Origin of the sequence: Shewanella aestuarii (assembly GCF_011765625.1) — a bacterium.
GTDB lineage: Bacteria > Pseudomonadota > Gammaproteobacteria > Enterobacterales > Shewanellaceae > Shewanella > Shewanella aestuarii_A.
Map to the genome: position 1 here is coordinate 57,672 of NZ_CP050315.1, position 57,671 is coordinate 115,342.

General features: G+C 40.3%; 57 protein-coding genes (2 of these 57 cut by a window edge). 34 read left to right on the forward strand and 23 right to left on the reverse strand.

What is annotated here, in order from left to right:
• From HBH39_RS18885 to HBH39_RS18900, 4 genes are all read left to right on the forward strand, one after another.
• On the forward strand, window positions 1–3,440 hold the 3' portion of the coding sequence (locus HBH39_RS18885) for a hypothetical protein (RefSeq protein ID WP_167680370.1). 484 nt of this gene lie to the left of the window's left edge; the window shows 3,440 of its 3,924 coding nt (coding positions 485–3,924); its start codon lies off the left edge, out of view; the stop codon is at window positions 3,438–3,440.
• A gap of 56 nt (window positions 3,441–3,496) precedes the next feature.
• A complete protein-coding gene (locus HBH39_RS18890; protein ID WP_167680371.1) occupies window positions 3,497–5,794 on the forward strand; it encodes a beta strand repeat-containing protein in 2,298 nt (765 codons plus the stop codon).
• A gap of 125 nt (window positions 5,795–5,919) precedes the next feature.
• Window positions 5,920–6,948: a ParM/StbA family protein gene (parM, locus tag HBH39_RS18895; RefSeq protein ID WP_167680372.1), complete on the forward strand. Its 1,029-nt coding sequence runs from the start codon at window positions 5,920–5,922 to the stop codon at window positions 6,946–6,948.
• 10 nt (window positions 6,949–6,958) lie between these two features.
• Window positions 6,959–7,459 carry a hypothetical protein gene (locus HBH39_RS18900; protein ID WP_167680373.1) on the forward strand — a complete coding sequence of 167 codons (501 nt, stop codon included), beginning with the start codon at window positions 6,959–6,961 and terminating at the stop codon, window positions 7,457–7,459.
• 21 nt (window positions 7,460–7,480) lie between these two features.
• Here the strand turns inward: HBH39_RS18900 and HBH39_RS18905 are convergent, their stop codons facing one another.
• Window positions 7,481–8,380, reverse strand: a complete 900-nt coding sequence (locus HBH39_RS18905) for a hypothetical protein (protein ID WP_167680374.1) — start codon at window positions 8,378–8,380, stop codon at window positions 7,481–7,483.
• A gap of 199 nt (window positions 8,381–8,579) precedes the next feature.
• On the opposite strand from HBH39_RS18905, the gene HBH39_RS18910 reads away from it, so the two are divergent.
• Window positions 8,580–9,215 carry a hypothetical protein gene (locus HBH39_RS18910; RefSeq protein ID WP_167680375.1) on the forward strand — a complete coding sequence of 212 codons (636 nt, stop codon included), beginning with the start codon at window positions 8,580–8,582 and terminating at the stop codon, window positions 9,213–9,215.
• 55 nt (window positions 9,216–9,270) lie between these two features.
• Here HBH39_RS18910 and HBH39_RS18915 read toward each other — a convergent pair whose 3' ends face one another.
• Together HBH39_RS18915 and HBH39_RS18920 are read right to left on the reverse strand one after the other, a co-directional pair.
• On the reverse strand, window positions 9,271–10,419 hold the full coding sequence (locus HBH39_RS18915; RefSeq protein ID WP_167680376.1) for a hypothetical protein: 1,149 nt from the start codon (window positions 10,417–10,419) through the stop codon (window positions 9,271–9,273).
• A gap of 74 nt (window positions 10,420–10,493) precedes the next feature.
• A complete protein-coding gene (locus HBH39_RS18920) occupies window positions 10,494–11,207 on the reverse strand; it encodes a hypothetical protein (protein ID WP_167680377.1) in 714 nt (237 codons plus the stop codon).
• A 548-nt stretch (window positions 11,208–11,755) separates the two neighbouring features.
• Here HBH39_RS18920 and HBH39_RS18925 point away from each other — a divergent pair.
• Window positions 11,756–12,406 carry a hypothetical protein gene (locus tag HBH39_RS18925; RefSeq protein ID WP_167680378.1) on the forward strand — a complete coding sequence of 217 codons (651 nt, stop codon included), beginning with the start codon at window positions 11,756–11,758 and terminating at the stop codon, window positions 12,404–12,406.
• A gap of 89 nt (window positions 12,407–12,495) precedes the next feature.
• Window positions 12,496–14,709 carry a HipA domain-containing protein gene (locus tag HBH39_RS18930; RefSeq protein ID WP_167680379.1) on the forward strand — a complete coding sequence of 738 codons (2,214 nt, stop codon included), beginning with the start codon at window positions 12,496–12,498 and terminating at the stop codon, window positions 14,707–14,709.
• A 177-nt stretch (window positions 14,710–14,886) separates the two neighbouring features.
• Here HBH39_RS18930 and HBH39_RS18935 read toward each other — a convergent pair whose 3' ends face one another.
• Window positions 14,887–16,794 (reverse strand): HRDC domain-containing protein, encoded by a 1,908-nt coding sequence (locus tag HBH39_RS18935; protein ID WP_167680380.1) that lies wholly within the window; start codon window positions 16,792–16,794, stop codon window positions 14,887–14,889.
• 77 nt (window positions 16,795–16,871) lie between these two features.
• Between HBH39_RS18935 and HBH39_RS18940 the strand changes: the two genes are divergently transcribed.
• Together HBH39_RS18940 and HBH39_RS18945 are read left to right on the forward strand one after the other, a co-directional pair.
• Window positions 16,872–17,339 (forward strand): hypothetical protein, encoded by a 468-nt coding sequence (locus HBH39_RS18940; RefSeq protein WP_167680381.1) that lies wholly within the window; start codon window positions 16,872–16,874, stop codon window positions 17,337–17,339.
• A gap of 51 nt (window positions 17,340–17,390) precedes the next feature.
• On the forward strand, window positions 17,391–17,594 hold the full coding sequence (locus HBH39_RS18945; RefSeq protein ID WP_167680382.1) for a hypothetical protein: 204 nt from the start codon (window positions 17,391–17,393) through the stop codon (window positions 17,592–17,594).
• A 10-nt stretch (window positions 17,595–17,604) separates the two neighbouring features.
• Here HBH39_RS18945 and HBH39_RS18950 read toward each other — a convergent pair whose 3' ends face one another.
• Window positions 17,605–18,570, reverse strand: coding sequence for a DNA replication terminus site-binding protein (locus HBH39_RS18950; RefSeq protein ID WP_167680383.1), 966 nt, complete (start codon window positions 18,568–18,570; stop codon window positions 17,605–17,607).
• Between the two features lie 141 nt (window positions 18,571–18,711).
• Between HBH39_RS18950 and HBH39_RS18955 the strand changes: the two genes are divergently transcribed.
• The 5 genes from HBH39_RS18955 to HBH39_RS18975 all read left to right on the forward strand — a co-directional run bounded on the left by HBH39_RS18955 (window position 18,712) and on the right by HBH39_RS18975 (window position 20,720).
• Complete coding sequence (locus HBH39_RS18955) at window positions 18,712–19,287, forward strand: hypothetical protein (RefSeq protein WP_167680384.1); 576 nt, start codon at window positions 18,712–18,714, stop codon at window positions 19,285–19,287.
• Window positions 19,284–19,748 carry a hypothetical protein gene (locus HBH39_RS18960; protein ID WP_167680385.1) on the forward strand — a complete coding sequence of 155 codons (465 nt, stop codon included), beginning with the start codon at window positions 19,284–19,286 and terminating at the stop codon, window positions 19,746–19,748. The genes HBH39_RS18955 and HBH39_RS18960 overlap by 4 nt, the downstream gene beginning before the upstream one ends.
• Window positions 19,742–19,960 carry a DUF2375 family protein gene (locus HBH39_RS18965; protein ID WP_167680386.1) on the forward strand — a complete coding sequence of 73 codons (219 nt, stop codon included), beginning with the start codon at window positions 19,742–19,744 and terminating at the stop codon, window positions 19,958–19,960. The genes HBH39_RS18960 and HBH39_RS18965 overlap by 7 nt, the downstream gene beginning before the upstream one ends.
• Before the next feature lie 33 nt (window positions 19,961–19,993).
• The gene (locus tag HBH39_RS18970; RefSeq protein WP_167680387.1) at window positions 19,994–20,206 is read left to right on the forward strand and encodes a hypothetical protein; all 213 of its coding nucleotides are present in this window, start codon (window positions 19,994–19,996) and stop codon (window positions 20,204–20,206) included.
• A gap of 91 nt (window positions 20,207–20,297) precedes the next feature.
• A complete protein-coding gene (locus tag HBH39_RS18975; protein WP_167680388.1) occupies window positions 20,298–20,720 on the forward strand; it encodes an MbeB family mobilization protein in 423 nt (140 codons plus the stop codon).
• Between the two features lie 50 nt (window positions 20,721–20,770).
• Here the strand turns inward: HBH39_RS18975 and HBH39_RS18980 are convergent, their stop codons facing one another.
• Window positions 20,771–21,244 (reverse strand): putative quorum-sensing-regulated virulence factor, encoded by a 474-nt coding sequence (locus HBH39_RS18980; RefSeq protein ID WP_167680389.1) that lies wholly within the window; start codon window positions 21,242–21,244, stop codon window positions 20,771–20,773.
• A 99-nt stretch (window positions 21,245–21,343) separates the two neighbouring features.
• Between HBH39_RS18980 and HBH39_RS18985 the strand changes: the two genes are divergently transcribed.
• Window positions 21,344–22,222 carry an endonuclease gene (locus tag HBH39_RS18985; RefSeq protein ID WP_244325824.1) on the forward strand — a complete coding sequence of 293 codons (879 nt, stop codon included), beginning with the start codon at window positions 21,344–21,346 and terminating at the stop codon, window positions 22,220–22,222.
• Between the two features lie 105 nt (window positions 22,223–22,327).
• On the forward strand, window positions 22,328–23,056 hold the full coding sequence (locus HBH39_RS18990; protein WP_167680390.1) for a hypothetical protein: 729 nt from the start codon (window positions 22,328–22,330) through the stop codon (window positions 23,054–23,056).
• Window positions 23,057–23,067: 11 nt separating this feature from the next.
• On the opposite strand, the gene HBH39_RS18995 is transcribed toward HBH39_RS18990, so the two are convergent.
• From HBH39_RS18995 to HBH39_RS19005, 3 genes are all read right to left on the reverse strand, one after another.
• Window positions 23,068–23,496 carry a hypothetical protein gene (locus HBH39_RS18995; RefSeq protein WP_167680391.1) on the reverse strand — a complete coding sequence of 143 codons (429 nt, stop codon included), beginning with the start codon at window positions 23,494–23,496 and terminating at the stop codon, window positions 23,068–23,070.
• Between the two features lie 7 nt (window positions 23,497–23,503).
• A complete protein-coding gene (locus HBH39_RS19000) occupies window positions 23,504–23,899 on the reverse strand; it encodes a hypothetical protein (protein ID WP_167680392.1) in 396 nt (131 codons plus the stop codon).
• Window positions 23,900–24,824: 925 nt separating this feature from the next.
• Window positions 24,825–25,346, reverse strand: coding sequence for a hypothetical protein (locus tag HBH39_RS19005; protein ID WP_167680393.1), 522 nt, complete (start codon window positions 25,344–25,346; stop codon window positions 24,825–24,827).
• Between the two features lie 310 nt (window positions 25,347–25,656).
• Here HBH39_RS19005 and HBH39_RS19010 point away from each other — a divergent pair, with 310 nt between their 5' ends.
• The 10 genes from HBH39_RS19010 (at window position 25,657) to HBH39_RS19055 (ending at window position 37,100) form a co-directional block, all read left to right on the forward strand.
• Window positions 25,657–26,448, forward strand: a complete 792-nt coding sequence (locus tag HBH39_RS19010; protein WP_167680394.1) for a hypothetical protein — start codon at window positions 25,657–25,659, stop codon at window positions 26,446–26,448.
• A gap of 144 nt (window positions 26,449–26,592) precedes the next feature.
• The gene (locus tag HBH39_RS19015; protein WP_167680395.1) at window positions 26,593–27,783 is read left to right on the forward strand and encodes a hypothetical protein; all 1,191 of its coding nucleotides are present in this window, start codon (window positions 26,593–26,595) and stop codon (window positions 27,781–27,783) included.
• Between the two features lie 61 nt (window positions 27,784–27,844).
• On the forward strand, window positions 27,845–29,110 hold the full coding sequence (locus tag HBH39_RS19020) for a hypothetical protein (protein WP_167680396.1): 1,266 nt from the start codon (window positions 27,845–27,847) through the stop codon (window positions 29,108–29,110).
• Between the two features lie 37 nt (window positions 29,111–29,147).
• Complete coding sequence (locus HBH39_RS19025; protein ID WP_167680397.1) at window positions 29,148–29,657, forward strand: hypothetical protein; 510 nt, start codon at window positions 29,148–29,150, stop codon at window positions 29,655–29,657.
• Between the two features lie 65 nt (window positions 29,658–29,722).
• Window positions 29,723–31,084 (forward strand): hypothetical protein, encoded by a 1,362-nt coding sequence (locus tag HBH39_RS19030; protein WP_167680398.1) that lies wholly within the window; start codon window positions 29,723–29,725, stop codon window positions 31,082–31,084.
• A 16-nt stretch (window positions 31,085–31,100) separates the two neighbouring features.
• Window positions 31,101–32,360 carry a hypothetical protein gene (locus HBH39_RS19035; protein ID WP_167680399.1) on the forward strand — a complete coding sequence of 420 codons (1,260 nt, stop codon included), beginning with the start codon at window positions 31,101–31,103 and terminating at the stop codon, window positions 32,358–32,360.
• A gap of 66 nt (window positions 32,361–32,426) precedes the next feature.
• Complete coding sequence (locus tag HBH39_RS19040; RefSeq protein ID WP_167680400.1) at window positions 32,427–33,527, forward strand: hypothetical protein; 1,101 nt, start codon at window positions 32,427–32,429, stop codon at window positions 33,525–33,527.
• A gap of 148 nt (window positions 33,528–33,675) precedes the next feature.
• Window positions 33,676–34,902: a hypothetical protein gene (locus HBH39_RS19045; protein ID WP_167680401.1), complete on the forward strand. Its 1,227-nt coding sequence runs from the start codon at window positions 33,676–33,678 to the stop codon at window positions 34,900–34,902.
• A gap of 163 nt (window positions 34,903–35,065) precedes the next feature.
• Window positions 35,066–36,283 carry a hypothetical protein gene (locus HBH39_RS19050; protein WP_167680402.1) on the forward strand — a complete coding sequence of 406 codons (1,218 nt, stop codon included), beginning with the start codon at window positions 35,066–35,068 and terminating at the stop codon, window positions 36,281–36,283.
• Window positions 36,284–36,302: 19 nt separating this feature from the next.
• Window positions 36,303–37,100, forward strand: coding sequence for a S24 family peptidase (locus HBH39_RS19055; RefSeq protein WP_167680403.1), 798 nt, complete (start codon window positions 36,303–36,305; stop codon window positions 37,098–37,100).
• A 1-nt stretch (window position 37,101) separates the two neighbouring features.
• On the opposite strand, the gene HBH39_RS19060 is transcribed toward HBH39_RS19055, so the two are convergent.
• Window positions 37,102–38,199, reverse strand: a complete 1,098-nt coding sequence (locus tag HBH39_RS19060) for a tyrosine-type recombinase/integrase (RefSeq protein ID WP_167680404.1) — start codon at window positions 38,197–38,199, stop codon at window positions 37,102–37,104.
• Between the two features lie 136 nt (window positions 38,200–38,335).
• Between HBH39_RS19060 and HBH39_RS19065 the strand changes: the two genes are divergently transcribed.
• From HBH39_RS19065 to HBH39_RS19100, 8 genes are all read left to right on the forward strand, one after another.
• Window positions 38,336–38,611, forward strand: a complete 276-nt coding sequence (locus tag HBH39_RS19065) for a hypothetical protein (RefSeq protein ID WP_167680405.1) — start codon at window positions 38,336–38,338, stop codon at window positions 38,609–38,611.
• Window positions 38,608–38,838 (forward strand): hypothetical protein, encoded by a 231-nt coding sequence (locus HBH39_RS19070; protein ID WP_167680406.1) that lies wholly within the window; start codon window positions 38,608–38,610, stop codon window positions 38,836–38,838. Before HBH39_RS19065 ends, HBH39_RS19070 begins: the two co-directional genes overlap by 4 nt.
• Entirely contained in the window at window positions 38,828–39,484 is a 657-nt protein-coding gene (locus HBH39_RS19075; RefSeq protein WP_167680407.1) for an ankyrin repeat domain-containing protein, read from the forward strand. Before HBH39_RS19070 ends, HBH39_RS19075 begins: the two co-directional genes overlap by 11 nt.
• 61 nt (window positions 39,485–39,545) lie before the next feature.
• The gene (locus HBH39_RS19080) at window positions 39,546–40,619 is read left to right on the forward strand and encodes a hypothetical protein (protein ID WP_167680408.1); all 1,074 of its coding nucleotides are present in this window, start codon (window positions 39,546–39,548) and stop codon (window positions 40,617–40,619) included.
• A 15-nt stretch (window positions 40,620–40,634) separates the two neighbouring features.
• A complete protein-coding gene (locus HBH39_RS19085; RefSeq protein ID WP_167680409.1) occupies window positions 40,635–41,906 on the forward strand; it encodes a hypothetical protein in 1,272 nt (423 codons plus the stop codon).
• 97 nt (window positions 41,907–42,003) lie between these two features.
• Window positions 42,004–42,711 carry a hypothetical protein gene (locus HBH39_RS19090; protein ID WP_167680410.1) on the forward strand — a complete coding sequence of 236 codons (708 nt, stop codon included), beginning with the start codon at window positions 42,004–42,006 and terminating at the stop codon, window positions 42,709–42,711.
• Window positions 42,712–42,730: 19 nt separating this feature from the next.
• Window positions 42,731–44,932 carry a hypothetical protein gene (locus tag HBH39_RS19095; RefSeq protein ID WP_167680411.1) on the forward strand — a complete coding sequence of 734 codons (2,202 nt, stop codon included), beginning with the start codon at window positions 42,731–42,733 and terminating at the stop codon, window positions 44,930–44,932.
• A gap of 183 nt (window positions 44,933–45,115) precedes the next feature.
• A complete protein-coding gene (locus tag HBH39_RS19100) occupies window positions 45,116–45,610 on the forward strand; it encodes a hypothetical protein (protein ID WP_167680412.1) in 495 nt (164 codons plus the stop codon).
• Window positions 45,611–45,652: 42 nt separating this feature from the next.
• Here the strand turns inward: HBH39_RS19100 and HBH39_RS19105 are convergent, their stop codons facing one another.
• From HBH39_RS19105 to HBH39_RS19165, 13 genes are all read right to left on the reverse strand, one after another.
• Window positions 45,653–46,516, reverse strand: coding sequence for a hypothetical protein (locus HBH39_RS19105; protein ID WP_167680413.1), 864 nt, complete (start codon window positions 46,514–46,516; stop codon window positions 45,653–45,655).
• A 71-nt stretch (window positions 46,517–46,587) separates the two neighbouring features.
• Complete coding sequence (locus tag HBH39_RS19110; protein ID WP_167680414.1) at window positions 46,588–46,818, reverse strand: hypothetical protein; 231 nt, start codon at window positions 46,816–46,818, stop codon at window positions 46,588–46,590.
• Window positions 46,819–46,951: 133 nt separating this feature from the next.
• A complete protein-coding gene (locus HBH39_RS19115) occupies window positions 46,952–48,259 on the reverse strand; it encodes a hypothetical protein (protein WP_167680415.1) in 1,308 nt (435 codons plus the stop codon).
• 24 nt (window positions 48,260–48,283) lie between these two features.
• Complete coding sequence (locus tag HBH39_RS19120; RefSeq protein ID WP_167680416.1) at window positions 48,284–49,279, reverse strand: hypothetical protein; 996 nt, start codon at window positions 49,277–49,279, stop codon at window positions 48,284–48,286.
• A gap of 131 nt (window positions 49,280–49,410) precedes the next feature.
• Window positions 49,411–49,593, reverse strand: coding sequence for a hypothetical protein (locus tag HBH39_RS19125; RefSeq protein WP_167680417.1), 183 nt, complete (start codon window positions 49,591–49,593; stop codon window positions 49,411–49,413).
• 10 nt (window positions 49,594–49,603) lie between these two features.
• Complete coding sequence (locus tag HBH39_RS19130; protein ID WP_167680418.1) at window positions 49,604–50,824, reverse strand: hypothetical protein; 1,221 nt, start codon at window positions 50,822–50,824, stop codon at window positions 49,604–49,606.
• Between the two features lie 14 nt (window positions 50,825–50,838).
• Window positions 50,839–52,146 carry a hypothetical protein gene (locus HBH39_RS19135; protein ID WP_167680419.1) on the reverse strand — a complete coding sequence of 436 codons (1,308 nt, stop codon included), beginning with the start codon at window positions 52,144–52,146 and terminating at the stop codon, window positions 50,839–50,841.
• Window positions 52,147–52,158: 12 nt separating this feature from the next.
• Window positions 52,159–53,469, reverse strand: coding sequence for a hypothetical protein (locus HBH39_RS19140; RefSeq protein WP_167680420.1), 1,311 nt, complete (start codon window positions 53,467–53,469; stop codon window positions 52,159–52,161).
• A gap of 42 nt (window positions 53,470–53,511) precedes the next feature.
• Window positions 53,512–54,114, reverse strand: coding sequence for a hypothetical protein (locus HBH39_RS19145; RefSeq protein ID WP_167680421.1), 603 nt, complete (start codon window positions 54,112–54,114; stop codon window positions 53,512–53,514).
• Window positions 54,111–55,388: a hypothetical protein gene (locus HBH39_RS19150; RefSeq protein WP_167680422.1), complete on the reverse strand. Its 1,278-nt coding sequence runs from the start codon at window positions 55,386–55,388 to the stop codon at window positions 54,111–54,113. Before HBH39_RS19150 ends, HBH39_RS19145 begins: the two co-directional genes overlap by 4 nt.
• Complete coding sequence (locus HBH39_RS19155) at window positions 55,363–55,749, reverse strand: hypothetical protein (RefSeq protein ID WP_167680423.1); 387 nt, start codon at window positions 55,747–55,749, stop codon at window positions 55,363–55,365. The genes HBH39_RS19150 and HBH39_RS19155 overlap by 26 nt, the downstream gene beginning before the upstream one ends.
• A gap of 226 nt (window positions 55,750–55,975) precedes the next feature.
• Entirely contained in the window at window positions 55,976–56,575 is a 600-nt protein-coding gene (locus tag HBH39_RS19160) for a hypothetical protein (protein ID WP_167680424.1), read from the reverse strand.
• A gap of 117 nt (window positions 56,576–56,692) precedes the next feature.
• Window positions 56,693–57,671 carry the 3' portion of a hypothetical protein gene (locus HBH39_RS19165; RefSeq protein WP_167680425.1) on the reverse strand. It continues 107 nt past the right edge of the window, so only the last 979 of its 1,086 coding nucleotides appear in the window; the start codon falls outside the window, past its right edge — the gene reads right to left on this strand; its stop codon occupies window positions 56,693–56,695.

Consider the following 57,671-nt stretch of genomic DNA (forward strand, 5'->3'; position numbering starts at 1 on the left):
TGAATGCGCAATCGATAGATGTGAATACAGCAAATCTAAAGTGCCTCACGTTAGGTTCAAGCAAGATTTGTGAAAATACGTCTGGAATATTGGATGTGACAACCGATCTTGCAAGCATTGCAGGAACGGGGCAGGTAGATGAGACAATAACGGCGGGAGTAGTTGAGGTATTAAACAAGTTAAAAACAAATGAGATGTCACTGAGCGAATTAGCCGCCACAAATACGGTAGTGACAGATCTGATTGTCACAGCTGCCAATCTAGATCAAGCGCAAATCAATTTAATGGACGCCATTACTGCCACAATGAAGGATGTATTAGTTGGCGAGTTAACGGTAACAGGCTCAAGTAAGCTGGCAGATCTTCTCGCAACCGATGGGTCATTAGCAACCATCACGGGCAAAGATTTGAATGTCTCGGGCGTTGCGGTAATGAATACTTTGCAAGCCAATGGTCTTCTGGCTGGCAATGCGTTTGTAGATGCAGCAAATGTCCAAAACTTGATAACGAATGTAGGTTCAATCACGAATCTAAAAACTAATCTGATGGAAACCAACAGGATTTTAGCTGAGCAAGGCCTGTTAGCAGATATAAAAGCAATAACAGCGGATTTTAACTCAGCAACGATAGAGGACGGGGATGCTGTCACGCTAAACGCGCAATCGTTTAAAGGCAAAATTGTACAGTTAGGTGCTGCTGTCGTGAATGCGACACTCACCGTAAATCAACTTGATGTGAATCGGATCGAGTCAGACACGGCAAACATAAAGTCTCTACAAACGGAAACAGGCACAATCAAGACGCTAAATGCAAATACCACCACAGTCACCGGAGATACGAAAACAGCCAGCCTTGAAGTCGCAGGGGATGCAAGTTTTGGGGCGAATTTAACAGTTAACAACGCTGTCTCGACCAAAGATTTAGTTACGAACAATTTAAATGTGACTAATTTAATCGAAATGATGGATTTGGTTGTCGAAAATAGCATGCTAACTGCTTACCTTAATGGGCTAAATTCCACGATAACGGCAGACAAGATATCTTATTGGGCTGGTACGGGGCCAGCTCATCGTGTTACAAGTGACCGTTTCGTCAGCGATAGCATAAAGATTAATAATGGTACATTCTATGCCGATGATGCAAGCATAGAAACGGTGACGGCTGGGGATCTTCGGGTATCAAGTATGTCGGAATATGGCACATATGGAAGCCAAAAAGCATCTGGAACACTTACAGCTGCGAGCGTGAATGTCAGAGGTATTACAACAGCAAACGAAGTTGATGCGGATGTGATGACAGCAACCACCATGAACTCAACAGATTGGCAGTCCACAACGCTCAATGCAAAATCCCTAATCACACAATACAATGCAGCATTAGCAAAGGCCGTCATACAAAATATGACAGCGACCAATTCAGCAATCGGTACTGCAACCGGTGAAAGCTTAGCGCTAACAGGTGATCTCTCAGCCAATTCTGGTTCTTTGCAAACAGTCAGAGTGACAGCGCAAGCCTTACTAGGTTCATTAGAATCAGGGCCAGCTGAAATGCAAGGCAATCTCTCAGTGGCTAACAATGTCAAAACAGCAAATTTAACTGCTAATACGATCAATGCGACACAATCAAGCATAACAACACTGAAAGCCCAAGATATTACTGTTAATGGGCTGCTAAAGGGTGCAACCGTAAAAACGAATGCTGGTAATAGCTTGGCCAGTGTAAACAATCTCTATATAAATCATGAAGGCAGAATAATCAGTGTCGAGCAGTTCAGAACAGAATGTATCAATAATTGGGTTTATGCATGTGCTGGGACGCTACCGAGATTGAGCAATACAAACTGCGTAGGCTGTACGCAGAGCAGTTATAGCTCTGGCTCATTTAACGCTACAGCGTCAGCAACAATATTAGATTGTCCCGCCGGATGCGATTACACATGGACAACAGGAAGTGGGATAGCTAAAGCAACATGCAGCAACGGAAGTGTCGGTTCAGGCCAAACTAAGACCGTATCATGTAGCGTTAGCAGTTCACCCGCTGTAAGCATAAATAGCACGTTAAGCAGTGTAATCAATCTAGAAGTTAAGCACTCTGGCAGAGCATCAATTAACGCAGGCAATAGCTATCCAATCAGTTGGACGTTCACCGGTGAAACCCCAACGATATCATCTGCGTCATGCCCAGAATGTTCATTTACAAAAAATAACATTAGCACTTTTACCGCGTTGTACACAGCCAATATCGCCAATTGTTCGGCAGGCTGTAATTATCAATGGGTATTCGGAAGCGGGATCGCTGCTGATATCTGTACAAATGGTTCAGTTGCCGCAGGGCAAACGAAAGGTGTCAGCTGTAAAATCAAAGCTAGCCCTGGTGTTAATGCAGGTACGGTGCTAAATAGCACGTTAAAACTGGTTGTAATGAATGCGCAAAGTGCCAGCCAAACAGCGAGCAATACGCAGACGGTACGATGGGAAAACCAAAAAATAACCCCCGAACCGACAATCACATATACCTCTTGCAAATTCGTTAATAATGGCGGCGCATGCTCGTCACCAGGCGTGGGTTCAGGTGGGTACCTTGATGTGATGGTTACTTACACCATTTCAAACTGTGACCCTTCATGTACGTTAACAACGACACTCGGATCAGGTTTAACCCCTGTCACTTGTTCAACCCAAACTGTGACTGGCAATACAACCGCTACCTGTCGTTTTAGAAACACCAATCCACTGTCATTAGGGCAATCGCTAACGACCACAATTGCAAAAGCAAAAGTGGTAAATAATGATGATGCAACGAAGACATCCGAAGTTACGGCCATTCCGCTGCAATTGCAAAATGGAACTGCGCCCGTCGCTGCGCCATCTGTGACACTCGGCTGCACTGGCTGTAGCCAAAGTGTAGAGGCAAAATCCAGTTTTACAGCGACGGCAAATGGTTCGATCACGACATGCGATGGCGGCTGTACATACACATGGGCGCTCGGGGGTGGATTGACCAAAAACATTTGTAACAATGGCTCAGTCAATTCCGGTGGCTCGTCATCACCGTCATGCTCATTCAAAAACACCTCTGCTGTAGCAGAAGGCACTACCTTAGCAAGTACAGTCTCGCTAACCGCAACCAATATTGGTGACACAAGCAAGAAAACAACTAAATCATTTAGTGTGACTTGGGAAAATATTAAGCCCGCACCAGCTAAAGGGTTCTGGAGTGGCAATCCATTTACCACGATTTATTCAACTATATACTTCAGTTCTAATTGTCCTTCACCAGTATTCACAGATTTAGATGGTAAAGGCTATAAGACCGAACAACAGCAAGTACCTAAACAAACAACAGAAGAGTGCAATATTGGTGATACATGGCGTTCTTTCAGGCTTGAGTACGCAGGAAATGGATGTCGTGGACATATTCAGGAACAGGTCTGTAAGTAAAAATAGGCCAAAAACAATAGAAAAATACAGTTAATAGACAAATCAAGGACTTCATTATGAAACAATTCAAGAAATTATGTTTGTGTTCAGCGATGAGTTTATTAGCTGTGGCACCGCTATCAGCTAACCCACTCAACCCCGCAGCGACGCAAGTGAGTAAAGCGCCAACGACAGCTGATATTGCTAATGAGCGTATCGATAAGTCAAAAAAAATGTTTGAACAAATTGAGGCCGCAGCACTCAATGACTATGTAACTTCTGGTACATGGTCATCAAGCCTCAATGTGATGGCTACACAAGGTAAATATCTGGGGAAAATAGTTGGACCCTATGGCAAAAACTTTGAGTTAGTGCCGCAGTCAAATGGTACGACGCAAATTAAACTGCAAGTGGATACCGCCGCGCAAGCCAAGCAGATTGCCAATTTAGTGGGCAATGGTGTCGCGTCAGGAACAACGGTCATTAAAACAATCGGCACACCCGCAGAAGGTGCGTTAAGAAATAGTCTATTAGCGGATTATGTCGATATCGACACGATGGATAGATTAAAATATCAAGTTGATATCGATGCAAACGGGAATGATATTAAAGATGTAAATGCTGTATATACCAACTCGTTGACCATCGGTGCTGGCGGGGTGGATTTTGGTACAACATCAATAAAGGAAACCGCACCAGGGCAGCTAGCGTTTAACGCAAATAATACACGCTTGAGTAAAAATCTGGATGTGGCAGGCACGTTATCATCTAAAGAGTTAAACGTGACGAATAAAATCACCGCTGCAACGGGTGAGGTCACGACCTTAGATGCGATAACAGCGAACATCGGAACGCTAAATGGCACGAATGCGACAATCACCAATGCAGACATCGAGAATTTAGCTGCAAATACAGCCAAATTCCAATCAGCTGCAGCACAAACACTGAACGTGAGTGGCTTAACGAAATTAGCGGGATTGGTAGCAAATAATGCTACGTTTAGCGGTTTAGTCAAATCGGGAAGCCTTCAGTTATCAGGTGCTGCCGTGGTTGATACATTAGAGGCGCAGGGCATAACAGTATCAAATGCAACAATCACTCGGGCAGAGGTAACCGATCTAATATCCGCACTGGCCAACATTACCACGGTCTATTCAAATTTGGTCGATACAAAGAAAGTGATTTCTAATTACGGACAAATTAATGAATTGTACGGAACCACCGCAGATATCAATACGCTGGTGTCAAATATGGTAACAGCGCAAACATTTGATGTAACAACCCTCAATGCACTGAACTCAGAACTCGAAACCGCCACAGCCAATACGCTGTCGGTGTTGGGTACTGCGAATGTAAAAAATCTGACTGCAGAAACGGGTGTGATAAAAGTGCTGACATCAGATATTGCAAACATCAATAATCTACAAACTACAACGATTAACAATAGTGGAAAATTAACCACGGGTACATTACAAGTGAATGCAGATGCGACGGTCGGTGGCAATTTAAATGTCGCAAAAACGCTCACTGCAAATGACATCAATGTAGCCAACTCCGCTAAAATCAATGGCATGACGACGACAACAGCGCTAACAGTCAACGGAACAACGACGATAAACGGTAACTTACGCGCTGTTTTCATTAATGCATTGAGTGTAAAAGCGAAAGAAATTGAAACCTATCATGTCCTAGCGAATGCTATGGAAACTACGACGCTAGATTCAAATCATGGGGTTATTAGTGATACTTTAACTTCGACAACGGTTAATGCCAATTCAGTCGAAGCAGGTAATGCCATCATCAATGGAAAGTTGACTTCCCAGCAATTAGAAGCACAGGTCGGTCAAATAGGTGCATTGACAACGGTTGATGCTAACGTGAGTAACAAAATGACCACAAGAGATCTTGTTGTATCGTCACTAGCAACACTGAATGCAGCAAATATAAGTAATCTGGTTGCGACAATTTCAAACATTGGTACCGCAACAGGCTCAAGCCTTGCCTTAACGGGTAATCTTTCAGCCAAAGACGCGACGTTTCAATCATTAAATGTGGCAAATAAAGGCACATTTGGTTCTTTGAAAGTGCTTGGTGATAGCACGATTAATGGCAATCTAACAGTGGGCAACACGCTCACAACCGCAACCGCTAATGTCACTGGGACATTAACTGCATCAACCGCGAATCTTGGTGCAACCACAGCAAGCACTGTGACCGCAACGGGGGTAATTCAGGCGAGTGATGTGATGAATACCGCTGGGGTGTCATTAAATGCATTAAAATCAGGCTTTGATGCACATGGAACTCGTATCGGTACCATGGAAAAATGGATTGCAGATTGTAAAGCCAAAACAGTAGCGGAGTGCAACCGTTAAACTAAATCGTTTAAAGTAACTTTAAGTCCACATGAATGTGGACTTTTTTTTCGCCATAACATTATTGAAGGTTTTGAATTTTTACGTTAGAATGTACTAAACAGGTACTAAATAAGTGAGTTGACATGAACAATCCAAAAATTATTGGCTGTGATAACGGACATTTCGGTATCAAGATTTATGGTGGACTAGATAAGAAGCATTCTATTAGTTCACGTTGTCGCATTGGGGGCTCATCACAAACTGAATTTGGTTCGAGTGGACCAGATAGTGCAGAGTTGGTTTTTAGTACAGAAGGTGAGTTATATACCACAGGTTCATTGCAATCTGAGGTGACCACTTTCGCAGACTATCCATTAAGCCAAATTAATCGTGTATTAGTTCATTCTTGTCTCCATCAAGCGCCATTTGCAAACAGACCAGAATTCCAACGCTTAGATGTGGTGCTAGGCTTACCCTACGCTCAGTATTACAGCAAAAAACATGAGTCAGGACGCAATGAAGATTTGATCACCGGTATGGAAAAGAATCTGATGGTGCCTGTGAAAAACATGGCAACATACGATGAGCAATTTACGATTGAAAGTTGTATTACTGTACCTGAAGGGATGGCAGCATGGTTTTCTTACATTGTTAAAGAAGAGATATCCAATGGTCGGATAATTCCTGTATTCAATGAGCAAAGAGGTCAAGAAACGACTGTCTTTATTGATATTGGTGGCGGTACGACTGAAGTGGTTACTGTAGCTGATAAGAAGATCCAAAAAGATTATAGCGGCACAATCTCGCAAGGTAGCCATCGGATCACAGAAGATCTACGCCGACATATCTATGACTTAACAGATGTGTCGAGCATTTCAGAAAGAAAAATGCACCAGGCGTTAATTAGCAAACAAATTACCATTAATGGTGAGTCTATTGATTTAACGCAGGCGATTAAAAGCGCTCAAAGTAAGTTAATTCACAAAATAAATGGGTTCACAGACAGTTTGTTGCGTGACATTAAAGGTGACATTGACAACAAAGTGCTGGTGGGTGGTACATCACTTGATCTTAAAGATGAATTGATGAACTGGAAAGGCGTGACGTTGAGTGAAGACCCTTTATTTGAAAATGCCAAAGGCATGTATTTATACAAGAAATACTTAGCGTAGAGCGCAGCATATGGCGATTAAAGAAAAAACAACAATGCGACTTCAATTTGTCGGTTCGACAAGTGAAGAGGTTGCATTTATCAATTTCCTTCAGTCTTTGCGGGGTGCGAAATACCATGTCGTGCCAAGTTATGTTTTGCAACTCGCAATGATAGGTTTTCGAGCTAGCGACAGTAATTTGCTGGAAGTAGCAGGTATCGAAAAAGACAAGGTAGATCTTAACGGCCTAAATGGAATGAGCGATATTAGCAACAATCACAATAATAGCGGCATGGAAACCAGTCGTCAGAGTGCAAACCTTGAACTTACGGACAGTCAGATACAAGATTTAGCCAAAAACATCGCCATTGAAATGAAGCGACTAAATATTGCACAGGGCGTCAATTCGATACTCGCTGGCAATGATAGTCCAAATGAAGACGCTGAAAACCAAATTGAAGAAGAAATAGTAGAAATAGAAGAAATAGAGAGCGAACAATTAAAGAGTTTAAAAGGCACCTCATTTTTCTAAGAGCGTTGATTTGGCTTCAGCTTAATCTTCGACTTGCCCCAACTTGTGCTGCAACTCGTTAATTTTCAAGTTTAAGGCAGCGACCATCTCAGCAGATCTCGACTGTTGGACGAAAGCTGCATCACGTTCACTCTGCGCTTTTTCTGCTTGCGCTTCGGCTGCTGATAGCTTGCCTTCCAATGCTCCAATCGACTTAACCAAACTTTTTTGCTCAGACGTCAAGTTGCCAACATTGACACGCTCGGCTTTCAACTCAGCTAGAACGTTACCGAGCTGATCACGCACCTCTGCAAGTTTTCCCTCGGCTTCACTTGTGCGTTTCTCTGCACTCTCAAGATTAGCTTGGATGTCGTTCACCTGTTTTTTGATAAGCTTCTCTGTGTTCTGCAGTCCAGTGATAACATTTTCTGAGCCTTTAAGTTGTTGCTCCAATTCAATAATGCGTTTTGCTTGGGTATCGTTAAGCGCCTGAGCTTCAACTAACTGCTTCTGGATATCATCAACTGCGTCCCATGCCTTAGATTCGTTGTCGTTTGCTTCTGCCATTGCGTTTTCAGCAGTGACACGAGCCTTTCTAGCTTCATCTACGGCTTTGTTAAGTCGTTGCCCTACAACATGGTGTGCGAGATCGTTGCAACGTGAAATCATGCCTGAAATCGCCTGTAGGCCCAATTCTAACTCTTCTTTTATCTCCACTGGCAGATCATAGCTTTCGATTGCCTCAACTTCTTGCTGAGCTTTTTCGGGAAGCAGAACTTTACCCTTTTTTACTTCATCGTTGTAAGCATCCATTAGCGAACTAGGGCGACCGCTGCCGACAATGCGGCGCAATGCGTTGCCATTGATCGGTTTGCCCTGTTTCTCTAGTGTTGCTGCAGCATCAAGTAAGTCTTTAACAGTAAAAGTTCTATGGTTAGCCATTATTGTTCACCTTAAAGTTATTCTAACGTTCCTAACGTTCCTAACGTTCCTAACGTTCCTAACGTTCCTAACGTTTGTTGTAGGTTACTGATTAAGTCGTCGTGAATCAACTAAATTTCTTCACTATCACAGAAAGTAGAAGCGCAAAATTTAAAGATAAGGCAAAATTGCTAAGACTCGATATTTGGAGCGATACCTTGTGAAAAAATTAGTCACTAACCTTAGAAAGATTGAGGCAGAAATGGAGAGATTCGCATCGCCTGATAACAAGGATGGGTTTTATAGGCAATTCTGTTTTTGGGTATACAAAACATGGACTAAATGTGAATACATTGACACTGAAGTTGTTGATGTTGGTTATGACTGTTCGACTCACCCTGTAAGGACTGGACAGCTTGCATCGGAGATGTGCAGAACTTACAAAGAGTTTATTAATGCAAACACAGGTAACAGCGTTTGCACCTTTAACTCAGGTAGTGGAATGGCTTGTGAGTCATACTCCGAGAAGCTATACGAGTTGTTTGGAGAAGCTTGTTCAGAAAAGCTAAGTGAAATCATAGAGCTATGTGGTCTAACTGTCCCGGACAAGTACAAAGAGGACTGTGAGGATTTCAATGAATTAATCTTTGGTGGAGTTGTAGATCACCAAAAAGATTCAGAACTATATGAGGTGTGTGAGGAAATTGCCTGCCGATTCGGAAGTTATGGCAGCGACCTAAGTAGCTACATGTGTGAAATTCATGGTGTCACAGATGATGGCGAGTATATCTTTGACAATGATTCAATTTTTGCAGATATGACTCTTGATGACTTTAAGCGACTAATGGTTGTTTAAATGTACTCACCAGCACACTTCGGAAGGAAGGGGCTAGCCGCTCAGAAGAAAGAAACTACAGGCTTTTGTCTAATCCGAAGATATCCGCATCATCATTTGATGGGTCAACTTGAATGCTGATATTGCTTATCTCGTTATCAATCATTTCCGACATAGACAGTGCGTGAAGCCCCTCGGAAATCTTGGACAAATTAAAAAGTGGCGTATCAGCAATGAGGGTCATAAGTTCTTGGTTGTTAAATCGAGATAGCGCACATTGCGTGATAGTAGAGATATCATTGTAACTGGCGTGAGTAGCTAAAAAGTCAGTAATGAAATGCTTTTCGCCAGCTGAGGCTTTGTTAATTTCGCTGATGTCAAAACCATCCACCAATCCCTTAAAGCATGCCTCTAAAATTTGAGGTTTTAATTTCTGCAACTTTTTGAAATTCACTTTGTTCCATTGGCTGATTTCTGTGCATAACTGTTGTAGCAACGCTAAATCTGCTAGAGGAAGTTCATTGGGCAGTTTGCTCAATGAGCGCATAAATCTTTCGGATAAAGTAGAACTTCTAGGTATGGAGTTGATTAGCCCCTCAGATAAGTTATAAAAAAGGGGGCTCCGTGAATTTTGAGGTTCAAAACCAAGATCCATTTTGCAAGGTATATTGGCGTATGAATTATTGGGTAATGATAATCCCGACGGGTAACAGTTAATTTTTGTTTTATCGGGATAAATACTTATACTACCGATAGATAATGAATTTTCATTGAAGTAGCAACCCAATTGGCAGATCTGATTATTTAGTTTGGTTGCTACATAAAATATACAATCATTGGCATCATTCGGCTCATACATTTCGGCAAAAGCCTCGGGCGAGAGCAAGAGTGACAAGGCAGTTTGGCCAACGATAAATTTGTATGCTTGCGTGATGCGAACCCTATCCTCGCTATCCTGAGCATATTCGCCACAGTACAATTCTTGATAGCGTGATTTGGCAATTGATTGGAGTGGACTGTCAGCCAAAAACGCTTCCAGCTGATGTACCGTGTCCATGGAATAGCAGTCAGCATCAAACACATCGGCTACATCAAAATGGCGATAGTCCCAACATTTCAAAAACTCATCGGTTATATATTGACGAGCTTCCAAAATATCGAACTGCTTCGCGACTTTTTGATAATTAACGAGCAAATCGTGAAACTCATTTTCCAGATAATCCATAAGCATTTGGCATACCTCAACTAAAGAAAGTGAGGTATGCCCTCACAAGCATCCGAAAAAGGGAAAATAGAAGATTATTTTTTCTTTTTCGTTAATTCGTTCACGCGATATTCAATCCGAGCCATACGGCTATTCATATCGACTAGCTCTTTGTTATGACTATTGAGCTTTTCAATCACACCTTCATACACTTCGATGGGGCTATTGCGCTTTAACAGCAATTTACTTTGCGCCGTTAAGCGGTCAATCAACTTGTTGTGCGAAATCTTTTGGTCAGCAAGTTGTAACCACTCGTTAGAAATGTCATGAAGCTCTTGAGCAATAGTTCGCATGTTGTCAGGAAGATTGCCTGCGAGATCTTTAGCCGATTTATTAAATAGCCTTTTTATACGCAATTTAATTCTGTCGTCTTTGGTTTTCCAAGAACCAGATTCGAGAATGTTGCCAAGGCCACGCAATTGACTCACCTCATTAGTTAGGTTGAGGTATTTATTCGACAGATTGGCATGACACATTAAGTAAATGCAAAGAGACAAACGACGAGTTAAGGGTGTTTGATTTTGGCCGTTGCTTCGGTCACCCGACTCATATTTAATCCATCGATGACCAGAAATTTCTTCTTTACCCAACAACAAGCCGAGCTCACGCATCTGAACATCAAGCGATTCACGTAGCTCAGTGGCGGTCACAACAGGGGGCAAGGGCATCAAGCTTGGGTAGCGGTCCCATAAGCGAATGAGAATTTCAACATCAGGCGGCACGACAGACGTTTTATTCTTGTTAGTCATGTCACCCCACTTAGATGATGGCGTGATCAATAACCAACAAATATCTGCCGAACTAATCTTTTTAAAGTTGCGCCAATTCGCTAAATCCTCACCTGTCAGGGGCGGTCATTGGGCAAAACTGATTGTCGAGTCTCAGCAATTTCAGCATCGGCTGCAATCTGGCTAGTCAGTGCAGTAAGCAAATATTTTGGTATTTCTTCCATAGCGTGTCACCCTCAATTAATTGGCGTTCGTCAAAATATTGACATCTTTTAAATTTGCGTCTATTTTATAGGTGTTAGATAAATACATTTTAATGGAAAACTGAACCCAAAGATGTTAATATTCGTATAAATAGACATCGATCTGTAAATCGGTAGCGAACAAAGTGGTACCAGTTGAGTAAAACCGCTCTTTCAACAAAAGAGAGTTCGGTCACTCGAAATAAAAAAATTGGTACAATTGTCTCTATGCATCAATTACCTTATCATATACATGATAAGTAGTAAATAGGTAATTTGTTAGAGGCGTTTTAAAGGCAAATGCCAGCAAAAGAGAAGTGGTGAAATATGGAATTAATTTTAACGGGTACGCTAGTAACACCAAAGTTGGACCTTGAAAAATCCTACATCCTAGAAGATGTTTTGGCACCAAAAGGCATCCAATATCCGAAACTGGGTGTGACACTTTACCATGGATTCACTACATCAACGACATCAATGGCTCATGCATTTAAGAAGGCAGTATTAAAAGGCATGGAAATCCATGCAGTGAGCATAGAGCTAGATGTCGAGCGAAGTGAGTCTTTATGTTCTCTTGAAGAGTTGCCAGAGCGTTCTGTGTTGAACGTGACAAAAATGAAAAAGGAATTAGGCCATTTTTTGAAAGAAAAATGGACAGGTTATCTAAAGGAAGTGCCTGGCGCTTGGACAGATGCTGTGGAGCGTGGTCATGTCAATTCTGCAGGTGAATTGAAAATCAATGGGTTTGTTGCCTCAATAGGGGAGCATCCTCATCTTTTAGATAGATTGTGGCAATTGCCAGAGATGAATCATCTAAGCGTCATTCTCTACACAGTGATTGAAGACGGACAAATTGCGAATAGAGCAACGATGTTTAGACGCGATAAAGTGACGATGGATGAAACAGGTGTATTGCCGAACATATCTGTAGCACGTTATCCAGAAGTGGATATACAGCTCCCAGATTTCATAAAATAAAAAAAAGGTAACAAGGAGACTTGTTACTTTTTTATTGTTCAGTCATAATGTACTTATCGTGTACTAGATAAGTAAAATGGTGGTGTCACATGTTGGGGATATATTTTGTTGGCATAAACATCGATAAATTCAGTGCCAAACGTAAGTGCGACAAGGGCGATATCATCCGATACCAGTCAGGTATCTATTTTGATAATGAGCTGTCAGGCTCAGCCACAAGTGTTGAATTAGCTAAAAACATAAAACGTTTAGAGCAAAGCGTGCGTCACTATGCGCCTTGGATCGTCACTTATCTCAATCCCAACAGTACATTAGTGGCCGCTAGCGCCTATTTTAAAACTGCCTCTGACGATACCACAATTTTCATAGATGGTGTAACAAATGGTCGCAAGTCGGCTATTGGTTCAAAAATTCTAGACGATTACCCGCAGTTTGATGCCGATGTCAGTATTAAGATAGAGCGTATCAGGCTACAAAACCAATTAAAAGAGAGTGAAATCGTATCCGCAAAGATGTGTGACGATAATATTAACATGCTGGTGGGGGTGCAACACAATCCGCAAGAAGAGCAGTTAATGCGTGACCGTTTTGATGAGTTTAAAATTAAATATACGACATTCGAACGGACCCTGACTGATATTGTGAGGTGGGATAAGAACGATCCTCGCTCTCTTAATGACATTGACTTAATCGCTTTTTTAAGTGATCACGACGTTGACCTAACGACATTAAGCGGTGCATCGCTGTTCAGAGATAAATTGGCTGAGACAGTTTATCCAATGTGTTCAAACAGTCAGACAGAACAATTAAAAGATCGTCTTAATAACATTTTAATGAATCAGAGTGACACCGGTATTTATCATGCTCTCAAGCGCATGAACTTTAAGCATGAGGCCAAAAGCGCCAAACAAATCTTCGATGTCTATCACTTTAATGACAAAAAATTAAAGCTGTATAACATCGATGGTACCAAGTGGGCTGCAAGCGGTGATCATTGGGTTGTACCACTGGAAAACGGCAGCATCGGCCATGTCTTGCCCAATACGATTGCAGGACTGTTGCCTGAAATCCACAAGTTAGATAATAACAATTACGGTGCTTTCTTTAGTAAATCCTCACGATTCCTATCCAACATCCAGATCATTGAACAATCCAAACCATTAGGCTTTTTTGATTACCACACGCACTTTTTGACCGATGGAGAGGTGTTTCATGGCGAGGTGGTAGGTATACCTGATTTCGAAGACCGCTTTACATATAACATGTGCGGATTAGCAATGAGTGAAGGGATGCCCAAAATCTCAGGGGTCCAAATGAAAGTGCCAATGAACCTTGATTCATCGGGTGAGAGAATGCAGTTAACGGTGGCGCTGAATAAACCGTTTACGCACATTTTAAAAGTACCAGGTATCGATCAGCAAAACTTTGTGATGGGTGAATGGTTTGGCTTAAAGGCGGTAGAGCATACCGGCGCCAGCAGTGTCTCTAAGTTTCAAATTGCAGAGATACGGCAGGGAAGCATAACGTCATATGGGCTCGTATCAGAGCGATTTGATATCTCGCATGATAAGAGCAAGAAATTGCGTGCAATCGACATGCTATCTTTGCACGATTTTACTAATGATGAGAAGTATGGCAAACCCTCCGAAATGATATTTAAATGCATCGATATGTTCCCAGCCAATAAAGCGCAGGCGAAGAGTGATGCATATAAGTTGGTGGTCAGCAGTGTGATATTAGCTAACACAGACTTACACCTTAAAAATATCTCATTTTTAAAAGATGAACGTTTTGGTCAAGTAAGAGAAAATGAAACGGCATGTGTCGCACCATTTTATGATGTGGTGGTATCAACAGTCATGCCCGGTTATGAACACCAAAAACAAGCACTGAGTATTAACAATACATTTTATCCTGAAACGACAGATCTTATTCGTTATGGAATGGATATGCTTGAGATCACCGAAGCCGAATCAAAAAAGCGCCTCGAAACGCTTTGCTGGGATTTATTCACGTTTGCCAAAAATTGCAGAAGACTCTATCCAGAGGTTGCAGAGATAAGACCGTTACGTCATGCAATGAATATTTGTATCGAAACCGTGTTATCGAATGTTGTTAAATATGCGCCAAGCTTAAAAACGGGTCAATGGGTGGATGTTGGTGCAGAATACAAGCAGATAGCACATACAGATCTAGAAGATTACAAGCTGTTACCCGACATGAATCATGAGGCGCTTGTGAGACAACAACAGAAAGAAGCGCTAACAGAAAAAGTAGTGCCATTTAAGTATCAGGCATTTTGATAAAATCCAAATATCAAATATCAAATATCAACGGCCCGTTATCGTTTGATACGTATAGGGTGAGTATTGATTAAGTAACACTCAGAATCAGCACTCACTTTAAAGAAAAGTTAGCTGCTAAGGCTGTTACCTTGGAAGTTCGCTGCTTTAGTTGCGAGTAGTTCACCTGCGTACACACTATTTTACCACCCTAATAATGTTGATAATTTCTTTACCGAAAACCGCAGCACGCTGAGATCCGTAAAAGCCCTCAATCGCATTCAGCTGGTGGATGTTTTGAGGCTTCAAATCCGAGATTAACTTTAACGTGGTGTCATTGAACACGGATAACTCAGGGATATTGAGTCGTTTAGCAACCGTTTTGCGCAAAATACATAATTGCGTTTCAATCGGGTCGTTCAGATTAAGATCGACCGAAGATTGCTTATGTCGCGTGAATGTACCTGCTATTTCTCTGTCGTAATCTTCCGTGATATCAGAAGAGAGCGCGGAATATGGGTTACGGTACAGCTGGTGGCTAAGTTGATTTGAGATGTTGTTCTTTTGCCTATCTTCTTGTGCGTCGTTGGCTGTGGAGCGATTGACGCGATTATTCCAGCGTTCATTTCCCGTTGATTGATGACACACACTGCATTTCCCACATGACACCTGATCCGATGCCCCTAATAACGTATTGAGCGCTTGTGTTTTACACCCATGCGTCTGCAGAATAGATTGAAGATCGGCCAATTGCTTGTTGACGGATTCATTTATCCAGTTGATTGATTTGGGTAATGTGCGCTGCAAGTTTACGACGTCAAATTTCGACTGAAAACCTTTATCAAAGAACACCGTCTTTTTCAAAAACGACAATGTGGATAGCTTATCCATGATCCGAAATATGCTTTGTGCAGGGATGTGTGTTTGCTTTGATGCACTAAAAATAAAGCCTTTATCGAACTGGGTAAGCTTCGCCTCAATGATGCAATCAATGACCGTCTGATAATCCTTGCTGGTCGGGAACTTACAGTTAAGTTCATAGATGGCATGGTTAAATGACACATTCTCGCGGTACAGTATGTACGCAGATTTAATTGAGCCGGTTTGATTGCTACCTGCGCCAAGGATTGAGCAAAGATGGGATGCTGACAAAGGGAATTGTGCCAACACCACTGTTTCCGCTTGAGAGTCAGAAATATGCGAATAACGATTAGTGACTAAAATGCCTGATTTCATTTTTGCAAATTTTGCAATCAGCATTGCGCCCTCTTTATTCGATGTGTTACCCAGTACAGATAGGGTATTGGCATGCTTACTCAGTTCGTTAAAAAATGTTTCGCCAGTCCTTTTGTCATTAACAACCACGATTGCCTTTGTGCCTCGTGTGCAAATATGAGCGCATTCACGCAGCATCGCATTCACGTTCTTAACGCAAATCGATTCTAATACCAAATGGCCAAAGGCATAATCGAGGACCGAATATTGTGCATTGTGCAGTCTATGTTGCTGAATGATGTCGATGATTTGGTGTTTGGAGAGCGTATAGCCGACATAGACTTTTGGGCATTCAAACGACTGCTTGCGCTGGGTTGATAATTCAAGCTCGATGGCGGCAATATGGCAATGTAGCTCATCATAAATGGGTGAATGATGTAGATGATCGGCAGCAAACTTTTCTGCATTCAAAATCACTACAGTAACGCTATGATCCAAATCGATGGCAGAAGATAAAGTATGCCCTTTAATGGCCTGATCGGGTGTAATAAACAGAATGCTAATGTCACACGCTTTAAAGCCTTCAATACGCTGCTCAACTTCCACATCACTGAGCTGTCCATGAATATAATTGGCAAACACATTAACGGTGCTCAATTGCTGACAAATGCGCATCATGTCATCGATGGAATTAGAAATGACAATAGACTGTTTACCAAGAGCGATAAGCTGTGCGAAAACAACTTCATCTATCGAATCGTATCTCGCACCCGAAATGAGATATTTTCCATGCTCAGCAACACCAGATAGCACTCGCTGCTGGGTATTGTTAATCGTACAGATATTAAAGGCCTTTTTTAACAGGTATTTTAAGCTCGGATGACTGGCCATAATCTTATCTCAACTTTACTTATCATGTTGTAATAGAGTATATTACATCGTGTGTAAAAAATCATCAGGTAATCACCATGAAGCTTGACCATGCAGAGTTATTAAAGCTGTGGTTAGCACAGCATAAGCGTGTCACGAAACTAAACGACATTCAGCGCAATCTTGATGCACTTATGGCGCATTACAAGTTGGAATGCATTCAAAAGAGCAGCAAATCGATTGCTACGCTATCATTAATTAATGATGCTGTGACAGAAATGGAATTGTTATTAGCGCAAGACTTGTCATTCGATGAGTCCGTGTTTACGACGGGTGATTCACCTGCTGTGAACCCAGTAGAAGCCCAAAATTCAATGCCAGTGACACAAGCTACGAACAATCTAGATAGCAGTAGAACATATTCGTTAGAAGAGAAATTGGCCCTGCTCAATGCATGTGGGCAGGTAGAATCAACAGTGGCCACAAAACCCGCCTGCCAACCCTCTCAAACCCAACGGATCAATCCTGCAGATGATTTAAGTTTACATACCAGTCAAGAATTCTAGCGAAGCTAGGCGAAATGCAATGAGGGTTAAAGTAACTTTAAGGGGGGCGAGATGATAAAACTCAATGATTCATTTGGTATCGATGAAAGACTCAGTGCTATCAATCAATCCATTGACGATGAGCATCGAAAATTGATGATTATAGAAAAGGCATTGGGTTTAGCGAATGTGGCGCTAAGCAAAAGGATAGATAGCCTGAACAAAAGAGCCAGTGAAACTCAAACTGCTGTCTACGAACTGCGCAGTAAACTTTAACTATTGATCCCTATTTAACCAGGCGATAGATATTGAGTGCAGCATCGACGCACTCATATCGACCTTTAGTTCTGCTGGGTCGTTGCTGAGGTTGATAATTTTGTAAACCAGAGACATCAGTATGGTCGCTGATCAAAATGAACGGGATAGGACAGGTAAAGTTAAACTTTTTGTTACCAATACGAAGAACATTGACCGCTGGCTGAGGGGGAATAGGTCTTCTCAGCCTTAATTCAGTATCTGAAGGCAAACTCTCTAGATATTGAGATGTGATCTTCAATGCCTGCGCTTTAAGCTCTGCCGAAGAAGATAATTCAGACGCACGCCCAATTTGATGAAGCATCCGCTTTATTTTGTCGATCATATCCTGCGGTGTTACTTTGTCAGAGAGCATTTTAGATGACCAGTGAAAATCTATATAACGGATTGTGCTATCAGACATAAGACGCAATTTGCGTGTGACCTGCAATTTAATGAGATGCGGGAAGTTAGCGATAAAAAAATCTTCTCTGTCAAATCGGTAATTCTCGTCATCTACCCGCACTACATTGGCTTTAAAGAGTGTTGCTAACGATTTTTTCTGTGCATTAATGTCATCAACGAGTTGAATGAGGGTTTCAATACTGTCAGCACTATTATCCGCAGGAGCGATCTGGATGTAACCCGCAGCACGAAAGGTATTTTTTGAGGTTGTCCCAGAATGATTATAAAAATCCTTGAAAGCTTTTTTAGATTCAGTAAAGGCCACAAAGTCGTCACTGATCACGCAGCATTCAATTTCACACGAACCGTCAAACGGCTTGTCATTAAGCGTCTTGTCCAACCGCTGCTCTTCGACTTTATAAAGACGACACGACTTAATGCAGAGCGTATCAAGATGCGCATTGAGTGTTTTAATCGTTACATTTAGCGCGTTGATAGCATTTTCAATGGCTTGGACATAATCACATTCAGATTTAAAAGTAGATAATTTCATAATAAAGACCCTAATTGACCCGCTTACAGCTTAAATCATCTAGAAATTAATTGAAAACATGCTATCATTAAATATACTTGTTGTATACATGATAAGTAAGTTGTAAGCTATAATGTAACGATATCGACATGGGTGAACACGATGAAAATATTCAAGGCCTTAAGTTATTCCATTTTGCTATTGGGTACCGCTGCGACAGTTGACGCTATGCCCAATCGCACAGAGTTAGAGGTATTTGATAATTGGAATGTCACCTATTTGCCAGCCGAAAACGAATATTGGGCGTACACCGAATTAATTAATGGTTACAACGTGGCGCTGGTGGCCAGTAACGATGTCGTAGGCCCAGGTTGTAGGGTAACCAATATTGCCCTTTTCTCAGACATTCAGCGTTTAACTGATGAGAAGTTAACGGCGCGATTGATGTTTGGAGAGTCGGGGCAGAACAGTATAGAAGGGCGAATTGTCCAAAGTCGGCGTCCTTGGTCTGCAATGTACGGTGTGATCAATACTACGACAAAGTATATCGATGAATTTGTCTCAAATGTGTATTTAACAAATGACAAAGCATTAGCGCTGACGATTCATGATGATAATGAATTTGTTGCTAAAGATGTGGTGAATATGGCCGGAGTACAAAGTGCCTATAACCGAATGATTGAGCGCTGCCAGCTGGGTCAGCAACGTAAATTTAGATCAACATACGGGTTCAAATGATGGAAGATACAATCGAAGCTATGCTATTCGCGTTAAGCGAAAAGTTACCGAATGATGAGCGTGGATCTGACTGTGAAGAGTTTGATGGTGCGCTTGAACTGTGCGAGTTCGGTTCACTCCAAGAGTGCGATGAAACTGAAATCGTTAATCTACTGGACTGGTTTCAACATGATGATGGCACCATAAAAGAAATCTTAGCATGGTGCGAATCGCATTATAGCGCAGATGCGTTGGTGCAATTATTAGCGCGATTATGTTATACCAAATTAGTGCTCAATGAGCAGGTCGTTAATCTGGTTATCAAGCATCATCCAAGTTGGCGAAAAGTGGTGACTGATAATCAAAACGGGATCTGCCCAGTGACGCTTCTCTATTTAAAAAAGAAGCAACATTTAGTCGATTTATTGCTTGAAAATGGATTGAGTAAAGACGATCTAATGGGGATTAAATCAGTATGTTAAATCAAACGATGACGGTAACGGTTTTGTTCTATGCAGAAGATGACCCTTTCACATTAAAAAGCGCTGTCCTGATCGAACAAGCGGTATCAGACGTCGGTAGACCAATATTTTCGCCAACATTTCGTGACGGTAAAACCATCATCGCAGTATTAAAAGGCGAAGTAGAAGTGATTAATGCGCTTGGCCAGCGTCGTGAAGATGCTACTAAATAGGTTGATTAATTTTAGAAACTAAGGAGCGACGCTATGATAGAAATTAGTGAAGATATCACCTTAAGAGATGTAGAGCCTGATGGTAATCCCGTGAGTTTAGATGTTGAGTTTGCCCTAAATTGCAGTGATGAAGTCGTGCAAACCGAAATCGAATCAATTGAGGCGCAAAAGTTTGTCAGTTTTGAGCGTGCTGAATACATCAACAGCACTACCTTTGAGCCATCGAGTGAGAACGAGCATTTTTAATCTGTTATTTTGCTAATGAATCTAGCAACAAGTTGTTCGCCTAGAATGTAACCCATAGTGACCGTAAATATACGTTTAAGAGGTTCTATTTATGAGCAAAATTTCAGATTTGACAGCACAACTAGAGAAACAATCGAAAGAGCTGCAAGAGAGTACGAGGAAGGAACTGAGCAGCGTATTCAACGAGCACACAGAGAACTTGAAGAGGGAATTAAAAGACTCGGAGAGCATAATCAGCGCAGATATCCACGGAACAACGCAGATATTACGCTCTCAAGCGCTGCTCATGCGGAAAGCAGTGTTCAAAACATGGTTGCACTTGTTCTTAACAATATTAATCATTCTAGCATCGATGCTGGGCGTCTTATGGTATCAGGGCCAACTGATAGCAAATAACTTAGTTGAAATTGATCAACAAAATAAGATATTGGAAAGCTTACGGTCACAATCGTTAGATATAGAAATGCCCACTGACGAAGTTGATGAGCGAATCATTCAGATCCCGGTGAAATAGAAATTAACAAATAGCCACTTAACGTCAATGTTGGTGGCTTTTTTTTGCATTCAAACAACGGATAGCTGAGCGTGTTTAAATTCGACAATGGGATCTGAATGTGTAACGGTTGCCCACAAAGCACACTGCATTTGAATAAGGCGATTAATATAAGAAGTGGGTTTTACCGTATTTGCCAGCCAAGCGATGTAATTGGGGTCTTTGGTGTAAATTTCATCCAGCAATAGCCCTTTATATTTCCCAAATGGCATGGTTATGGTTTCAGCGTTGAACACATGATTGTCATAAATATGAATGGCATCGGTTCTGGTAGATAACCCCATTTTGGTAAGGCTACCAACTGCCATTTGGTGCGAGGCGGCTTTGTCGTAAGACAAAAATTGAAGCGATCTGGCATCGGGCATGACACGTTTACCGTTTATTTGTGGTTTTGTCGTGTAGCACATCAATTTGTAACTGCCGATATCACGAATGGCTTTACTGCACACGTATGAAGCAACGGGGATGTGATTGAAATGTGTCATAACTACCTCGAAACGTTTAATTGATACTTGATAATAGGCTTAAAGCCTGTTATTGTCAATATAAAATATACTTATCAGATACCAAATAGGTGCAATAAAATGAACAAGCAGATAATACTAAGAGGGGTGGCATGTGCAGGCTTAATGCTGACAAATGCTGCTTTTGCAGGTGCGACTAATATTGATACGATGTTTGATAAGGCGAAGGATGTATTCACCAAAATGAGTGTGGATGCAAAATTGGCTGTGGCTAACGGTAATGCCAGCGCCGCTCAGTTCAATAAGGGCGAAGTCAAAGGTGACGGTAACACGACCAATGACTCATTTAACAAAGCCAAAAAGATGCTGATGAAAATCAATGCACAGCATCCTTATACTGTTTATTGTGGTGCCAAATTCGATCAGAAAAAAAATATCGATTTACCGGAGGGTATGGTACCCAGCGTGTATGGGCATCGCAAAAAAGTGGAATTTGAACACATTTTGCCAGCCTTCAACTTAGGGCAAGCGTTCCCTGAATGGCGAAATGGACATCCCAATTGCATTGATAATAAGGGTAAAGCCTTTAAAGGTCGCAATTGTGCAGAAAAAATGAACGTGGAATACCGTTTGATGGCGGCAGATATGTATAATTTGCAGCCGAGTTGGGGTGCAGTAAATGCGGCCAGAAGCAATTATAACTTTGCGATGCTGCCAGCGGCAAAATCCAGTTTTGGTCGTTGTGATTTTCGAATTGAGAACCGAAAAGCCCAGCCACCTGAGCGAGCGCGAGGCTTGATTGCGAGAACCTACTTTTATATGGATGCGGTTTACCCGAAATTCCAGATGAGTCAACAGCAGCGCCAACTGATGACCGCGTGGGATAAACAATATCCAGTGCAAGCGAATGAGTGTCGTGTAGCGAAAGAGATCTCAAAAATACAGGGAAACATGAATGAAATCGTCAGACAACGATGCCTAGCAGCAAAGTTGTGGTAAACGTACTCAATACGTTGGAGGCTTTCAATATGTCTTTCCTAATCAAAGAACTGAAGCACAGATGGGATGCGGTGCAGCAAGCATTGGCCAATGATGAGCAGGCCAATGCGCACTATCATCTACGCGCAAGTCGCTGGTACAGAATCCGTTTGGCACTCAATGCCTTTTGTCAATTCACCAGCAACAGGGAATCCGGGCAACAACAAAGGTAAAATGTTTGCACATTTAATCAAAAAAGAACCAATAAGGAGTAGTACGGTGAAGAATGTGAACATAGCAACAGTGTCTTTGGTGATCTTGTTGAGTGGCGTGCTGGATCAGAATGTTAATGCTGCCGAGCTTGCAATTTGCAATGAGAAGTCGGGGGTGAGTCAGCTACGTGAGTTTGAGCAAGTAGAAGGGATAGATGCGGTGGGTCGCAAGGTAATGACCAAGGCAAAATTGCTGGATGTCAGCGCGATAGCGTTAATGGCGCGATATTTTAAAAACGGTGAACATGGATTGCCGCACGATGAGCAATTGTCAGCGTGTTTGTATCAGGATAGTTATTTGCTAGGCAATAATGCCGCTGCGCCGCACTTGTCGCAGATTTTAGTAGAGAATGGGCAATTTAAAGAAGCCGCCACGATGTTGGGAATAGGGTTTGGGTATTGGCATAACGTTGAGCGGCAAATGATAGTCAACGGGACTTATGAGGTGGATGATCTCGCGCCGATGTATTCACACATGCTCTATGGTCAATATCAGCAGATGTTGGATAGCGCCAAAGGTGATCCGCAACCAATCGAGCAGGCTTTTAATGCGGGTGTGGTAAAAATGCAGGTCAAAAAATGAGGATTGGCGGGTCAATCCTCTAAATCAATTTCCCTGTCTTTCAGCATATCTAGTAGAACAAAAGGATCTTCACTGACAACCTTCTCTTTTTTGCTGAGCATGCTGTCGGGCGTTGGTAGGTATTGCAACTGAACGTCAGCATTGGGATCGATATAAATCAAACCAATGGCCGCACGATAGTAGTCAACATTGATTTCGTTGAGTAATCGTCGTGTATCTGACGTTGGGGGTGCAGGCTGGTGGCTGAGTGTCATGACGCAAGGCGAGTGAAGGTTATCAAGCGCAATAGATAAAAGTTCGCAATCGTCAGAGTTGTACGCCACGCCAGTTTCCTTTTTCACATCATACAGTCCAATCACGAAATCATAGTAGGGCAAGCCCAGAACCGGCCCGATGAAGCGGATGTCGTCAATCATGCGATATGTGTTGTCAGAATTCATATATATTCTACGCGGCAAAGGCTTTGCCGTTATCCAGTAAAAGTGCGTCAGTGTGATGCAATGGTAACAGATTATCTTTGTAGTAAAAGCTGTCCGAGGTAAAAGGGTTATAGCTGATGGGGGAGAGATTGCGATATTGGGTTTTGGCGGGGTCAATCGTTTCGAGGGTACCCACAGCCCATGCGTGAACATTGCGAGTTTTTTCAAGCACAGCGCGGCGTTTACCGGATTGCGAGATTTTAAATACCACTTGTGAAAGCAGGACGGACTGTGCATGAGCCACGACTTTATTTTTGAAGGTACCCGAGGTCGCAACGATGCTGAACATCTGGTTATTGAGGTTACGATAGACTTTGACGGTTTGCCCCATTTCAAGGCTGCGATTGCGATATAACTGGAACATGGTTAACCCCTTATTCGATAAATAGCAGTCCTTGTCGATGAAGTGATTAACCTAATTAAAACACATAAAACGTGTGTTGTATATCAAAATGTAAGACAACATTCCCAAATAATATATCCACCCAAAGCCAACCCCAACACTCGACCTTACCCCAACCCGTAAGACAACATTCCCAACGAGATGACCGAACCCGTTCAGAGGTAACCGACACGCTGATCTCTTCGTTGCTGACGCTTTTAACTGCTTTTTCTTCCCGACTTCAATTGCATCATGACGGCTGTGCTCTTGGGCGCGAATATGGACCTATTGGGAAGGGAAACGAGAAAAAGGGGAGGTTTCGCTTTTAAAATAACGCTGTTGCTCTTAAAAATAACGCTGTTGCTTTTAAAAAGCGTGTCTAGCTGTAAATTTAATTGAGTAATAGGTATCTCGTTAATAGAAACAGGGTGAAAAATATAACCTGGTTAAATTGAAACTCGCGTAAATTGACCTGAGCTTAAATTCATTGGTTTAAATGGAAACGAGGTTAAGTTGAATCCGTTTTCATATCACCTTGGGCTTAAATTCAACGCTAGGGTTACTGTAAACAATCCCATTCACACCCTGTCTGCTTTTAATGAAAACCGACGATTAAAAGCAGAAGCGTTATTTTAAAAGAAGATCGCGCAGGCGGGTGAGCACTACAACAAGGTGAATTCGAAACAATGAAGCCAAAAGCAAAAAGAAAAAAGCGTCAGCCACAACAACGGCATGAGTCGAAGAAGTGCGCCTGCAGCCACCATGCTGTTGGTGATACCCTTGCTGGGAATGTTGTCTTACGGTTGGGGGATAAGTGTGTGGTGATGGCTTGATATTGGGGTGATGAGTGTGTGCAAAGTCAGGGAAGGACATGGGTTACCTTCCCGTTGGTGATTGGGATGTCAGATTAGGTGTACGCTTCTTTTAAATCGAGTCGATTGCGGGGTTTAAAGGATTCGATACGCTTCATCTTGGCATCATGCTCAGCTTTCATTTTGGCATACCTGGCACTGAAGGTGCGGTAAGATACCTGCTCTATCCTGTCTTCCTGTGTACAGGCCAGCTCGTTAAATGCCTCTACCTCAACCAGATAATCGCGATAAAATGCCGCCACATTGGGGTTTGATTGCCTGAGCATGATTTTAATCGTCGGCTCCAATAACGCGGAATCGTTAGTGGTGCGTGTCGTGTGACGCCCTTTGCCGGGCGCGGGTACCAACGCAGAAATGTGACTGTTTCCGTCCAGAAAAGCTTGCCGCCAACGACAAACGGTACGCCAATTCACATGGCTTTCCAGCTCAAATTCAGCAGGCAGCTGCTTGAGCAATGGTGTAATATTTTTGTCCGTCCAACCTTTTTCTATACGGGCATCTAAATAGGTTAGAATTCGAAAGCGCCTTAACGCAATGGCTGTTCCGTCAACACTCATAACACTCCGTCAAAACGTATAAACTTATTATATGATTAATAAATAACGCAGTTCTATTAAATCTAGCACTATTGTATGAAATTTCAACAGTCATTTTTTTCAATATGCCTTTAAGCACTTCTACAACAAAAGAAAATCGCAACAGGACCGCTATCATCGATGCCCTCACTTGTTTTAATGTGAAAGGAATTCCAGTTCGCATTGACCCGCGACGCGCCCTGAATTATGGTAACTTTGTGTATCGCGCTCAACATAAAGCGGCCAGCGTTATGCAATCCGCTTCAACTCAACCGTTCGTGTAGGGAACGTCATGGAAATAGAAAAAAAACAGGTTGCACTCTCCGTCGTAAGCGTCAAATTAGCTGGCAAAAAATTAACTGGTGCCATATTGGATCAAATTCCTCGACTCGATTTTTGTGACTTGCTGGTCGATGAACATTATTGCTTTGACGACTCCCCAGATATCATCCCTGTCGCACGTTTTTCGTTAGTGTCATTTCTCAATAGCGAAATGCGGATCAACAAAATATTGGGTCACAGTGCAGACAGCGCAAGAAGCCTCAATATGCATTACGGTCGAGATCAAGAAGATGCCTTTTTCTTTATCTATCAAGGGCAGCTATATTGTGACAGTTATCATTCGAGAACCGGCACGCAGGCATATGGACATCAACTGAAAAATGTGAGTCATAAGCTGGATGAATGCTATACACGACTAAGAGCCGCAAACAGAGTGCTTGAGCTTGAAGCGCAAGGCGTAGACGCTCACGACATCGTAGGCAGGTGTTCCAAAGGTCGCACCATGTTGCCTAGAGGTCGAAATAGAAAAAGATCCAATCACGTTTTGGATGATTTGGATGATTGGGAAGATGACGTTATGGATTTTGATGACAGCGATGAAACCATTGCGTCCCAAGAATATAACAGCATCATCAAAAGTCATGGCACTTGGGCAAAATACATCGCTGCATTAAAAGAAGAAGTGAGATTAGAGGAAATCCTAAAAATCCAACTCAAGCACGAAGTCGAAGGTTTTGAAAATAAAGTGGCATCCATTATCAAACAGATAATCGCTTCGCCATATACAATACTCGGCTGTTGACAAACACGTTAACATCATCGCTTTACTGGCGAGGCATTAGACCTCGCCAAATGACGTCCTACTGACAGTGCCTTTTTTTTCTATTCTGGTTATTTTCTCCGCTTTGCAATATACTTAACGTATACTTGAAAAGTGGAGATAGCAATGAGCGAGCAAACTTTCAATCAGATCTGCAACAATGCCGCCTTAATAGTCGATGAAAAAATCGGTCAAACTGCCGGATTTTTGTACCAACTGTCATTTCACATTCAAACATTGGCTCGCCACATTTTAGCAAAGAATGCGTTTTGCACAACTGAACAAGCGCAAGCGCTAATCCACTCGCTCAACGAGCAAAATCAACTTGCTAAGTACCTAGAACCCAATAAATTTTACAATTCTGAGTTGCCAAAACACCTCTCATTTCAAGATTACAAACAAGCGGCATTGGCACACGCTCTAGAGCACATTGACATGTCACAAGTGTCACTCGACTTGCAGCAATTTACATTGCATGGTGAGCAAGGCTATCATTTCACGCTGAAATTCGATTGGCAGGGCGGGATAGCCGCCTTTGCCAGTGAACTATGTTGCACTGATGGGAAGGTCGCACTCGATGATGGCTGTACTGTCGTGTCTTTTGGTAATGATTGTGTACATATCAACTGGCTGATAGAACCCATTAAAAACGAGCCAAGCCTTACCTTTGATGCGATGTGCCTTGAGATCTTTAACGATGCAACCAGCAAACTGTCCATCCAATCAAACGCTTTGCAGGCCGAATTTAACCACGCTAGCCCTCTGGACCAACTAGAAGCTTGTCCCGCAGACTCGGCCATGATGCTGTTGATAAATGCGTATCTCGATGCCAGTTATCAGGATAATGCGCAAGATTTCTTTCCCTGTTCTGCACTGATAGCAGATTATCTCGCAGGTGAGTCTACCCAGCACAAAGTTAACAATATCGATGAGTCTTATTTTAAAAAAGGCCAAGGCGATGACGTTGACAAATGGATTGAGTATTTCAGCAAACTTGACCGCACGATAGACGCAATGTTTTTGGCTAACGTCGATGCGCCGATACAAGATCACCCCGATGGGCAGCAATATCGAAAAAATGCCAAGGTCAAAGAAGCCTTCTGCAAGCAAGCCTTAACCGCTAACCGAGCAATGGATAATCCCATTGCTTTGCACGCACTGATACAGGCCATCAATGTCGATGTGTTCAATCATCAAGGGGGGCAATCAAGAACGCGCTACACCAGCATTTTGAGCAAATACAATTTGTGGCGCAAAGTTGCGCTATCAGCCACAACATTAATGCGATGTTGGCATCAAACAACGCGGTACAACTGACTCAAGCTGAAAAGGACACGCCACAACTGGCTGTCATCAATGCGCTTTAGGACTGAATGATATGCACTTATACAATGACCTTGAATCGCTCGTTACCGCCGCAGGAAAAGCAGTGCGTTATGCCGATATTGAACACGCTGCACAGGCCGTGACTGACAGAATGCAAGCCAGAATAGACGAATTGACACAAATTCAAATGCCGGTGATGCTAAAAGAATTTACGCATCACTTTCAACAAGACGGCAATGACTACTTAAAACCCTACATGGAAAACGCGCAGTTTCTTCAGGAAATTCAGGCTCGTTACAATAAGGGGCTTTTTGAACTCACCGCTGAAGACATTACACGATTAACTGAACAGTGTGACATCAAAGCGGCAAGCAAATGCGTTATGCATGACTATCGCAGACATGATCTCAATAAATGCCTGTTTCTTCATCATATAGCGGATCACAGTGAAGCGATCTCAATCGCTAACATCAACACCCACTCATGGAGCAAAATCAATTTTGTATTAGACATCAAGACGCCAAACCTTAACACGCAGGCTCACATAAGTCTCTCAGATGATGACTATGAACTCGACGCTTCAAAAATGCATATTTCATATAATGCGGAGAAAGTACAATCTATTTTCGGGTTTCAATTCACTGAACAACAATGCCAAAGCATTAGTCAATTTAATGAAGGCGAGTTTGGCATACTGCCGGAGGTTTTGGATTCAGAATGTCCTGCGTATAGCGCCGATGCTGCGCTAATGAGGCTCAAGGGGTCAATTGAAATATGCATGAGTGCGCGAGCGCTAATGCTAAACCCAACACAACCGGATAGACAATGTTTAGATCAAGTATTCGATAAATATACCAAAGCGCCTCAACCGTTTGTTTATCATTTCTTAGACGACCTGACTTCGCTCACACCCCAGCAATACTATCAAAACGTTGCGCTTTTCATGACGGGCAATCCCATGGATACGCTCAGCCCAACACTTGATGAAGATGCAATGAGCAAAACAAAGCTGCCTATCTTGCGTTCCATCTGCTGCATACCGTTATTGGATGAACAGAACAAAAACTATATGGAATATTTGCTTCATTTAAATCGTTTAGTGAACGCCATCGACGAGGAAAGCCTACCAGGGAAATATATCAACAGCAGCATAGTAAAGAGGCAATTAAGAGAGGGCCGAATAGCACTAATTGACTATGAACAGTGCCTTAATTTAAGCCAATCGATAACCGAATGCATAGAGTCGGAATTTAAAGAGTTAGGTGCCAGTGAAAAGGTAAACGATGAGATATCAAATGCTTTAATAAATTCTCTATAAATTGAGTATGTTAAATTAAATAGCTAGAGGTGCGCTTATGATAGAAACAATCAACATTGATCCTTTTTGCGATCCAAAAGATATACGGTTGTATTTGCGTTCACCCTTCAGTATCGGTGAATATACCTATGCAGCGAGTTGTCAATGTATGATACGTGTGCCAAGGCGTGATTGGATTCCCGAATTTGAGTCAGAAGAAAATGCAAAAATAATAGAAAGTTATTTTTCTGTAGATGCCGATTCCACCTTTCTACCACTTCCAAAATTTAATGTTAAAACCATCAAAGGCAAAAGGAAGCTCATATCTTGTGATATTGACGGGGTGCGCATTCACTTAGATCGCACTGACAAACCCATCATTACTATCAATGGCAATAAAGCCAATCTTTACCACATGAGTTTGTTTGCGGAATTTGCCAATGTTCAATATGCCTTTATCAAAAGTACAAACGTGTTTGCTATCCGCTTTGATGGTGGTGATGGCGTTATTGCTGGTTTCGAAAATAAATATAACAAAAGTCAGGAATGTACAAGGAAGATTTATTAGCAGTAGCAGCTGGTTTTTCAAAACAAATCAGAAATGCGCTTTAAGACTGAATTGAGGGTTTAGCCATGTTGATAGATAACGACATCGCAATTATGTATCAGTTCGAAAGCTCAAACAGTCTCGAAGATGTGTTTGAAGCTAATGGACGTCTGGAAAGGATCTTCGATTTGCGTCACTACCAATTTAGAAAACATATATTGATGCAGATTTTAGAACAAAAGCGCAAAAGCCTTGACTTAAAATACGGTCATTACTTATTGAAGCATCACTATATCAAACTCTTTGATATAGATTCTCAACGCTCGAAATTTGGACTGCAAATGATACATAGGGCAATGGAGTCGATGCATGCAGAACAAGGTATGACATTCTGTGATACGGAAATAACTACCTTACCTAATGGCAAAAAGGCAAGAAAAGGAATGTCGGAAAAGGAAAAGAACGCTACCTGCCATTGCAAAACCTGTCTGGATACATGGCTGTTACTTCATAACATTAATAGCAAAAGCAGCATCGAACTTAAGGAAATAAACAATCTTAAACAAAACGTGATTAACCTCCGTTTCTCTATAAATTGCAAAGACAACTTAACAATCAAAGGCGCTATTGATTACCATTCAGATACTGCCTCTTTTTCGGTTGATTCGCTCAATCTCAGATACGATCTATATAAACGAAGTACCGTATTTTTTAAAAAAATGAATCGCGACCTCGACGCTCCACACGACACGCTATGCAGTGAAAAAAATGAGTTATTTTATTATCCAGACTTCGATCTATTTAAAGTGATACAAGGTGAATTGCCTTTCAATGCGCATCGTTATCACCAAACGGTGATAAAAGAGATCATCGCGCAATATGAGATACATGCCTGCCTTAGAATGTTAATCCTAAATCCTTTTCATCCCGATACGGCGCGAATAACGGATTACATCAATAACATTAAAATTGGCACCACTTACATTCAAAAAACGAATCCTTTTGCACTGCATTTTTTTGATGATAAACAGATGCATGCGCTTTCAAATCAAGAGTTCGTTGGCAATGTTATGCATATCTTCAAAGAAAATTTTAAAATTATTAGTTGTTACGAAGGACCGCCGCGTTGGTTGGCGCTGATGTTGTCGATTGCACTTAGAATTCGAGCCTATTATCAGCAAACTCATAATGCTATCGCGACAACGAAATATTCAAACATTGACTATTACGCACAAGTACAGATCTTTAGAAATCACCTCAAGAGTAATGGGATTGAGGAAACTCAGTTTGTGGGAGAGTTGACTGATTTTATTCAATTAAATGAGGACAGTATTAATGACTACCTGCAATTGCTGAGCGAGTATGACCCGTTCATACCCAATCAACCCGATCCTTACGGGCAATACACCAACGAAGAAATCCACCAGCTGTTTGGCCAATACGATTAAGAGGGATGGATAAGCCATGGTTAAAGTAACTTTAAATGAGCTATTGGACAAAACCTTAGCCGATTTCAATACACTAAAAGCGCAATACCGAGCCTTGTGCGAAGAAATATCCCCCGCCATTAAGCATGGAGCACAACAGGCATTCAACCGTTACCCAGATGCTATCAGTGAATATTTTGAGCAAAAAGCGTTATCGGTCGATCACCCCATACGCGATGTTGTGACTATAGATAACGATCACTTATCAGACATGCCCAAGGCGCTAAAAAAGACTCTCAAAGAGTTTACTGATTTTTCTGAATACCAATTATTTCATGAATGGTGTGTCTTAAGGCAAGCAGCAACTTGCGACATAGCCTATGAAGCCTGTCTCAGCAATACCTCTTTTCATTTCCAAGACACTTATGTCATTGGCTTTAAAAACCCGGAAGAAGTGGGACTGATTTTCGAAGTGAATTTTCACGAAAACGAGGGTAACACCAACCAAGTCATCATCAAAAATGAACGCGGTGCGTTTGTACCTATTGAAGTAGAAATACCGCTCGCAACGAAAGGCATCATGCAGCCAATATTTTACAAGCTGATTGATGAGCTATATCGAAAACCGCAATTTTTCGAAAACCATTTTAAAAGAGAAAGTGATACCGCTTCTGCAGTGTATGACAGAACAGTCGATTTGGACCACAGGCAAAAGTTATCGTTAGCAAAAATATTATTACTTAAGCATATTAACGATACTTTTTTAACCGGTGACACAATTGACGAAAACTCACACGAGGCCATTTCTGAGTTTTATAACGATATACACTCAATGCGCGTTGAACGTTTGGCCAGTGAGCTGACTCGGTTTGGCAGTAACCAGCATGTCGATAAGGATGACATTCTCTCTCGTATACACGCACTGAATACGTTTATGGATAAAGTCTGCGATGACAATATGTATCATCATAACTCGTTTAATTTCATTGATATTCATTTAGATAAATTAACTGGATCTGAGTATTTTCAATTTCTAGATGAGTTAGAAGCCACTTTCAACCACTGCGTCAAAAATCACGGGACATATGGCACACTACTGAATCAGACCGCAGATGAACGGCTTGAAAGAAGGATGGCATTGGAAATATCCAATAATATCGAGCAAGCCATAAACTTATCAACTGACATAGAGAAAGCACTAGCCGAAATGAACAGTGCGTCCAGCATGACGCACTCAAATGATAAAGCTCACGAGCGCGATGATGAGCAATCTCTATCGTTGCACAATTCGTTGTAAGTTCAGCATAAGAGGTACCAGGCATGACGTTTATTAATGACTCATTGGTAAGATTTAGGAGATGACATGGTTAAAGTAACTTTAAGTGAGCTATTGGACAAAACCTTAGCCGATTTCAATACACTAAAAGCGCAATACCGAGCCTTGTGCGAAGAAATATCCCCCGCCATTAAGCAGGGAGCACAACAGGCATTTAACCGTTACCCAGATGCTATCAGTGAATATTTTGAGCAAAAAGCGTTATCGGTCAATCCCATGAACTACGCTTCAGTTTACGCTTCAGTTTTTGATGAAAATAACGATCAATTTTCAGACATGCCCAAGGCGGTAAAAGATACTCTCAAAGAGTTTACTGATTTTTCTGAATTAGAATCCTTTCGTGGATGGTGGATCTTAAGGCAAGCAGCAACTGGCGACATAAACTATGAAGCCAGTCTCTGCAGACAGTCATTTCATTTCCAAGACACTTATTACGTTAACTTTAAAAACCCAGAAGAAGGGGCGCTGATCTTCGAAGTGAATTTTCACGAAAATGAGGGTAACACCAACCAAGTCATGATCAAAAATAATCCCGGTGCGTTTGTACCAATTGAAGTGGAAATTCCGCTCGCAGCGAAAGGCATCATGCAGCCAATATTTTACCTGCTGATTGAAGAGCTATATCAAAAACCGCAATTTTTCGAAAACCATTTTAAAAGACAAAGTGATACCGCAGCTGCTGTGTATGACAAAACTGTCGATTTGGACCACAGGCAAAACTTAACGTTAGCAACAATATTATTGCTTAAGAATATTAACGATACTTTTTTAAACGGTGACACAATTGACGAAAACTCACACGAGGCCATTTCTAAGTTTTATAACGATATAGATATACACTCAATTAACGTTGAAAGTGTGGCCAGTGATCTGACACGGATTGGCAGTAACCAGCATGTCGATAAGAATAACATTCTTCCTCGAATTCTCGCACTGAATACGTTTATGGATAAAGTCTGCTATGACGATGTGTATCATCTTAACTCGTTAAGTTTCATTGATTTTCATTTGGATAAATTAACTGGATCTGAGTATTTTCAATTTCTAGATGAGTTAGAAACCACTTTCAAGCACTGCATGAAAGAAGGATGGCATTGGAAATATCCAATAATATCGAGCAAGCCATAAATTTATCAACTGACATTGAGAAAGCACTAGCCGAAATGAACAGTGCGCCCAGCATGACACACTCAAATGATAAACCACACGAGCGCGAAGATGAGCAATATCTATCGTTGCACAATTCATTGTAAGTTCAGCATAAGAGGTACCAAGCATGCCAGCTATCAATCTAGATGAGTTAACGAAAAAAGCGGTGGCAGCATCTAACGAGATGCGCGATGGCGCAAAGCGATTTGGTGATCAATTGCAGGGCGTTATGGCAAAGATTGCGATGCGTGCTAGACAAGAATACCCGCAATGCATCAATGATTATTTCGATTGGGTGATCGGGGAGGTTGGTACGGTTGATAGGGCCATTTTCTGTGCTGCCCATTATTTTAATAAAATGCCTGATGAGGTAATCGATGCGATACAGCAGATGGGAATTGAGCCTAATCAATTGAATAAAGAAGTATTCCTAGCGAAGTGGGCATACCGTACCACTGTCCTTGAAAAAGCAACGTCTATTAATATGAATAGCCATCGTACTTTGATATATGCCAATAACGATAACGATAACAGTGGCCGGATCAGAATACATCTTCAACTCGGTAAAAAAGAACGGTTTGAAGTGGAAGTGCTATTAGATGGACAGGGCAACGGCAGCTATATCAGTATAAAAAGTGATGCTCAATCATCACCGCTTTTGCTTTTAAATAAGAAGAAATTGCAAACTCAAGTCATGTTGGAAAAGAGTGATTTGCACTGTGCAGTACCGCTTGAGTCTTTATTATATCTGTCAAATGATGAATCAATCAGCACTTTCACAGAGCTGGGTGAACTGAGTTTTTATAAGAATAATTCTCTGCAATTGACGTTTTTTGTGAATTTATTAGAAGCATACAAAAACGATGGTACGTTAGATGACGAAGCGCAAACAAAGGTATGTCGGTTAGCAAGACAATTATCACAAGTGCAAGTGGAAGCAATAACACAACTCATTAATGTATCCACCGAATTACGAGATAATGCTGCACTTTTTAAGGCCGTAAATACATTTTTCAGCTATAAACACCCGAAGGATTCACACAATCCCTTGGTAAAGAGTATCGATTGCGTGCTCTTAGATAGAGCTGCGAGCAAACAAGCTGAAAGCGAAGTTGAGTTTTTAACGTTTCTTAGCGCGGTGAATAGTCAATTGAATGTGCCAATAGAGGAAGGCTTATTCACTGTCACGCAAAGGGTAATCAAGCACAATAAATCCGAAATGGACGAGTTACAACAATCATTACAGCTAAGCGATAACATAGCGCAAGCGTTAGAAAAGCTATCTATTCCGGTTGATGACATTGAGTTGAACAAAAATAATGACCAGGCAACGACAATAATCAACGCTATCTAGTCATTAAACACGAAATATCAATATACTTTTCATGTACCTGTTTTGTTGTAAGTGGTGTGTGAATTTGCTAATCTACAATAACGAGACTGCGAGTTAACGGTCTAAGTATATCAACAACCCACAGATGACGGGCTTATCAATTCTGGTGAAAGGTAAATGACTGATGCGTAAAAAACATGATTATTACCCACAGATAGCAACTGCGACCATTGATGTCATACGTAAAGAGCGCATCATCTATCAAGATTGGATAGTCGCCCTCACTCAAATAGTCGATACATACAGAAAAAACAAACTCAAAGAGTACCCAGAATTCATAAAAAACGCCTTTCATCAATACACGCAGGAGTCGATTGCAAATAACCCTTCTACGGTCATAGATAGATTCTCTTCAACCGATCAGATTGAAAAAGACGCGCTAGTGAAACTATTTCAAGACCAAGCTGTGATAGATAGTTATGAAAAATGGGGTGGATTGGATCTGATAAAAAAACATTATTGCGATTGGTATGCGTGTGAACACAGCTTGCATAACGTGGCTTTAACGCATCTAAGGACAACTGAAAACAATTTTAATGGTAATGTACATATCACAGCTAGAAACGATAGCTTAGATAAATATAATATTAGTATCATGCTCGAAATCGACGAGGAAGGCGAAGTCGATGGCCCCATCACGATAGAGACAAATCCCAATTGTCGGTTTCATACCAGCCAATCAGCCATGATACCTTGCGCGATAGCTGTCATGGAACACGAACAAGTCCCAAGTGAACTGACACAGGACCAAATCAAATCAGTGCTGCTCAATAAAGATGATCCCGAAGGTCACAGCGCGACGAAAGTCTTGTTTGTAAAGACGCTATTTAACCAAGTGCTGCAAGGCGCTAACGTTGATTTAAACCAGTTTTCAGAACTTCTCTCGTCATTACGTGCAAGGTTCATATGGGACGCAGCGGAGGTATATTGTAAAACACTCCAAGAAGGTCCAGATGACGCAAAACAATGGACGGATTGGCTGCGGCATTTACACAGATTGATTGTCCTAGCTGACAAAGACAAAAACTATACGGGAATTGTCGATGAGATCCTTGGTTATACGATTGCTAGTTGTACTGATAAGACTCAGAAAGTGGAGCTATTGATTGCACTGAATGACATCAAAGATGATGGCAGTCGATTTGGCGATTATCTGAATAATTATTCGAGTAAATTGTGTATGCTGACGCAAAACTATCAACCCGCGATAGATGAGTACAACGAAAAGCTAGCTTGCGTCGCATTAAGTGACTCCATTGAAAGTATGATCCTTGATGTACACAAAATGGATACTGATAACATCGATAAAGAACTGACAGTGAGTTACGATAACAGCTTGTAGTCACACCATTAGAGCACTGATGAAACCCAAAATTGAAAATGAACACAGCGCCAACCTCATGCGGGTGTCTCTCGGCATTACTGGGTTTGAAAGTCCCGCGAGCGCTTATTCTCAAGCGCCATTAAGTTTGCATAGTTTACTCATCGCTTCGCCAAGCGCCATGTCTGTCACAGTAGCACAAGAGGACGATTTGGCGGGTAAAGGGATTTTTAAGGGTGATTTGATGGTCGTCAATCAGTCATTAACACCCGCGATGAATGATGCGGTGTTATGTCTTTATAACGGCCAAGTGATTTGCAGGCTTATTGATACGCATAACAACCTATTATTTCAAGTCCTGCCAGATGGCCAATATGTTAATGAGCCGATAGTCAGTGAAATGGACGATTTCAAGGTGTTAGGTGTAGTGCCATTCTGTATCAGAGTGCATGCTGATCCCGATAATCGATTTAAAGATTTCGATGCCGAAAATCGATTCTTTAGCGAATTGCCGTATGATCTTGATGACTTGGTTAACATCAACCCTGTGGCCACGTTCATAGCCAAGGGAAGCGGTCATTCCATGCAAAATGTTGGCATTTTTGATGGGGATTTAATCTTTGTGGACAGAGCACTTGAGGCGGTAAATGGATCGGTTGTGGTGTGCAACTGCGACGGTGAGTTTGCTTGCAAAATGATAGATTTACCAAATAATTTGTTACTCTCTGCTGGTGGAAACCACGCCCCGCAATCTATCAATCATTTCACAAACTTTAGCATTGAGGGGGTCGTGGCGGTGTCAATTCGACTGTTAACCCCAGTGCCAGAGTTGATGTGATTTAATCTTTGCGCTTAATATAATTTTGCAACGTGCGAGGGTCTTGGTGACCAGTTCTACCCATGATGTAGAGGTCTGTTTTATCATTCTCAGCCAATTGAGTAACACAGCCTGAACGCAATGAATGAGCGCCAATGCGAGAAGCCTGCAATCCTGCGGCAACTGAATACTGCTTGATCATGCGATAGATATCATTACCACTTAAAATCCCATTAACTTTGCCTGCTGCGATATCCTCTTCGTAAGTGCGAATGGTTTGCTTATCACGAGATATACTTCGAAATAAATGCCCGCCAGTGATCCCAGAATATGCTAGCCAGCGCTGCACAAAAGGATACGCTGCAAAAGGCTCATCAATAGGTAATTCTTTCCATTCCAGCTTATTTTTCTGGTTCGCTTTGGAGAATTTAATATCAATGCGAAGTGCATTACGTCGAAATGATAAATCATTTACTTTAAGCGCACATAATTCAGAACGTCGAAAGCCACCTTGCAATCCAAGGGTGAGGATTGCCTTATCACGGACGGCTTTTAGCGTGTCATCTGGGCCAATGGCCTCTAACAAGCTCTCGATGTCAGGGTACAAAATAGGATCTTGGCGAGTATCCTGAGTTTGACGATCACGAACACGCTTTAAGCCATCAAACGTATCGATGCAGATTTGATGATCGGTGGGCGAGGGAAGGCCGCTCTTGATATGAAAGTAGCGAATTGCTGCGATACGGGTTGCAATCGTATTAACCGAGAGCGCTTTACCATATTGGCTAACGCAATGGTTGGCCTGATAAGAAATAAATATCGCCACGGTTCGTGGATCTGCGGGGATAGCTTGAACACCATTAGCAGCACAAAACTCATAAAACGGCTTGATATTGTCTTCATAAGTCTCAATCGTTTTACTGGCACGAGTGTTATTTAATAATGCTTCAACTGAATCTGCGAACTGGTTAAATGAAGGCGGCATCTCATCCTCGAAAAAATAATCCGCTTCATTCTTTAAAGTAACTTTACCTTTATATTTGGCAATCGTGTTCATCAGTGTACCAAACTCATTAAATATCAACGGCTTAATGTTAGCAGTCACTCGGTTTAATTGCAAGAATAATCCGATATTTCTATTAACATTTGCAAAATTCGATTAACCTTTGTAGTATTTGATAAGTACATTAGTAAAGTAGCAGCAGGGATTAAGCTGATGACATAACAATCGATAAAATGTCATGTGGTGGGTGATTATGACTAAGTTGAGTACCAATGCTGTGGCCGAGTTGATGATGAAAAGTGATGCTTTTTATACCGCATCGTCGCTGGGGTGTCTTTTAAATGTGTCAGCAAGGACCGCATCGGGTTATCTGTATAACATCCGAAAATCCAAAAAGTATCAGACCATCGATACTGGATTACCAAACCGACAACTGAAGGTCATTGGTATTGATGGTCATACTGTAGTGATAGCAGAACTTTGGAAAAAAATGCTGTCACAACCATTTAGTAAGGTGAGCAAATTATGATTATCGACAGTGAATATATTAACCCAGCTGTAGCCGCTATCGAATATGCGCTAACTGCGGAAGAGGGGATGACTTTTTTAAGACTCTGGAACGAAGGTGAGTTTGATATCATTCGCGAAGAGTGGCATGACGTTCCTGATGAAGTGTTCATCGGTGCTGATCCATTATTTACACACCAAAAACTCGCTTTGATGGGTGAAAGTAATGGTGCAGGCCATGACTATTGAAAACAATCACCTCCCTTTATTAGACCATGACTTCTTAAATCGTTGTTTGGACGACGATAAAGTGGATACAGAACAATTCAAAACACTGATCACCAACTACGACATTACACCATACCAGCTTAATTTGATCACCGCGAAAATGTGCAGTGATGGTCACCTTGATGTGATAAAGCAAGCGGCAATAAAAGGGATTGATATTAACTTCGATAACGGCGATTTTCTTGTTAACGCCGTTATTGGCGGTCACCAACATATCGTCCAATACCTGATAGAAGAACTCGGTGCTGGTGTGCAATCCAACAAAAATGCAGCATTGCGTTTTGCATCTTGTTGTGATCAACCAGACATAATTAAATATCTACTTGAGCAGGGTGCGGATATACACGCCGACTTTGATAGTGCGCTTTATTGGGCTATTACTGGTAATCGCTTTCAAAGTACCCAAATCCTCGCCATGGCAGGTAAATTTAAGGCTGCTTGTGGTCTAGATTTACCCGTTGAAGATTGGGCAAAAACCGACAAAATGCGCTGTCACATAATGGCGTTAAGGATCGATATTAGTGTGGCCGAAGAGCTAGATAAAAGATGTGTTCAAACACAGGAAGCAGAAAGTGTCGATGATGTAAGTTTCAATAATTCGTTGTAATAATGGACAAAAGGGCGGTCATATGCACAGGAATGATTATCTTAACAAGCAACTCGACCAAGTGTTAATTAAGTATCAGCGCTGGTACGAAGTTAACAGCACTATCAAAAACGAATGCTTTCAGGTTTTGCCAAAAATCCTCAAACAAATGAAAGAAGATAGTTTCGACGATGATATGTTACAAGCCTGTGATGCCATCTTAAATGAAAATGACGACGGTTTTACAACTAAATTTAAACTACAAAGGTTCATTAGTTGTAATGAGCTATGGCCTATAGTAACTCTAGAACATGAACTGGTAAATCAATCACGTTTTAATATAAGACTCTACTTATCTGAGCCTATTGAAGTCATCACTGACTATAGGCTCCCTACGGGATGGGGTGCGCAGTTAGAATGGCCAGATATCGGCACAATTGAGGAACTTGTACAGCTAAGTCAAAAAATCAATAAGTTGAATGGTGATCTCGTAGATAGCATTGCTTATTTTAATTGTGAAATTAAAGTAACCGACAAAGTGAATGTTGATGATGCACCTGACGATATAAAAAAGATGCTATATGTCCAAGTAGTGACTGATTTTTTGGCTAATGGTTTTGCAGTTGAAAGAATACAAGATGCAGAACATCTAGCTGAAATTATTAATAAATGTGAAACAGAGTTTCAAGAGTCATTGCGGTTGTTGATAAAGGAATTCACCTCAAACCAATGGGTAGATACACGTATAGATCAATTATTTAGCAAAGATAATGCTGATTGGCCAATGCCTCGGACAATACTCAGCAATATGCAGGTATTGATAGAGGTAATTGATAATTCAGACAATCATACAGATCAGCAATTTACAGCTCAATCCGCTATGTTGCAGATACTAGCGACGCAATTTGAAAGGTTGGAACATACCGAAAAGCTAAGCGCTTATTACACGATGACGTCAAATCCAGCATTTAACAAGAATGTACTCGACGAGCACTATGAATTCAATCGGTTTGCGGTACACCATGAGCGTGAGATAGCTGAGTTCAATTCATGTCATCAATTGGCAAACCTAATCGACAATGAATTACAAAATATCACGGCAGTAGAAAATGAAGTCAGACAAAGTGATGACTTAAGTGTTCAAAATGCACTCTAAATTTGTAGGTAACATATGCTAAAGCACCCTAATTTTGATATAAAGGCCATTAATAAGGCCGAATATAATATAGCAATACAAACGTATAGTTTAGTAAATAATGCTATTCAAGTCTTGAAAGAAAGAATTAAATCTTTAAATCAGGATGTTATCTGTTTATTTAATGACAAGGCAAATCAAATTGATGATGGCGACATAGGCCGTGTAGATTACCTCATCAATACAGCAGAAATTGATGGAAACGTTCAAGATTTAATGTCAGTCGAAGATGTTAGTTATTGCGGCGGGGAATTTACGCAAAATGAATTATCGATGTTATTCGGCATATGGACCGCAGTCAAGATGTTCGATGGTGATATTAAATTAGCATCTATTGATGCTCATTTTGAGAATAATGACCTAAAAAGTTACAAGCTTTATTACTACTCTGATGACTCAAATTGGACATCTTTCGAAGTAGTATCAACAGAAAACAGCATAGAACTAGCACTGACAATAGCGAGGAAAGCACTCAGCGGAGGTCAAATTAACACATTGCTGGACGGTTTTAGTGACGAATTACATAAAGCCATATCGTTCGATGAATTACCTAGCTTTGAGCATTTATCCAAGTTACTAATGGATAATAGGGGTAGAAAGTTAATAGAATATGATGTGCGACATGAGATGCAATACAAAAACATGACAGATCCTGATTTTGAAAACCATCTTTACGAATCAATAAGACAAATCGATGGATCATATGCAAGCCAAACTGCATCTCTGATGGCAAATATTAAAAAGTTCAATGAGTATGAGCCAAATACGGGGCAATATATAGATAAGAGGCCACAGCATAAGCTATTTTTTGCAAGGCGCATATTTTTTGATGCACGATACCCAGATATAGAATGCTTTTGTCGGAATTTGTGCTTAGAAAAGCCAGTCAAAATTACCGAGATATTTGACATTATTAAAAGCGTGATCACAAAACTAAACCTAAACCAAAATTCCCCAACAGATTACAGCGCGTTAAGTCAACAGGCCAGTTCATTGGCCCGCCAATATTTTTCAGATAAAGACGTAATAGAACACTACGATGATTATTCAGCTTTTTTTGAACATCCGGTTTTTTTGTCAAATAAAGAATTGCAAGATAAGTTCGAACTCCAAAAGGAACAAGTGTGTTCAATAAGATTGGCCAATACAATTGACAAAGTAATCGAAAAAAACTCATCTGCCATTGAATCGCAACAAAACGACGCAAGACAAAATGATCATAATGATCTTTGTCGCAATTCGCTCTAAAAACACTATAACTAAATTTCGTTTGTATTGACTAAACAAAGTGACGAATCGCACTGACTAAATATTTTTTGTTTTGCTACGTATCATAAGCGTCCTTATGATACGTAGTAAAATGTGCAAACATTTTATTAGACAAGTAAATTTGGTGCTGATAGAATGTTTGCACATACTATTACACTTTAAAAGTTTACCGCCATTTGCCAAGAAATTTTGTCATAGCGCACAAACGGCAATAACGACTAAAAAGGAACAAATTTTGAGCAGGATAACGAAGCCTTTATGGAAATACCAGTATACGGCCCCTACTTCTGGGAGAAAACTGTATTTATTGATGCCTAATGAATTAATAACTGCCGCACCTATCATTAGTAAAGTATTAGCACTAAGATATGATTATGAATATCAGCAATATAATTATTTTAAATCGTTTACGGCTGAAGAACAGACAAATAAAGATTTAGAATTGAAGCGAGCTTTAAGAGAATTTGATAAATTAATAAAAAGTGGCAAATACACTGAGCAGGTAAAAAATGATATAGAAATGGAACTTCATATCGTGACGGTTATTAATATGTATTGCAATCAAATATTCTCTGATGATGGCTGGAAATATATCAGAAAGTTAATAAGCCAAGCCAATAAAAGAAAAAAGATTTGCACAATTACGGTGGATACCCTTACCTACGACCGTCTGATGGAATATGCAAAAGTACACGATATAAATACACCCAATGAAGCTATATCTCAGCTATTAATAGATATCAAAGAAATAGATAAGCAGTTTTTACCAGAGAAGATTGACTAACTTAAATAACAGGCTAAATATGAGAAATTTACAGAATTCTATATTAGAAGATATAGCAAATATTCCAGAGAATGAATTAAGAGAGATAATCCATTCCTTCAAAAATTCGCTAGAGGATCTTAAACATAACGAGCGATTCAATGACGATGATGGCGAAGATATTGAAGCCCTAGAAGATGCTCTCCGCTTCCCTATGGGTTTTCCAAAAGGCATTGATTTTATCGCCTATGTGCCTAAACCAGCTGCATCCGATATTGCAGGAATGAAGAAACAAACAGGGTTAAAAACCTTGAAGAAGTTTGGCATTATCAAGGAGTTAGTAAAAAGGACTAAGTTAGATGTCAGTTTGACAGAAAAACAGCAAGGGTGGTTTTTTCTTCATGCTGACCACCGTTCAAGACAAATAATGTCTGAGAGGAATGAAAAGTGTTTTGAATGGAACTTGCTGCAAGATTATTTTAAGTCGCGATTTAACTTCAAAAGTATAAAAACATACTGCTTTGGTTTAATCGATGGAATGAAAGGATCACCCTATAATTTTAATGAGCTCCCTAAAAACCATCAAAGGCTGCTATCCGCAGCATTGAGGGTTGAAAATGACTTAATGCCTTCAATAAGATTTGCGCTCAGTTATTTAGCAACGGACATATGGGAGCGATTACTGGATGAGCGACCTGTAGAGCAAAAATCATTGGATCTCTATGCATATTTTGCAGTTGCATCAAAATTAGAATCAACAGAGATGATTTTGTTGTGCATGGAAGAAAACCCAGTTGTATATCAGCACTTTCTAGCTAACTCATTGTGTGTACTAATTGATAATTTTGGAGAGCCGGAGTTAATATCTTTTGAAGACGCATTAAAGCCGCCCCATATACCAGTTAAGATCAAATTATCTGAATATGAACCAGAAGATTACCCCAGGGCTTTAATGTACCAATTTTCAAAGCTATTTATAGAAGCAACTGAGTTGATTCAATCTCAAGTATCAAGCCCCAATTTTGACAATCATAACCATGTTTATATTACAAGCCTAATAAATCTGATAAAAATTAATTCTCTTGTTATAGAAAATATTTTAAGTTTCAAGAATAAGGACGAGTCATTGTCCAAATTGGCCCTTGAATTGAATAATTTCATAAACAAAAATAACGAATATTGCAGCAAGATAGAAGATGCCAATATACCTAAACTGTCTATCGACAAAATTGAATACCTGTTAAATCTTGTCGATGAGCAAATGAAGTCCACCTGCCCCATCTCTAAAACACTTCAAGAAAATGTAAAGACGCACACGGATGATGATGTTCGCACACAGATATTACAAGGTTACAACGAAGCTTGCGAATTGGCTGATGAATATAATGAAAATATGCTGGCATATTCAAGCAACCCAATGGCAAATAGAGAAAAAATCAAAGACCTTAACCAAGAATTTGATTTAATGTACCAGGAATGTCTAAATACACTTAAAAACCATATAGATGCATATAACGAAGTGATTGATGTTACCACATCTATGTTTGAAACTTTTATAGCTGAGAACGCTAAGGATACGACAGAATCAACATCGCATGAAACCAATGAGACTTCTGAAATGCAAATTCAGCATTCAAAAGAGGTTGATGAATATATCAATCAAATCAACTCGTTGACTTCAGATGTAGAAGCTCTACAACAGCAATTAAAGCAAATTAAAATGGCTCAAAAGGCTGAACGAGAACATTTGGTTGGCAAAAAAATCGAAAATATACGCGAAAACGATAGTGAAGTGGTACCCATCTTACGCACTATCATCACTTCACCGCAAAAAACTACATTAGAAGACCAGCTTCTAGCGTTAACGGCCCTGTTCCCAGATGTTGTTGTATTACCAAATGCGATGGCGTCTGCTAAATCATCACCCTATAACAATACAGAAAAGTCATGGGAAGCATTGTTGAAGTTAAGCAATGAATACCTACCCGCGATTGCTAGCGGCAAGAGTGATTGCGAAGCCCGTAAAGTCTTTCCTTTAAATCAATTTGCCGCCAATGATTGCATTGCAAGCAAAGCAGGTGCGGAAAAAGATAAGCGAACCGGTGAATACAACGGGAAAGTTTACCAATTCGATAAGCATCTTCGCCTTGGGTATAAAATTAATGCTGAAAAAACATTACGAATTCATTTCGATGTGATTGATAAAAAATTAGTGATATTCCATGTAGGTGAACACCTGTAAAAAAGGATGAGGTGTTAGTTGATATTTTCGCTTTAAAATACAGCTAACACTTCTTAACTATCCATCATTTATTATTAGTCTTAAAAAATAATTCAACGTAGTGTAGTTACAAAAAAATTAAACATGTATTATTTTCTACTGAACGGTCTAATTGACTAAACGAATTTCTGGAAAAATCAATATATGTCAAAAAACATAATCATAGCGATTCTTGTCGTAATATCACTTATTCAAACGAGTATAATTTTTGACTATCACACTGACTGGGTTGAGAGCTCAGAAAATTTGGACGATGTTAATAAACAAGTAGAAGAGTTATCTCAGGAATTATTAGATCTAGAGTTAGAGCTGCTGGATGATTGGGAAAGTATTAATGAATACGTGCAAATTACTATACCAAACGTAGATGAGCAACATTTTAAGCATCTGAATTACGCCAAAGCTTATAGACAAGACCTATATTCAAGACGCCTATCTGTCTGCAATGAAGGAAAAGCGAGCTTAATGCAGCAATTAACTGAGTTAAGCGAGTTGAAATCATATAACTTTCCATCTAACAAAGGGAAGGCTTCACTAATACGATTGGCTGTAACGCTAAAAATGTCATATAACGATTTACTGACGGGTTGTATTGGATATGTAGAATTGGCGGATCTGGACCTGAGTAGTTTGGAGTGAAGCCCATCAAATAAAATACAACTTCTGATCGTCAACTTTGTATTAAATACTATTTAACGGTTTAAGGTTTAATTCAACATCTGGTTTAGCGCAGATTGAGCTTGAAGTAATAATATCACTTGCTATTTGGGTATTAAGCGATTCAGATAAGGCTAAGCATGAAGCTAATTCCTGATATTTGCTTGGGTCGTTACTGTAGTGATAGGAAAGATCTAAATCACATTTGCGTATCTTATTAAAATCGACAGTTTCAATATTTAATAGCTCTGCAATATAACGATCTGACATCCTATGTGTGTTATAACAATCAGCCAATATTTGCTCGATAAAATACGGGTCACCGTCGTCTAATGTGTTAAGTTGAGTTAATCGACTATGCAATGCTTTGGCGCCGATTTGTTCAGCTATCTGTGACTGATTGAGAATCAATGAAACATGTTTTGCAAGGTTCAAATCAGGACAATTCTCAGTTCTAAAAGCTTTAAAATCCTCAAATGCAGCATCAGAGCCATCACAGATAAAGGTTTCTATTGCATGAAAAAAAGGGATAGCTTTATAAATAGCATCGCAATGTTCAATTGAATCATCAAGATTCATAAATTCTATCCGAAAACCTTTTAAATAAGCCTTAGCTGCATTATCGAGTTGTTTTGCCAGTGCGACAGCCTTTAATTCAGTTTCATCAGACGCTAGCTGGGTGCGAAGAGGGATGACTTCAGGTGATTTTATGCTAGTCATTGCTAGCGATAAGTCACCTGACGCTAAATCAAATGTTAATTTAATCCGAGGTAGTTCAATAGTGGAGATATAGATGTCCAAATTTTGAGCATTAATAAACTTAAGATCTTGTGGTGAAGAAATCGCAACCACAGATACTTTGTGTTCTTCTATGACGGTCTTCTCCAACGCCCAATGCTTAAATTCATGATATAACTCATCTCTCTTAAGCGGATAGGTTCTGCCATGCAGCATAGATGCTAGTTGATGGGTTCTATATCTTCCACTGTCTTTCCAGTGCCATAGCAATAAACATTTGTCAGAAGCGAGAAGTCGTTGTCGATTGCGGGATCACGCAATCGTAATAGGCCGCTATTTACGGACTGAGCCTGTTCTTTTGAAAGCTGTTTAAGCGTTCTAATGAACTCAATTAGGTTTAGTGCTTGCTGCTGAGACTGTGTAATGTTGCCTTGGCGATGTTGTGTGCTCATAAACCTATCCATTTAGAAATTCGCCCAAAATGCACTTATCATGCATACATTAAGTGAAATATAGCATAAACTAAAGCGCTTTCCAACTAGATGACCGAAGCCAAAAAGGATGCTCCAAATGTGTAAAGTAACTTTAAAGGCTATTTAGCGGGATAGGATCAATTATTTCACTCTCTTTAATTTCCTTAGCAGCGGCTATAGGTAACTGTTCAGGAGCAAAATCAGATACTGCGGCATCGAGGCTTTTGGCTAAAGATTCACAAGCAACCTGCTCTTTTATCTGTATATATTTTTCTCCATAAGTCTCTTCTAGTCCGAAATATGGATGAAGGTCAGATTCGACCACCAGCTTAAAATTGGCAAGTTTTTCTTCAATTGTAAGGTCAGATTCGACCACCAGCTCAAAATTGACAAGTTTTTCTTCATTTGTAAGGAGATTTGGGCTTGAAACTGTCTCTTCAAATTCAGTGTCTATGAGGTCGTTCAAGATGCTGTAACCAACTTCCCATATTAGCCGCTCGTTAGCCGGGCTTTTAGCTAAACAATCACCTAATTCTTTAATGACGGGCAAAACCTCAGTTAGCTTGAAATTGGGATGAGTTTGGTGGAATTTAAGGCTAGTTTTAAACGACCAAGAATCTGCCAAATCACAGAAAGTGTTGGTGAACTGTGTAATACGGTCGGCAATTACATTAATGTTTTGCGGGTATTCAAATGCAAGGTCGATTAACTGGCAGACATGATTAAAAGCACCTAAAGGGTGAGTATGCAAAAAATCATCAGTATTTTCAATTGTCAGGTTGACCGATGAAAGTAAGCAATAAGCATTTAATATCATCCTGTGATATCGCAATGTTTTATTTAAATCGGCTAATGAAGATAGCTGTTCTACCTCACTTATCGTGCAAAGTTTTTCTCGTATTGGTAAGATCTCTATCGACTGACGCCGGTTTCCTAATTTTAACGTTAATTTATCTTCTTCAAAAAATGGTTGCTCATGGTGAATGATGTGAAAACTTTGATTGCCATTCCAAAAACATAAATCCAGCTCATCAGCATTAAGCAGCCCTGTCGATTGTGAGTTAAAAGCCCAAATGTCAGCAATTCGCAGCTCTAGTTTATGAGCATCCCTAAACGCCCCCCACTTTAAGACTTCCATATCCAGATCGTTGCGGTTATCTATATGCAAAAAATCAGCTGCATAGAACTCGTTTTCATACTTATCAGTTGTCTGCCGACTATTTTCACTGATATAGATCTCTTCCAAACGCTCAGCCAGTTCACGGCCAAGTTTACTATCAAACTTTTTTAAATAGTTTGATGCCAATAATTGAAAAAATGCGACATCTTGCTTAACGATGTTAGCGATAAATCGGCAGTGGTCTTGGCTAATAACACATGAGTCTAATGCTGAGTTTTCAATTGCTTTGTGAATATTCATGTTGCGCCCCCCTGCTTTGATAAATCAAAGACTATTTGATACTGATAATGAGATATCGACGACTTCAGTCTCAAGATCAGTGCTGCGAATAGAGCTATTCGATAAGGCTAAATCAATACTCTGACTTAGTTTGATGGCGTTGAATTCCTCAAGCTGAATGTCTAAAGCCTCTGACAGTATTGGTAAGAATAAAAACGCTTGATGAGAAAATACACCCTCAAAATCCTCTAGATGGTCAATCACATTTTTGCCGCGAAAATGATTTTTAACTAAACCAACACAGTACGGTGATATATTTTGGTAAGTCACGAATAAACTATTATCTGAATATTCTGAAGACTGTAATTCTAAAGTCTGCGCGATCTCTTGCGCTATATCCAATATCGCTGACGCTTGATGAGGTTCTGGTAAGCAAAAGTTGTTAAAAAACGATTTATTATCGCCACAATGACAGAATAACTTATGAGCTAACATAATCCTCTCTCCATCATCTAACTGACCACCAGATAGGGGCTTATTTAACTGGAAATCATTAAACTCAGTCACACATTTTTCAAAAGCTAGCTTATTGGCTGTGAATGAACCACACAAATCCGATAATTGCTCACCAATCAAAAGGGGAAAGCCATTAGAGAAAATATCAACATCTTTTATAGTACGAAAGAATTCAAATTCAGAAACAAATGCAGTTGTGACACGAAATAACGGGTCTAATTTATTGAATGCGAGGCAATTAAAACTTCCCGAACCGAGAACACTTTTTAGCTCATCTTTAAAGCCTGGTAACGCTCGAAATAATACATCACTAAGGACATCGTTATTGAAAGTATTCACTGTGAGAGAAAATTCACCATAAGGGTCACATTGAAGATCAAAATGAAAGTCACGTTCATAAGGTAAGCTGCTAACAAACCTTAAACAGCAACTTGTTGCGGCCTCATGAGATACGATATCCATGTGATCTAATACGCCATCAATATTTAACTCAGACTGAAAGAATGCCCATATGTCAAACAGCAAAGCAAGATCTTCAGGTGAATAATCGCCACATTTTTCAACTTCAACATCTTCAATAAATTGATAATTTTCTTCCCAATCATCCTTATCGAAGTTAAACCGTGTAACAGAGTTAGTAGAACAATCAATATCGATTAAATCCCTTGCTCAATCAACCGTTCTTTATCAGCAAATATGGATAATATAACAGGAGGTAATTTCTCAATCCGTTCCTTTAACAAAGCTACCGCCTCTAGCACAGCGCTCGCACCAATTAGCGCCAGTCGTTGTTCCTTCGATTTTATATCGGTTAAGTTAACATTAGGATGGCGTAACATAACAACCTCTCTATAAAGCGTTTTTCAAACCGAAATGCACTTCTTCAGTGCGGCTATTAAGTTCATCGTGCAATAGATTGTCTTGAATCTGGTTGTCTATGCTATTGGCCAACGATAATGACTGATAACAATCGTTAATTTCTGCTTGTGAGTAGTCGATGTAGTCAAATAGAGCTGGAATGCTTTTGGTCAGTGGATGTTGTGAAAATTTATATAGCTCGTCTACATTATCAAATAGCAATGTATCTTTAAAATGATGATAAGTAATCGATTCAGCAACAACCTTTGCATTGCAAACATCATCGCCAAAAGCGGTATAAATATGCTGCAAACGGTCAAATATATGAGTAATACTGTCGGATTTTTCAGCACCTAATCGGGCAGCAACAAGCTCGAATGGTCTTTGGCATAAACTATGGGTGAGATTTCTTAAAAAATCATAGTCATCAGGTATGGTTTTGCCGTAGAGGTCGTATTCGTTAAATTGGCTGATTAATTGGTTAATGGTTGCCTGATTATTCAGCATATCTCCCTGATTTGAAGTCAAAAAATGATTGAAATCATCATCGTTGATAGTGATAGTGCGCTCACTAAAATCGATACGGTCTTCATAAAATGGGAAATTGCTTTTTGGAAAAGCCAACGACGTTAAAGGCTCTTGAGACATGAGTTCACTGTAGCGGGTTTCAAAATCGGGTAGAATACGAGACAAGCTTTTAAGGTCTAATGTCCATTCTCCCGCCCCGAAATTGAAATCAAATTGATCGCCTTTTTTATTTAAAGTGATAAAAAAACCTATATCAAAATCAGAAAAGCCAATGGTATGCTGAAAATCATGATCCAATGCCGCACACTTATAGCGGATAGCAGATATAATTTCCAAATCAGCATCTGAAATTATCCACAAACCCAATGCTGTACAGTAATCATCGGCTGAAAAATTCAAGTTATAGGTGTTATTTAAATGTTTAACATCTGAATCAGAAAATATCGCCATGCAAGTATTTTCGTTCCAATTTTCATCAGGATAAAAGCCGCAATAGTCGTCAGTATCATCATCTGGATTTTCATGAACTACATTATCAAAATATTCGACCAAACCATCTGGCAGATTGGATACTTGCTCATCGATTAATCTAAGCACTTTTTGACCAGTATTAACAATTTCAGAAAGCACTTCTTTCTCGAAGTCTTTGAATGTTGGAATATCAAAATTTGGCTTGGTTAACATAGCGAATTCCTCTATCACAATGAGTTTGAAGGCAGTTTGTTGCAGTCGTTTTCATGATCGACCAATGGGTGAGAAATCATCTCGGCGTCATTGATTAATTTATCAATATTATTAGATAGTTGTAGTGAATTATAATGTTCTATCGCTATGGAGACTGGTGTTTGTAAGTCTATTGGTAAATGCGTTAAATTATCCGCATAATGTGCTTTAAACAGTGGATGCTCAATTAATTCAAAAAATTCGCTTTGATCGCGCTGGATGTTACCTTTTTTATCAAAAAACACTTCAGAGAGTAGCGCGTTGTTAAAAATGATAAATTGAGCATCCAATAAAAAGCGATTTCTATCCTCTACAGCGACCGATTTACGCAAGGCCCACGCTTTATCTAAAATACAAGTGACACTATCACCGTTTTCAGCACCAAATTTATGTAAAAATGAGGGAAATCCTTTATTTAGAACACAACCCATAAATTCAATAAAATCAATATCATCTATAGTGCTTGGGATTTCGTTAGGATGTGTTTTGCCATGTGCAGTAAATAATCTTTCAAGACTGCGACTTAATGAGGGTTTGTGAGAATCGAGCGCAGCAAGGAATGAGTTGTCAAACTCAGTATCCCAAATTGAAGGTAACACACTACATACAAGCCCACTGCCTATTTCTTCTAATGAGGAATTATGAAGCTGATATAAGGGGTTGTCGCAAAAGTTGGGTAACCTGCTTTGTACGAGTTCAGTTAGCCCATCAAAAAAAGAGTACGATTCAAGACAAGTAATAACATAATCTTCGGTTTCAATGCTTAGTCTAACATTATCACCAGCAACGCACATACAAAAATTAAAGTGAGCGGCATTCTTATTGTCGCAAAAAACAACATCCATCCCATGAAATAAAACGTCGTTATTTAAAAAACCAAATTTAACACCCCTTGGCAGGGTTGGAAAATCGCAATGACGTTGCAACCAAAACAGAAACATAACGCTTAACTCGCGCTCGTCAGTTATTTGAACTCCGCGTTCAGCAAGTTGCACTATTTCATCCTTGGTAAATAGTTCTTCTTTAGATTCATAAATATCGTCCGACGCGATAACATTGTCAGAAAAATCTATTCTGAATAAGCTATTTTGCCAGTCACGAGTGTTCATGCCATTTTCACAAAATTTTGATGCAAACAATGCTAAGATGGCGGGGTCGAATCTCTCTACAGCATCAAGCATAAAACCGATGGCATCACGATGCAGGCGCAACATTGTCAAATGAATGTTTTTTTCATCTTGAATTAATGCGTCTTTATCTAAATTAGGTGTGTTAAGCATCATCACCGCCTCAATTTACAATGAATTTAAAGGTAACTGGTCATTAGCGTTTTCTTTATCGAATTCGGTGTTTATGCTTTTGTTAGTCACCGCCAAATTATCAATGCTTTGCTCAATGAGCTCCGACATAAGCAATGACGAGCGATAATCATCAATTAAAACCACTTCGTTCTTAAAATGATTGCGTAATCTTTCCAAGCCAATAAAAACCGGATGATCCATAAATCGCATGTATTCTTCTGGGCAAGAGGTTACTGATTTCTCGTTAAAATAAGCATCCGATAGTTCACAAGCCAAATATTCCACACTCTCTAAAGTGCAACCAGGCAACGATGCTAAGACAGATAGCTTGTCCAGAATATCAACGATATTGTCAACCTCCGGCTCAAAGCCAAACCTTAATAGCAGCGGAGCATATTCATCACACAAAATTGAATGGCAATAAGCTGACAACTCACCGGAATAATTCTCAGTCGAATCGTTAGATTGAACAAATTGAGAAATATACCCTGACCGCTTGACGAGATTGGCAATAGATTCGCTGATCGAGCCACCATTCTGCACACAAAAACCAAGTCGTTCCTCAAATTTCGGGCTGTCGAGAACGGGATATTCAAGTAAAGGGGTGGCAAGATGACAATCACCGGTAAAGGATATCCGGCCCAAGTGCGGCGTTGCATCATGATACGCTGCAGTTTGCTGGCATGTTATACCCGAGTGCTCTAATAGTAGATTGGAAAGTTTTTTATCGAAGTGCTCTAATATTGATGTGATATTTTGATATGAAATCTCGCCGTTATCATAGCCTATGGATACTTCTGGGACACCTTTATCAAGGCATAAATTAATAACTGCGAAAATCGACTCGGACTCTGTTTCAAAAGAAGTATGAAAACCCTGTTCTGATCTTAACTCATCAATGTGGTAAATTACCTTAGTGACCTGATCCAATTCTTCTGTGCAAAATATAAACATGCCAAACGCAAGACTCAGCTCTTCATTCGTGTACGATGTTCCCAACTCATGATTGATCCGAGTAGTCTCATCATCAGAAAAAAATTCTTCGTCAATCCCGTCTATATAAATGTAATTGTTAGCAAAATCACAAAAACCCAATTGGATATGCTCAAGAATATCAACATCGAGAATATCATTGATGCCAACATGCAATTTAGAGCTAAATTCTTTGATTAGCGAGGGATGTAAAGAACTCAATTCCTCTTTTAAGAGGCCAAATATTGCTACGCCTACGTTGGCAGTCGCGAGGATCAAATTGCGCTCAAACGATGTGATAGCATCAGTATCTAAGTTAGGTTTATTTAACATAAAAGCCCCGCTTAAAGAAACATTGTGATATGACAAGCAAAATCACGCGCAGTAGTCCAAATGACGGATAAGCCCTTGCTCATCTTCCTCTGGCCCGTAATAGTCGAACCAATATTGATGCGTATCCCAAAAATCATCGTCAAAGTCTGTTGCCAGATAACGCTGAGATTTATAGAAGCCATCTAAGGCATCAAATTTGTAAAGGTAGCGATAATGTACGTCACCAGAAGGTGTAAAATGACTCGAAATAAATTTGTCTTGAGCTAGCCCACGTATAAATTCCCGCTCCCACTTAGCTTTAGATTGGCCTGTATGAATGGCCTTACTTAATTTATGCGATGCTCTATCGAGAATAATTGGGTCATCGAAAACTTCAGTTATCCAGTCATGAAAATATTGAAGGGCAATTAAAGAGCCACCCTGTTTCACAATTGCATCAAAATTAATATCCACCAGCATCATTAAATTAAAGCTATGCAACGACGCAGAATCGTCACCTTTCTCCATATTTAATCGTGCTCCCTTGCGCCCAGGGATTAAGTAAATCGGCATATCATTCATATAACAAAAATATTGATACATCAGATCTGTAACACCTTCTGTCGCAAGCGCAGTTTGATAAACTGAATGAGTTACAGTGCTCATAGAGAATTCCCCAGTTGTAGAACAGACTCAGGTTCATCATCAACCTGTGAAGGCGTAAGGGTGTTAAGCAACGACTGTTCGATTGAGTGACATAAATCAGAGCAGAGTTGAGTATTATGAAATTGTTCAAGCTCTACGCTAAATGTAGAAAAGAGGGATTTATAAGACGGAGAGAGATAATTAAGCGTATCTTTAATGCGGTCAATTTCGTGAACAAATTCACCGATTTTAATTGCGTCATCGAGATAAGCAATGCGGCAATGACAAAGCGAGTCTAGTAATTCATCAAAGATTGGTTCTACAAACTCTAGGTCAACGCGGTGATTGTGTTGTTCGAAAAGGCAAGCTGCAAAATTATCAATGAGCCGGATATATGCTTCATTAGATACGGGGTGCGTAGCGAGAATTTTAGGAATAATAGCAGGAAAATCATGAAGTACGTGGACAGGTGAATAAGAATAATCCAAACCCATATCCTGAATATATTGATTAATTTCTTCAAAATCATGATGTAATTCCGGCTGAAAAATGGCCTTAACCAGTTGATTTGTTGTGTCAACTAAGCCGGAAATGCAATCCAAATCCTGTCTATGGTTATAGGATTGAGTAAATTGAGATATATGACTCCAAGCAATAAAGTCATCTTTGCTTAAGTTGTCAAAACGATGCGCTAATATTGGTCCCTCGCGACCAACAACCACGCGCTCACAAAATGATTCGGTATAAAAGGTATGCTTGAGGTCAATTTCAGTCAGATCCTTATTGACGAAAAATCGAAGCCTGAACCGTATCGCCTCGTCATCGTCAACTGACAACGGTAATATATTTATTGCAAACCTACCGTCTGATTCAAATATTTCCACACGCGCATTATCTGAGGGGGTCACCGTCGTTACCTCAGATGTGTGAAGACCTTTTATTGCAAGGTAGGTACGCAAATCTTCGCATGGTGAACCTGAACAATTATTAAATTCATAGTAATCTGAGACTGAAGGGTGGATAACGACATCATCTTCAGCATCCATATCCGCGACATCAATTCCAAGCATTTCATTGTGTTCGATCATTTGTTCAAAGGCTTGCTGCAACTCATTGGGTATTTCAAGCAATGCTGCATTCTGCATAGCTCTGAGTGCGAGTGGAATGACTTGCAGTATGGAATTATTAATGCGGCATTGTAATGAATCTATGTAATCACACTCTGATGAAAAAGAGGGCTCTAAATAGCTAAGGTTTTGCGGGAAATGTTCAAGATTTATCATCGTGGTCTGCATGAATTTCACCATTTAATAGTTGAACTTCCACAATCGATAGTGGTGATAGAGATTGCTGGCCGTTGATAGGGAAGTTACCCGTCATAACAGGGATCAGGAATTTGCGAATAAAATGCTTTAGTCGGTATGGGTTTTCAGCCATGGCAGAACACTCTTCACCGGAGAGATAAGAAAAAGTAATAATTTGGTCCAGTGAGTTATTGTGGATGGTCATAAGCACATCTTCAGATTTTAAAAATCGAATGGTGAAATCCACATAGGCCGAATCGCTGCAAACACCCAGTTCATGCACGAGAATTTCTTGCACAAAGGCAGAGGAAAAGTAATTGAGTTTAAGTAAATTTTTTTTAGTAAGATACATAGCGCTACCAACCCTTGTTGCATCACTTTTTCAGTATACGAAAAGTATAATATTTTGTATAGTATATTAACGAAGAAGATCTGTTAAAGGCATATCGTCATGTATCAAGAAATAATGCAGTATTTGATCGAGCAAGGTTATAGCAAGAGAAAGGCGAAGCAATACATCACCACGTACTTGCCACATCTCAAGCAACCAAAGTGACTATGGTCTTGGGTTGCAGGGATTAGTAAGTGAGATGGATACGTGCAAATTTCAATGCGGCAGATGCTTTTTTTACAACTGAGTGATTACCTGCAATGTGATGGGTGTACCAATACTTTGGGCATTTTAATTGATTGATATCCTGAAGGATTGCTGAAGGCGTGCATCGAAACCTCTCTGTTAAATCAATAATAGAGTGCGCCGTAAATGGTTTGAATTTCAACACCAGTCCTGTGACTTCATTTTTTCGGTTTTCTAAAAGCAACTCAGCTTGACGCTGGGAAAAAATTAACTGTTCTTTCAGTCTATTTTTATGACCTCGCCACACATCTGGATGAGTGAGTGCTTTGAGATCTTTCATTAACACTGCGATTGAAACATTGAGTTTCATGGCGAGATTTGCGCGGTTTTCACTCCGTCTTAATTGAGCGTCTGACAAGATGTAAAACACAATTTTGTCGCGCCTAGCAAGAATAGCATCGATGTCCTGCTCGCTAACCTGCTCGATGTCAGACGTTTGATTAGTCACCTGACCCACTGACGAAGGTGTCATTAAGTCATCAATCATTTTTGCTGCATCATCAAAATCCGAAAACGCCACTTCATTGTGCATACTTAACATAAACAATCCTAAACAAAATGAAACACGATTACTAATAGCTAATTCTTTACTATTCTACTACTTGATAAGTATATTTATATTAGAGATAGTTTAGCTGTTTGTAAAGTGAGCTAAACGCTAAAGACTATTATTAATATGAAAAACATCTGACTGCGGATTTGCGGTATCACTCTGTTCTAGATCGCTATCATCATGTAAAACAGATTCTATGCGTTGATTCAATTCGAGGCAGTTTTTTAACTCATTAATGGCATCTTCATGCTCAATAAGTACATGACGAGCTAAAGCAGCTTCGTAAAGTTTTAAAAATTGGCATGTCGCATGAAGCTCAATTCTCTCATCTGTAGTGGCATGCGTTTCTAATAAACGGACCAATTCATGACTCATCGCCGCCGTTGTACTTTCGCCCAAATAAAAGCCGGTGTAACTGTCTAAATTAGCGATGCGAGGTAACAGTGATAATTTGGGTATACTATCTAAGCTATGAGATTGAGCCAGTTCACGAAGCGCTTCATGAGTAAAGCGATCATTCTGGGCAAGCAACCTGCCACCAAACAACCCGTTAAAACGCTCAAGGTTATCTGGATGCATTAGCGCATCATGCACAAACGCCTGAAAAACGATTGGGCTAATCACATCTTTATCATAGTCCAATATATCAGATGCCGATTTATCAAGCGTCAAGTAGCTTGGTAAAGATGTAAGGTCGATATCTGACTTCAAATAAGCGCATTGCAAAGACTGTGAAAAACTCCGATTTGCCTGTTTATCGTTATCAATACGCTCATCACAAACAGTAAGGTAAATCTTTGAGTGTGTACTGTGACTATTGAAAGTACAGAGACAGCCCAACCTCATTTGATCATTGCCAAATTTTAAATATATCTGAGTTTCAGCACCGTCATTGCGTAAGTCAACCGAATGAGGCGTTCCAAGGCGCTCCATTTCTAGCAGCATTCGCATCAGATAAAACCGAGATGATTTTTCATCATCGGTAGAATGCCTGCGTAGAAATTCAAACAACCCATAATTGGCAGACTGATGCTTAAAAGCGGTGTCTTCTAGCACATTATGTAAGCCAAATTTTTCATAAGCT

Excerpts from the sequence above, each read along its gene's own strand:
- HBH39_RS18890 (WP_167680371.1), top strand. The coding sequence starts at position 3,497 with ATGAAACAATTCAAGAAATTATGTTTGTGTTCAGCGATGAGTTTATTA.
- parM (WP_167680372.1), top strand. The coding sequence starts at position 5,920 with ATGAACAATCCAAAAATTATTGGCTGTGATAACGGACATTTCGGTATC.
- HBH39_RS18900 (WP_167680373.1), top strand. The coding sequence starts at position 6,959 with ATGGCGATTAAAGAAAAAACAACAATGCGACTTCAATTTGTCGGTTCG.
- HBH39_RS18905 (WP_167680374.1), bottom strand. The coding sequence starts at position 8,380 with ATGGCTAACCATAGAACTTTTACTGTTAAAGACTTACTTGATGCTGCA.
- HBH39_RS18915 (WP_167680376.1), bottom strand. The coding sequence starts at position 10,419 with ATGGATTATCTGGAAAATGAGTTTCACGATTTGCTCGTTAATTATCAA.
- HBH39_RS18920 (WP_167680377.1), bottom strand. The coding sequence starts at position 11,207 with ATGACTAACAAGAATAAAACGTCTGTCGTGCCGCCTGATGTTGAAATT.
- HBH39_RS18925 (WP_167680378.1), top strand. The coding sequence starts at position 11,756 with ATGGAATTAATTTTAACGGGTACGCTAGTAACACCAAAGTTGGACCTT.
- HBH39_RS18930 (WP_167680379.1), top strand. The coding sequence starts at position 12,496 with ATGTTGGGGATATATTTTGTTGGCATAAACATCGATAAATTCAGTGCC.
- HBH39_RS18935 (WP_167680380.1), bottom strand. The coding sequence starts at position 16,794 with ATGGCCAGTCATCCGAGCTTAAAATACCTGTTAAAAAAGGCCTTTAAT.
- HBH39_RS18940 (WP_167680381.1), top strand. The coding sequence starts at position 16,872 with ATGAAGCTTGACCATGCAGAGTTATTAAAGCTGTGGTTAGCACAGCAT.
- HBH39_RS18945 (WP_167680382.1), top strand. The coding sequence starts at position 17,391 with ATGATAAAACTCAATGATTCATTTGGTATCGATGAAAGACTCAGTGCT.
- HBH39_RS18950 (WP_167680383.1), bottom strand. The coding sequence starts at position 18,570 with ATGAAATTATCTACTTTTAAATCTGAATGTGATTATGTCCAAGCCATT.
- HBH39_RS18955 (WP_167680384.1), top strand. The coding sequence starts at position 18,712 with ATGAAAATATTCAAGGCCTTAAGTTATTCCATTTTGCTATTGGGTACC.
- HBH39_RS18960 (WP_167680385.1), top strand. The coding sequence starts at position 19,284 with ATGATGGAAGATACAATCGAAGCTATGCTATTCGCGTTAAGCGAAAAG.
- HBH39_RS18965 (WP_167680386.1), top strand. The coding sequence starts at position 19,742 with ATGTTAAATCAAACGATGACGGTAACGGTTTTGTTCTATGCAGAAGAT.
- HBH39_RS18970 (WP_167680387.1), top strand. The coding sequence starts at position 19,994 with ATGATAGAAATTAGTGAAGATATCACCTTAAGAGATGTAGAGCCTGAT.
- HBH39_RS18975 (WP_167680388.1), top strand. The coding sequence starts at position 20,298 with ATGAGCAAAATTTCAGATTTGACAGCACAACTAGAGAAACAATCGAAA.
- HBH39_RS18980 (WP_167680389.1), bottom strand. The coding sequence starts at position 21,244 with ATGACACATTTCAATCACATCCCCGTTGCTTCATACGTGTGCAGTAAA.
- HBH39_RS18985 (WP_244325824.1), top strand. The coding sequence starts at position 21,344 with ATGAACAAGCAGATAATACTAAGAGGGGTGGCATGTGCAGGCTTAATG.
- HBH39_RS18990 (WP_167680390.1), top strand. The coding sequence starts at position 22,328 with ATGCGCACTATCATCTACGCGCAAGTCGCTGGTACAGAATCCGTTTGG.
- HBH39_RS18995 (WP_167680391.1), bottom strand. The coding sequence starts at position 23,496 with ATGAATTCTGACAACACATATCGCATGATTGACGACATCCGCTTCATC.
- HBH39_RS19000 (WP_167680392.1), bottom strand. The coding sequence starts at position 23,899 with ATGTTCCAGTTATATCGCAATCGCAGCCTTGAAATGGGGCAAACCGTC.
- HBH39_RS19005 (WP_167680393.1), bottom strand. The coding sequence starts at position 25,346 with ATGAGTGTTGACGGAACAGCCATTGCGTTAAGGCGCTTTCGAATTCTA.
- HBH39_RS19010 (WP_167680394.1), top strand. The coding sequence starts at position 25,657 with ATGGAAATAGAAAAAAAACAGGTTGCACTCTCCGTCGTAAGCGTCAAA.
- HBH39_RS19015 (WP_167680395.1), top strand. The coding sequence starts at position 26,593 with ATGAGCGAGCAAACTTTCAATCAGATCTGCAACAATGCCGCCTTAATA.
- HBH39_RS19020 (WP_167680396.1), top strand. The coding sequence starts at position 27,845 with ATGCACTTATACAATGACCTTGAATCGCTCGTTACCGCCGCAGGAAAA.
- HBH39_RS19025 (WP_167680397.1), top strand. The coding sequence starts at position 29,148 with ATGATAGAAACAATCAACATTGATCCTTTTTGCGATCCAAAAGATATA.
- HBH39_RS19030 (WP_167680398.1), top strand. The coding sequence starts at position 29,723 with ATGTTGATAGATAACGACATCGCAATTATGTATCAGTTCGAAAGCTCA.
- HBH39_RS19035 (WP_167680399.1), top strand. The coding sequence starts at position 31,101 with ATGGTTAAAGTAACTTTAAATGAGCTATTGGACAAAACCTTAGCCGAT.
- HBH39_RS19040 (WP_167680400.1), top strand. The coding sequence starts at position 32,427 with ATGGTTAAAGTAACTTTAAGTGAGCTATTGGACAAAACCTTAGCCGAT.
- HBH39_RS19045 (WP_167680401.1), top strand. The coding sequence starts at position 33,676 with ATGCCAGCTATCAATCTAGATGAGTTAACGAAAAAAGCGGTGGCAGCA.
- HBH39_RS19050 (WP_167680402.1), top strand. The coding sequence starts at position 35,066 with ATGCGTAAAAAACATGATTATTACCCACAGATAGCAACTGCGACCATT.
- HBH39_RS19055 (WP_167680403.1), top strand. The coding sequence starts at position 36,303 with ATGAAACCCAAAATTGAAAATGAACACAGCGCCAACCTCATGCGGGTG.
- HBH39_RS19065 (WP_167680405.1), top strand. The coding sequence starts at position 38,336 with ATGACTAAGTTGAGTACCAATGCTGTGGCCGAGTTGATGATGAAAAGT.
- HBH39_RS19070 (WP_167680406.1), top strand. The coding sequence starts at position 38,608 with ATGATTATCGACAGTGAATATATTAACCCAGCTGTAGCCGCTATCGAA.
- HBH39_RS19075 (WP_167680407.1), top strand. The coding sequence starts at position 38,828 with ATGACTATTGAAAACAATCACCTCCCTTTATTAGACCATGACTTCTTA.
- HBH39_RS19085 (WP_167680409.1), top strand. The coding sequence starts at position 40,635 with ATGCTAAAGCACCCTAATTTTGATATAAAGGCCATTAATAAGGCCGAA.
- HBH39_RS19090 (WP_167680410.1), top strand. The coding sequence starts at position 42,004 with ATGATACGTAGTAAAATGTGCAAACATTTTATTAGACAAGTAAATTTG.
- HBH39_RS19095 (WP_167680411.1), top strand. The coding sequence starts at position 42,731 with ATGAGAAATTTACAGAATTCTATATTAGAAGATATAGCAAATATTCCA.
- HBH39_RS19100 (WP_167680412.1), top strand. The coding sequence starts at position 45,116 with ATGTCAAAAAACATAATCATAGCGATTCTTGTCGTAATATCACTTATT.
- HBH39_RS19110 (WP_167680414.1), bottom strand. The coding sequence starts at position 46,818 with ATGAGCACACAACATCGCCAAGGCAACATTACACAGTCTCAGCAGCAA.
- HBH39_RS19115 (WP_167680415.1), bottom strand. The coding sequence starts at position 48,259 with ATGAATATTCACAAAGCAATTGAAAACTCAGCATTAGACTCATGTGTT.
- HBH39_RS19125 (WP_167680417.1), bottom strand. The coding sequence starts at position 49,593 with ATGTTACGCCATCCTAATGTTAACTTAACCGATATAAAATCGAAGGAA.
- HBH39_RS19130 (WP_167680418.1), bottom strand. The coding sequence starts at position 50,824 with ATGTTAACCAAGCCAAATTTTGATATTCCAACATTCAAAGACTTCGAG.
- HBH39_RS19135 (WP_167680419.1), bottom strand. The coding sequence starts at position 52,146 with ATGATGCTTAACACACCTAATTTAGATAAAGACGCATTAATTCAAGAT.
- HBH39_RS19140 (WP_167680420.1), bottom strand. The coding sequence starts at position 53,469 with ATGTTAAATAAACCTAACTTAGATACTGATGCTATCACATCGTTTGAG.
- HBH39_RS19145 (WP_167680421.1), bottom strand. The coding sequence starts at position 54,114 with ATGAGCACTGTAACTCATTCAGTTTATCAAACTGCGCTTGCGACAGAA.
- HBH39_RS19150 (WP_167680422.1), bottom strand. The coding sequence starts at position 55,388 with ATGCAGACCACGATGATAAATCTTGAACATTTCCCGCAAAACCTTAGC.
- HBH39_RS19155 (WP_167680423.1), bottom strand. The coding sequence starts at position 55,749 with ATGTATCTTACTAAAAAAAATTTACTTAAACTCAATTACTTTTCCTCT.
- HBH39_RS19160 (WP_167680424.1), bottom strand. The coding sequence starts at position 56,575 with ATGTTAAGTATGCACAATGAAGTGGCGTTTTCGGATTTTGATGATGCA.